The sequence below is a fragment of the Pseudidiomarina tainanensis genome (assembly GCF_900115255.1).
Taxonomy (GTDB): domain Bacteria; phylum Pseudomonadota; class Gammaproteobacteria; order Enterobacterales; family Alteromonadaceae; genus Pseudidiomarina; species Pseudidiomarina tainanensis.
In genome coordinates, this window is sequence record NZ_FOYU01000001.1 from 1 (window position 1) to 57,671 (window position 57,671).

The window sequence follows — 57,671 nt, forward strand, 5'->3', positions numbered from 1 at the left end:
CCGTGAGGCTTAACCATACAACACCGAAGGTGTTTAGGGCTTAAGGCCAAGGCACAAGTTCGAGCTTTTACCAAAGAATGGCTCATGTAGAGTGGTTCATTACGCACAATCAGCGGGTTTATATTGTTTAACAGTTTTTGCCTGGCGGCCATAGCGAAGTGGAACCACCTGATCCATTCCGAACTCAGTAGTGAAACGCTTCAGCGCCGATGGTAGTGTGGGGCTTCCCCATGTGAGAGTAGGACACCGCCAGGCTTCAAATACGACGAGACCCCGAGCTAACGCTCGGGGTTTTTTCGTTTACGGACCCAACAGCGCAGCGCACGAACAACGCCTTTCGTCTCTGCCTTCCACTAATATCTAATATCCAATAGCTAATATCGCTCTAGCCTTTCTCTACCGTTCTCATGTAAATAGCCGTATAATCAGCCCATGAACGAAATTGAGACATTCTACGACTTATCCACGCTTCACACCTTTCGACTGCCCGCAAAGGCCGAAAATATCTTGTTTCTGACTCAGCAAGAGCAGCTAACAGAAATACCGGCAGATGCATATGTAATCGGAGGTGGTTCGAATACTATCTTTTTGAATGACTTCAAAAAGCCACTTGTTTGTGTGCGTATTACAGGAATCGAAATAGTAGAAGCTGATGATCATTGGAATGTAAAAGTTGGTGCCGGAGAGAACTGGCATGAACTGGTTTTATGTTTGAATGATAAAGGAATTAATGGTCTCGAAAACTTGGCTTTAATCCCCGGTACTGTTGGTGCTGCACCTGTGCAAAATATTGGTGCGTATGGTCGTGAGGTTGCTGAATTCATTACCAATGTGACTGCATGGGATAGGCGGCAACACAAAGTTGTAAACTTTAAACCGATAGACTGTAAATTTGGCTATAGAGATAGCATTTTTAAACAGAACCCAATGCGTTGGGTTATTTTAAAAGTTGAGTTTTCAATGCCGAAAGCCTGGCAACCCGAATTGTCATACGGTGAACTAAAAGCGCTCGATAGCCCAGTTTTACCTACGGATATTTTGAATAAAGTGATAGCGATTCGCTCTGCGAAGTTGCCTGATCCTGCAATTACGCCTAACGCAGGTAGCTTCTTTAAGAACCCAATTATTGCCCGTGCTCACTTCGCTGAACTCCTTCAACACTTTCCAACCATACCTCATTTTGATACGCCTAACGGTGACATAAAAATAGCCGCCGGCTGGTTAATCGATAACTTAAACTTGAAGGGGTTTGCAATTGGCGGTGCTGCAGTTCATACCAAGCAGGCTTTAGTACTGGTTAATTCGGGTAACGCCATCGGTAAAGATGTACTTGAGTTAGCGCGTCATATTCAAGCACTGGTTTTTAAAAATTACGGTATAAAGTTAGAAGCTGAGGTTCGGTTGTTAGACGAAAAAGGATTAGTTTCGTTATGAAGCCACAACGTGTAGAAAGAATCACCCAAATAATTGAGATACTTAGTGACGGTCAGTTTCATTCAGGTGAAAAGCTTGGAGCCCAACTCGACGTAAGCCGAACCGCTATTAGCCAATACATTAAAGATGTCCAAGCGCTTGGTATCGATGTTTTTCGTGTAACAGGTAAAGGTTATAAGTTTGCGAATGAGTTAAAGCTTTTACATTTGAATGTAATCTCTGACTTCCTAAATTCGAATCAAGAAAATGCGCAAGATATTCATTTGGAGCGTGTCGTTGGCTCGACTAACGACTTTATTAAACACGCGATTACTCATAACATAGACTCTGGTTATGCAGTATTTTCTGAAGCACAAACAGCTGGGCGTGGGCGTCGCGGCAAACGCTGGGTTTCGCCGTTTGGTAGCAACCTCTACATGAGCATGTATTGGCGCTTAGAGGATGGAATGGGCGCTGCCATGGGCTTGAGTCTAGCTCTGGGAACCGTAATTGCTGAATTGTTGTCAGAGCTGGGCGTTTATGACGTTGAAGTTAAATGGCCAAATGATGTGATTGTTAACGGAAAAAAGTTGGCAGGGATTCTTATCGAACTTGAAGGTCAAGCACTTGGCGTCGCTCATGTAATTATAGGCATCGGCGTAAACATTAAAATGCCAAGTTGGTTAGCAGATCAAATTGATCAACCTTGGACTGATTTGAGTACGTTATTGAATAATAATTTTGATAGAAATCATATCGCTGCGATGCTACTCGCAAAATGCCGGCAGGCCTTAAGAGTTTATGAACAAGAAGGGTTGAAGCCTTTTATCTCACGTTGGCAACGATTCGATAGGTTAGCAATGAAACCAGTTCGAATTATTATGGGAGATAAAGAGTTACATGGTATTGCCGAGGGCATAGACGAAAGCGGTGCGTTATTAGTTAAGCGTGATGGCAAGCTCGAGCGTTTTCACGCAGGAGAGGTAAGTTTACGTTATGGCGCATAAATTATTGATTGATGCGGGTAATACTAGAGTTAAAGCAGCTCTCATGGATTCTGAAGGACATTTAGAGCCCTGGTTAAATGTTAACTATGACGAACTGATTGAGCACAGAGTACCAGATAACATTGAAAGTGTTTGGATAGCTAGTGTCAGCAGCGAAGAGCGTAATAATAGGCTTCATCAGTGGCTTGAGGGTTTTGATAAAGCAATTATTCGTGTTACGACCGAAGCGCAAGCATTTGGTGTTACCAATTCGTACAGCGAGTTTAAAAACCTTGGTGTCGATAGGTGGCTTGCTATTGTTGGAGCTTTTAACGAGCAACCGAAAGCAACGGTGATTATTGATGCCGGCACTGCAATCACTGTCGACTGGGTTGATCAGGAAGGACAGCACTTAGGCGGTTGGATTGCTCCGGGCGTTCACCTAATGAAGCATTCAGTGATTAATCGCGCGCCAGGCGTTTTTGTCGGCCACGAAGGTGACGATCATTGGGGTAAGGCTCATCAACTAGGCCAAAGTACGCCAGATTGTCTATTAAATGGTTGCGTGAATACTTTTGTAGGCCTGGTGCGCCAAGCAATTGCAGTTTCTGAAACCGAACTCGATTGGTTTGATTATCGGATTCTATTTAGTGGTGGGTCAATTCCATTATTACCTAATGACTTGAAGCGTCGTGGCGAAGTGCGAAGCGAATTAGTTCTGCAAGGTTTAGCCTGCTACGCGCGGCAATCTTAATCGAACTTACTTAATAAAAAGCACAGCTTGAAGGCTGTGCTTTTTTGATACTGACTTTATAGCTCCCACAGAGCGACCTATGAAAGCCTTCCGCGGAAATCTTCATAGGTGAATTTTCGAATTAAATCGAATTCACCATTGCGGCGTAAGATACCAATACTCGGATGCTCAACACCATTAAAGAACGATGTTTTCACCATTGTATAGTGCATCATATCTTCAAAAATAAGTCGGTCACCTGGTTGTAATGGTTGTTCGAAACTATACAAACCAATCACATCGCCAGCCAAACATGAGTTACCGCCAAGTTTATAGGTGTGTGGTAAAACTCCTGGTTCTCTAGCGCCGGTGATATTCGGCCGATATGGCATTTCTAAAACGTCAGGCATATGGGCGGTCGCAGAGATATCGAGCAGGGCGATTTGTCCATCATTTTCAATAATATCAACTACTTCAGCGATTAATGGACCGGTTTGCCAAGCAACCGCAGACCCTGGTTCAAGAATGACCTGGATACTGTAAGTTTCTTGAATGCGCTTCAACTGTTTAATCAAATGCTCAACGTCATAACCTTTGCGGGTCATGAGGTGACCGCCACCAAGATTAAGCCATTTCATTTTATGCAAAAGATGACCGAACTTAGATTCTACAGCAGCTAATGTGCGCTCAAGAGCAAACGAGTCGCACTCACATAGATTGTGAACATGAAGACCATCGATTCCACTAAGGTCCGCATCCGCTAACTCTGCAGCTCGAATACCTAGGCGTGAACCAGGAGCGCTAGGATCATAAAGCTCGGTTTCCGCTTCTTGATGTTCTGGATTCACACGAAGCCCAGCTGAAACACCTGACGCTAGAGTTTGCTCGCGGAAGCGTTGCCATTGCGACAAACTGTTAAATGAGATGTGATGAACGATTGGTAAAAGTTCATCAATATCACTTTGTTTGTAAGCTGGGGCATATGCATGTACTTCACGACCGAACTCTTCCGCTGCTAAACGAGCTTCCCATACAGAGCTTGCAGTGCAGCCTTTTAAGTACTGCTTCACTAGCCCAAAGGTGCTCCACATTGAAAAACCTTTCAGTGCCAAAATAATATCAGCACCGCTTTCCTGTTGAACACGCTGCATCAACTGAAGGTTTCGCTCCAACGCCGCCTCATCACAGACGTAACAAGGCGACGGTATTTCTGATTTCAAAAATGGATTGGTCATGATTCTAACGCTTAAATGGCGATTCAGTTTCCATGACTTTCCATGGTAGGCCATATTTGTTGAGGCGCTCCATGAATTCGTCTGGATCAAACTGCTCCATGTTCCAAACGCCTGGTTTCATCCAATGACCTTGTAGCATCATCGATGCAGCGATCATTGCCGGAACACCTGTCGTGTAGGATACGGCTTGTGCGCCAACTTCAGCGTTACAAACGGCATGGTCACAGTTGTTATAGATAAAGATTGTTTTCTCTTTACCATCTTTGATACCGGTTACATAGGTACCGATACAAGTCATACCGGTGTAGCCTTCAGCAAGTGAACCTGGGTTAGGCAACACGGCTTTAAGAAACTCTAGTGGCACAATTTTCTGGCCTTGGAACTCAATTGGCTGAATAGACGTCATGCCAACATTTTCCAGTACACGCAGGTGAGTCAGATATTGTTCACCGAAAGTCATCCAGAAACGCGCGCGCTTCAACGTTGGGAAGTGCTTCACCAACGACTCGAGCTCTTCGTGGAAGAGTAAGTATGAAGCGCGAACACCAACGCCTGGATAATCTAAATCTTCGCGAACACTGATTGGATCAGTTTCGTGCCATTCACCGTTTTCCCAAAATTTACCGCGTTGAGTAATTTCTCGAATATTAATTTCAGGGTTAAAGTTCGTTGCAAATGCTTGGCCGTGATCACCACCGTTGCAGTCAACGATATCCAAATAATGAACCTCATCGAAATAATGCTTCGCTGCATAAGCAGTGAACACGTTAGTCACACCCGGGTCAAATCCAGCCCCAAGCAAGGCCATGATGCCTTTCTCTTTAAACTTGTCTTGGTATGCCCACTGCCACGAATATTCAAACTTAGCTTCGTCTTTTGGCTCATAGTTTGCAGTATCGAGATAGTGCACGCCGGTCTCAAGACACGCATCCATGATTGGTAAATCTTGATAGGGTAATGCAACGTTGATAACCAAACTCGGTTGAACTTTTCGGATGAGCTCAGCAACTTCACTGGCTTCATCAGCGTCAACTTTGTAGACACCGACGACGCGATCTTTACCGACTTCTTCTTGCAGCATTTCACATTTAGATAATGTGCGACTAGCTAAATGAATTTCCGAAAAATATTCTGGCAACATCGCACATTTTTTTACAACTACACCGGCGACACCGCCTGCACCAATAATTAATACTCGTGACATGTTTAAAATACCCTTTCGTTTTGGGTGAACACAAAGGCTAGAAGATAGCATATTTTTGTTAAGTAAGCATGCTTAGGTGACTATTTTAACAGTGTTTAGCGGGTGAGTTCGAGATATTCGCGGGCAATTTGACGCAACTGATTTTGCATTGTTTGTTGGCTACTGTATCCGTACTTTTGGGTAAGACGGGCTAAATCTTCAGTGACGTTAAGTATCTGTCCAGGTAGAGTGACGCCAGATGCTTTGATTGGATATTTTTTATCGCAAACATTCCAAGCAAACTGCGCTTCGGTGAATGGTAAGTGACCATATGCAAAGCCCACTAATACTGCTCGAGCAATTCGATACATATCAGAGCTGACATTGACGTCGACGTGATTGCGCCAGTCGAGTTCAGCATTACAGTAGTGATGAAGTTTGTCGATGAGTTCACGAACGTCATCATTTAATCCGTAAGCTAAGATCGCATTCGGATAGCCACTTGCCATATTGAGTTTACGGCCTAAACGAACAATTTTGTACGAACTTTGACGCCAAAACTCTAAAACTTCTGGGCTAGCGCCAAAACTCGAGCCGAGCGCATCAATTTGTGCACGTTGCGCTAATTTCTGCAACTCTTTGAGGAGTTCTAAACCGATGCCCTGGCGGCGGACTTTATCGTGCACTGCAACACGAGTGATACGCCACCATTGCCATCTTAAAACATCGGGTTGCTGTAGATAAAAAGCAATCGCCTGTGGAAGTATTTGTCCATTTAATCGGCGCTTCCCATCAACAATGGCTTGTTGCAATGTTGGCGGAAGCTGTCCTTCAACGCTGTACCAAATCACCCCAATAATATTGCTCTGCCGGCGTGCTAAAACGAGTCGTTGTTGTGGATCATCAAGTAGCAATCGCAAATCATTCGGGCTACTTTGATAATGAGCTTCCAATAACAGAGTAATGACTTCTTGTAGATCAGCTTCTGATAACTCACTCGAATGGATGTCTTGATAAGTTGTCGGCGTTTGCGAATGAGTTAAAACCGCGGTATCGATTTCTCTGTGGTGAGCTTGCATAAATAACGCTTGGTTTAACCAATGCTCAACCTCGTCGTGCGTTGACCAGCGCATCGGCTCCGTTAATTCATGTTGCTTACAGATACGTTGCTGTTGCAACCACTCAACAAAACGAATGGCAAAGCCACGGCCGCAACCTTCGTAACCATCAACAGTACTGGCGACTGCCCATACGGTGAAACGTTGCACCAATTGTTGCAGTACATGCATTGGGATTGCGGCTGCTTCATCAATGATTAGCCGAACGCTTTGCGGGTTATACTCACTAAGTAGTTTATCCCAAGGAACAAAGCGGACCGACTTAGCTGCATGTTCTAGAAGGGTTGTCACTGCTGATGGTCGGGGACCCGTCACAACTAACTCTCTACCGCGATAGTTTCGAATCCAAGCTTGGCAGGCGAGACCAAGGGTTGTACTTTTGCCGCGCCCGCGATCAGCCATGAGTATATGACAGGTACCGGGCAAGTCTATCATCGCTTCAATAATAGCCTTTTGCGTATTACTGGGAAAATTCTGAGGCTTAGCCTCTGGTAGCGTTGCTGTAGCAAGCTCTCGGGTCAGTTTTTTTAAGTCGGTATTTGGTTGAATGAGTTCAATTCGGGCAAAGTTTGTGCTCGTTGCCAATAGGCGGTTTTTAAATGCTGTTGTTTGCTGTGGTAGAAAAACAAATAGTATACCGCCACCATTTACGGTTCCCGCTAATGCTGCTAGGGCGTCGGCATGAATGGTTTCGGTAAACTCTAGTAACACGAAGTCATTCGAGGTGCCCAAGTAATCGCGATAACGATGCATTGCTATTGTGTTGCTGTTGCTTTCAGATAGATATAGAACATCTGGCAGTTGTCGCATAATGGCGCTTTTATGAAAAGCCTGCCAATCCTGAGGGCCATCAAACAAAAAGACTGCTCGAACACGAGCAGTCTTTAAGTGGTGCGCAATTCGAATTAAACCCATGAATTAAATGATCGAAATTGCGAAGAATTTAGTTAATACCGTATTAATAAATACTACCGCAAGTATCAATGGTATGAACGTTCCTATCGCAAAGCTTACGTATTTTTCTAACCATGATGTTGCGTATGCTTGATTGCCTTCGCTCAATTCGGCAGTTAATTGACTGCGTTTCCAACGGAAGCGAACAAACAGACAAATCAGTAATCCATTCAACGGTAATATCGTATCGTAAAATACATCATAGATGACATCAAAAACGGATTTGTCAGCACCCGCGTAGCTCGTAAATGCAGTAAACCACGGGACTAAACCGAATGATGTCGCCGCAATTAGTGTGAGTATGGTAATTGCGACTCCCATCACTAATAAGGCTTTTTTACGCGAGATATCGCGTTTTTCCATCAACGACGATGTTGGTACTTCAATAATCGATACTAACGATGTAATAGCTGCCACAAACGCTAATAAAAAGAAAATTGTTGCGGCAACGCTGGCAGCGAAGTAACCGACTGATTCAGATAATGCTAAGAAAATATTCGGGAAGAATGAAAAAATCATACTGACCGAGGAGTCACTCAATGAGTCTGGGTTCGTATCAGGGTAGATCGCGAAGATAGCTGGTAACGTCATCAAGCCTGCAATAAATGCAACGGCAGTATCAGTAATAGCAACAAGTTTGCCTGAAGTCACAATGTCATCGCTACGGCGGAAATAAGAACCGTAGGTAATCAAAATACCCATCCCTAGCGATAATGAGAAAAATGCCTGTGCTAAAGCTCCGTTAATTACCGAACCAGTAATTTGACTAAAATCTGGAACCAAGTAGAACTGAACTCCGGCCCATGCGTTGTCTAATGTCAGAACGAAAATGACTAACAATATGAGCATCAAAAACAATGTAGGCATCAGAATTTTTGAGGCGCGTTCTATCCCTTTACGCACACCACCAACTAATATGAAGTTAATGATGATCGTTACGCCCACTAGATACCAAATGAAATCATAGTCATTGACGAAGCGGCCAAAATAGCCTTCGCTGGCCAATGCATCCAAGTTACCTAGCAATGATTGAACGAGGTAACCAAAAATCCAAACGGTGATGACCATGTAAAAAACGGCAATCATAAATGGCGTAATGGTTGCCATTAAGCCTGCGAAACGCCAGCGCTTCATGCCTTGTCCGAGTTCAGCGTAAGCTTTGTAGGGGCTATGTTGTGCACGCCGACCAAGGCCCATTTCCGCCAGCATGACCGGCAAACAAATGAAAGCCACAAAAAAAGCGTAAATTAGTAAGAATGCGCCACCACCATTTTTGGTAGCCGCAACAGGAAAGCCAACAAGGTTACCAATACCTACTGCAGAACCGGCGGCAGCGAGAATAAAACCAATTTTTGAGCTGAAATGCTCACGAGATGCGCTCATAGAGAGAACCCTTGCTATTCGTTATTATAATGGTTTGCAAACCGCCCAATCCTAGCGCATGCGCTTACCGCGGGCAAGCAGACCAGACCAAACGCTAAAAAAATGCGGTTTGAGTCAGGTCCGCTCAGAATTACGAGAACCAACGCAGTAGTTTTTGCTTAAACGATGTGTAAGGTGGATAGCGAAATTTAGGATCCATCGTGAACGGTCTCGTCATCACTGACTTCATATGGCTGAATGTATCGAAACCAAATTTACCGTGATAACGCCCCATGCCACTTGAGCCAACACCTCCAAATGGTAGCTCGGGATTCAGCATAAACATTAATGTATCATTATTGCATTGATTACCCGCATGCGTATGCTCAGTGAGTTGTTTTAATTGTCGGCCTGATTTACTGAAACCGTATAATGCCAGAGGCTTGTCACGGTTTTGAATAAAGTCGATAGCCTCCGCTAAATTTTTAATTTTTAGCACGGGCAAAATCGGTCCGAAAATCTCGTCTTGCATGACCTTACTTTCCGGTTCAACATCGCATAACACGGTCGGCTGAATATAACGATCATCACCGTCAAACTCACCACCAAAGGCAAGTCGACCATCTTTTAAGTAGCCTACCAGTCTATCGAAATGCTGTCGGTTAACAATTCGGCCATAATCATCGGCATGCTGCGGATCCTCGCCAAAAAATTCATCGCAGCAATGTTTTAGGGCGGCAATAAATTCGTCATGCTTTGCTTCGTCTATCAATACGTAGTCGGGTGCAATACAGGTTTGGCCAGCGTTAATCCATTTACCCCAAGCGATACGTCGCGCGGCTACGGCAATATCTGCATCAGCAAGCACGACAGCTGGGCTTTTACCACCTAACTCTAACGTTACAGGAGTCAGATGTTCTGCGGCCGCACGCATTACAATACGGCCAACACGTCCGCCACCGGTATACATGATGTGATCAAATCTGTGACGTAGTAGTTCTGAGGCGACTTCGGCGCCGCCGGTAATAACCTGAAACGCCTCAGCGGCTAGATAGTCAGGTAAAAGGCGCTCAATGAGTTGCGCTGTTTTTGGCGATAGTTCTGAGGGCTTTACAATCGCACAGTTACCTGCAGCAATGGCGGCTACAAGAGGGCTTAACAATAACTGGATTGGATAGTTCCAAGCGCCAATGATGAGCACGACGCCCAGTGGTTCTGGGTGTAAATAACTTTTCCCTGGCCACGCTAATAATGGCTGGCGAACCCGCTGTGGTTTCATCCAGCCACTTAAGTGATGGAGCGTATGTTTAATGTCACTTTTCAGAAAGCCAAGTTCAGTCAGCCAGCCTTCGGCAGATGATTTTCCCAGATCGTGCTGTAGAGCCTCAAGAAACTCATTTTCATGCTCATCGAGCATAAGTTGAAGTTGCTGCAATTGTTGTTTACGCCAAGCGTGAGGCTTGGTTAAACCACTATGGTAAGTTGTTCGTAATTTTGCTAAACACTGTTCAGTGTGTTGATTCATGCAAAGCCACCCAAGGTGATATTTTTAGTTTCTTGATACTCCGCCAACCCATAGCGAGAGCCTTCGCGTCCGATACCGGATTCTTTAACTCCGCCAAAAGCATTATAGGCATGCGAAATTGCACCAGCATTTATTCCCAACATTCCACACTCCAGTTGTTCACTAACGCGTTGAATTCGGGTGTAGTCTTGTGCACAAAAATAGCCGGCTAAGCCAAAGGGGGTATCGTTTGCGCGGGATACACCTTGTGCTTCGTCGGTAAAGGTTTGTACCGCGACAACAGGTCCAAATATTTCTTCTTGTGCAATACGCATGGATGGTTTTACACCAGTGATAAGGGTTGGTGCAAAGAATAATTCGCCAAGCGCATCTAAAACGTTACCGCCAGCGAGAATCGTGGCGCCTTGTTGCTCAGCATCATCAAGTAGCTCTTTTACCTTAGTTATCGCATCGCCATTAATTAGTGGACCATAATCGACTTCTTCGGCGTCTCCAGCAGCGACTTTAAGTTTCCCAAGCGCTTGCTTAAGTTTATCGATAAATGCATCGTGTACCGATTCTTGCACTAACACGCGATTAGCACTGATGCAGGTCTGTCCCGCATTGCGGAATTTGCAGGCTATTAACTCACGCACCGCCAAATCAATATCGGCATCATCAAACACTATAAATGGTGCGTTGCCACCTAGTTCCAAGGATACCTTTTTCATAGTTTGTGAGCATTGTTCCATTAAGGCCTTGCCAACTGAGGTAGAGCCGGTAAACGTGAACTTTTTAACTTGAGGGTGTTGAGTAAATACCTCTCCCACGTCTTTTGCTTGAGTTGACGGAACAAAATTAATAACGCCATCAGGGATACCGACTTCGCTGGCGAGCTGGGCTAGTGCTAATGCCGAAAGTGGTGTTAATTGCGGTGGTTTAATCACGATGGTGCAGCCCGCAGCAAGCGCTGGAGCTACTTTTCGAGTGATCATCGCATTAGGGAAGTTCCACGGTGTAATGGCGGCACATACGCCAACGGGTTGTTTAATTATCCAACTGCGTTTGTCCTGAGAAGCAACTGGAAGAATGTCACCATAACAGCGCTCAGCCTCACCAGCGAACCAATCGACAAAGCTTGCACCATATTCGATTTCACCAATCGCCTCAGCTATTGGTTTGCCTTGCTCTGCGCTCATTAATTCACCAAGCGCCTGCTTGTTGTCCAACATGCTTTGGTACCAGCGTCGTAGTAGATCCGCTCGCTGTTTCGGAGTCTTTTCACGCCAATGACCAAGCGCCTTATGTGCAGCTTCTACGGCGCGCTCTGCCATTGCAGCGTCGCCATCCGCAACCTCAGCAAGCGTTTCACCTGTGGCTGGGTTGGTTACCGCGAAGCGTTTGTCCGTTGGTATCCAATGACCATCAATAAACGCATTAGTTTGAATGAGTGAACGCATGGTATGTGTCGACATGACTACTCCCAATTTTATGAATGTATAAGTCAGTATTAGGGTTATACGGCAGAACTTCAATGCTAGTTTAACTTGTGTTTATTTAACAATTGGCGTATAGTTCGCCGCCTCAGGGTCATTACCGCTATTGATGGGAGCGGACTTACCCCTGAATTTGTTGGGGTAAACAGCGCCTAATTTCCTGCCAGAGTGTTCATCGTGTTCTGTAGCTGGGCGTATATCCCCTTATATGCAATACAGAAACATGTGAGAAAAATATGTCTGAAGTAATGACTGGCCAATCGTTTGCCGATTTGGCCCTGCCTGCTGTTGTGCTTAAACAGCTTGAGAAAATGAATTTCACCCAACCAACTCCTATTCAGTTGCAAGCCATTCCAGCCCTTATTGAAGGCAAAAATGTACTTGGCGAAGCGCAAACCGGTACCGGTAAAACTGCTGCCTTTGGTTTACCAGGTTTAGCAGCAATTGATACCAAAGAACGCGCTACTCAGATGCTAGTTGTTGCGCCGACGCGTGAACTTGCTATTCAAGTAGCGGAAGCAGTTGCTGAGTTCGGCCAACAAATGCGAGGCCTCGAAGTCGCAACTGTGTATGGTGGTGCAGCATTTGGTCCGCAAATTAAAGCGCTTCGTGGCGGTGCTCATGTTGTTGTAGGAACACCAGGACGTTTACTAGATTTATTAAACAAAGGTGTGTTGAATTTAAGCGCACTGCGTTTAGCTGTTCTTGATGAAGCTGATGAAATGCTCAATATGGGTTTCATCGAAGATATCGAAACCATTATGGGTGCGGTACCAAACACCGCGCAACGCGCATTGTTTTCAGCAACTATGCCACCTGCAATTCGTAAACTTGCGAAGACATTCCTTGTTACCGAAGCGGGTGAGCAGCCATTAAATATTCAAATCGCGGCAATTGAAAAAGCCAAAGCGACCATTCGCCAGCGCGCATGGTTAGTGCGTGGCTTGAGTAAAATGCAGGCATTGACGCGACTGTTGGAAACCTTGGACTATCAACGTGTTTTGATTTTCGTTCGGACGCGCTCAGATACCATGGACGTGACTGAGCAGTTGCAAGCATCAGGTTTTAAAGCATCACCGTTAAGTGGAGATTTAAACCAAGCACAGCGTGAGCAAACAGTCGCGCAATTGCGTAGCGGTCGTATTGAGATTTTGGTAGCAACTGACGTTGTAGCGCGCGGCCTTGATGTGCCGGAAATTACTCACGTTGTGAACTACGATTTACCAGGCGATAGCGAATCTTACGTTCACCGTATTGGTCGTACTGGTCGTGCTGGACGCAGTGGTGAAGCAATTTTGTTCTATCGTAACAAAGAAAAACACTTGCTTCGCACCTATGAGCGCTTGACCAACGGTACTATCGAGTATTTTGAAGTTCCGAACGCGAAAGAATTGAGCACCCATCGCCAACAGAAGTTGCAAGAGCAAATCGTCGCAACAGTTGCGGGCGGTCAATTTAATGAATTGAACGATATTATTGCAAAAATGCAGGCTGATACTGGTTTGTCGGCAGAGCAAATTGCCGCAGCCTTGTTAGCTCAACAAAATTCACAGCGTCCGTTGATTGTTGCGGATGACCCAGCGCCGCGCAAATTTGAAGAGCGCGCAGATCGTCGCGGTAAACGCGATGCTCGTGATGGTCGTGAGGGTCGTGAAAAACGTAGCCCACGAGATCGTCGTGATGCGAATGTCGAATTCGATACTTACCGTATCCAAGTCGGTCGCGAGCATGGCGCGCGTCCGCAAGATATTGTGGGTGCGATTGCGAACGAAGCAGATATCGACAGCCGTTTTATCGGTCAAATTCAATTGTTTGATGGCCATAGCTTGGTTGAATTGCCAAAAGGTATGCCGACAGCTGTCGTCCGTGTACTGCAACGTGCACGTGTACGTCAGCAACAAATGGGTCTTGAATTAGCGCCGGGTGAGCAAATTACTCGTCGTCCACGTCCACCTGCTGGTGAGCGTCCACCGTTTAAAGGCGCGCAGCGTCGCGGTGATAAAGGTGGTCGCGGTAATGCTGGGGAACGCCGCGGCCGTCGCGCTCAGTAATCGTTATTGATATCCAGCCTGATGATTCACACGAATCATTAGGCTGGTGTCATATCCCCAATTTTCAGCTTTTTGTAGCAATTCCTCGAGCATGGCTTCAGGTATTTCTGGTGTGCGCGCAAGCACCCAAAAATAGTCATGACTATCACTCGTAATGACAGCTAAGGTATATTTACCAGCGCTATTCGATTGCAATTCACTAATATAGTAACCGCCATAAAACGGCCAAAAGAAGGTCACTTTATACATTGCAGTTCCAACCGGCTTCGCATGGCCGATAGCCGTTTCCCATTCACCAAGCTCAACGTTATAACCGCGATTGGTAACTTCAAGCGTGCCGTCGCTATTTAATCGATATTCAGCTGTAACCCGCTCCAAATCCTCTTCAAAGCTATGTGGCAGACGAACAATTTCATACCATTTGCCAAGATAGTTGTCTGCGTCAAATTGCTCGATAACTGGTGCTACCGGCGCTGGTTTACTCGTACAACCAAATAAAAAAATACTGGTAAACAACACGGCTATGAACTTATTCATTTCAATTTCCTTTATAACGAGTCGATCTGCGATAAATAAAAGCGAGCTTGTTTTAATAACTCTTGTTTATCCGATTCATCACGCTTATCCCATTGATTTAAGATTAGCCCCATTCGTCCATTATTACGAAGCTGTTTTTTATGAGTTTCAATAAAGTGCCAATATAGGCTGTTAAAAGGACAAGCATTTTCACCAACTCGTTGGTTCACATCGTAATGACAACTCTGGCAATAATTCGACATTTTATTGATATAAGAACCACTCGAGATGTATGGCTTAGTCGCGAGAATACCACCATCAGCAAACTGACTCATGCCGCGAGTATTGGGTAATTCTACCCATTGTAAGGCATCGATATAGATACCCAGATACCATGCATCTACCTCATCAGGAGCAACGCCACTAAGCAGGGCAAAGTTGCCGGTAACCATGAGACGCTGAATGTGATGCGCATAGCTAAACTTTAGCGACTGCTCGATACTCTTCGCCATGCATTGCATTTTTGTTTTAGCAGTCCAATAGTAGGCTGGTAGCTTTGCGCTATGCTCGAAGAAGTTGGTGGTAGAATAGTTCGGCATATGGTGCCAATAAATCGCTCTAATGAACTCTCGCCAACCAATAATTTGCCTTACGAAACCCTCAATTTGAGCCTCGTTAACTTGTGCGCGATGGTCTTGCCAATAATTAATTGCTCGTTCGACAACCTCACGGGGAGAGAGCATTTTCGTGTTTAATGAAAACGATAGACGCGCGTGAAATAACGACCAGTAGTCAGTATGCATGGCATCCTGATAACGGCCGAAATTCGCCAATAGTTTATCGATAAAGTAGTCGAGTAGTTGCCGCGATTCTGCTCGGGTGGTGGGCCAAATAAAACGCTCAGGGTCAATCTCACCAATCGTTTTAACCTGAGCTTTCGTCAGCATTGCAACAATGTCGGTCACGTCGTGAGAGAACATCAATGGAGCTGGCACATCGTGCTTATCTGCTAACTTATGACGATTTTCTTTATCGAAATTCCACTTGCCTCCGATGGGTTTGTCATGCTCCATCAGATAGCCGGATTGTTTGCGAATGCGTCGATAAAAGGATTCCATCAAAAAATTATCTTTACCAGGAAACCAGTCATGCAAAACACTGCGTTGTGTTAAGAAATGCTCAGTATCGAACCAGCTCACTTGAATGGATTGCTGCTCAGCCCAAGCTTGCAAATAGCAGTCTACTCGATATTCGTCAGGTTGTTGAAGGTGAACATGGGCGACACTCGGCAGCTTTTCTAATAAGCCAGTTAAGTTTTTGGTCACGCTTTGGTGATTGTGTGGGTCGTCAAGGCGTATATATAAAACAGAATGCCCAGCCGTGCTTAATGCCTGCGCAAAGTTACGCATTGCAGCGAAAAAACCAACAACTTTTTGAATGTGATGGTTCGCATAATCCGTTTCTTCACACACTTCCATAAGAATAATCAAGCGTTGTGGGTTAACGGTTTTAAACCAACTATGACTCGCATTTAATTGATCACCCAAAACCAATGCGAGGCTGGTAATCGAATCGTCAGGCAGGTGATTAAAATCAAAACTGCCGATTGCGTGAGAGGTGGAATGGCTGGTCATCTGTTAAATCTACGCTAAGTTATAGGGAATCATTGCTAAATACGTGTTTTAACATAGCGAGATCACTGAAAATTTGGCATTATGCGTCTATTAAATTAGTTAACCCTCAGGCAGGAACATCATGCAGCCAGTTAATATTATTTGTATCAAATGGGGCAACAAATACGGCTCGGATTACGTCAATACCTTGTATTCGATGGTGAGTCGCAATATTTCATTGCCATATCGTTTTGTTTGCTTCACTGATGACGCAGAAGGTATTCGCGATGAAGTTGAAGTAAAGCCAATTCCGGAGATTGGTTTTGAAGATTTTGACCAGCGCAAGCCATGGACGTTTGCGCATGGATGGCTGAAATTAACCTGTTTCGCCGATCCGCTCTATGATTTACAAGGACAGACGCTGTTCCTTGATCTTGATATCGTCATTGTGGGTAGCTTAGACGAGTTCTTTGAACCTGAAGGTGATTTTTTAGTTATCAAAGAGTGGGATAAATCAGATGCGACCGGAAATACGTCAGTATTCCGTTTCAATATCGGTGCTCACGTTGATGCTTTGGAACATTTGAAAGCCGATCCAGTTGGCTCTCGTAAAGATGTGCGTAATGAGCAAGAATTTATTACTCAATTCGTTGCCCGCCAAGGGAAATTGAAGTATTGGCCTGCGCAGTGGTGCCGTAGCTTTAAACGCCATTGTTTGCGTCCATTCCCGTTAAGTTTCTTTCAGCAGCCGCGGATTCCTGAGGGCGCTAAAGTGATTATTTTCCATGGTCGCCCACATCCAGATGATGCTGTTGCCGGACGTAGCGGCAAATGGTACCGCAAGGTACTGCCAACGACGTGGATTAAAGACTACTGGCGTTAAGCGGGAATGACTTTTTGGTATAAGCTGCTTATTCGCCTCGCGATACCTTTGGTTTTTATATACCTTTGGTTACGTGGGGCGAAAGCGCCTGCTTACCGCAAGCGATGGGCTGAGCGACTTGCTCGTCAGAATGTTCCAGCACAAGCACGTGACGGTCTCGTTATCCATTGTGTTTCGGTGGGGGAAACTGTAGCCGCGCGAGGCCTGATCGAAAGCACCTTAAACGTTTACCCGCATTTGTCGGTGACGCTGACCTCCATGACGCCTACAGCTGCTGAAATGGCTTATAAACTCTTCGCCGATCGCGTCTTTCATTATTATTTACCGATAGATACCCCCGCCGCAGTATCGCGTTTTCTCGATAAGCTAAGCCCGCGGTTGATAGTCATTCTTGAAACAGAAGTTTGGCCGTGTCTGGTAGAACAGTGCCGGCAGCGTGATCTACAGATGTTGGTTGTCAACGCACGTATGTCAGAGCGCTCAATGAAAGGTTATCAGAAGTACCGTTGGTTACTTGGTCCAATTTGGCAAAAGTTGGACTTTGTCGCTGCGCAGAACGAAGTAAGTGCGGAACGGTTTCTATCGCTTGGCGTCCCATCTGATATGCTCGCTGTGCGCGGCAACCTGAAACATGATTTTCAAATACCTGAACACGTACAGCACGAGGCCAAGCGTTGGCGCGATACTTTAAGCCGCCCCGTGCTGGTTGCTGCAAGTACACATGATGGTGAAGACGCACAAATTCTTGAAGCCTTTAAGGTAACACTTAAGCAATATCCGCAAGCTCTCTTGATTTTAGTGCCACGTCATCCGGAGCGTTTCGATGCAGTCGCACGTTTGGTAAAACAGCAGCAATTCAATTTGGTTAGGCGCAGCGATAAGCAGACTGTGCAATCGACACATCAAGTGTTTCTTGCTGACTCTATGGGCGAGTTATTGCTTTGGTATGCGGTCGCTGATGTTGCTTTTGTTGGCGGGAGTTTGATTGAGCGAGGAGGGCACAATCCTCTTGAACCAATCGCAACCAAAACCCCCGTTGTTTCAGGCATGAATGTATTCAATTTCGACGAGATTTATGCACGTTTAAAAGCCGCCCATGGCGTGCAAATGGTTGCTAACTCAGAAGAACTCGCGGACATTTGGTGTACTTGGCTGACTCATCCTGAACAAGCAGCTGCTTGCGCCGAACAAGCGTTTAACGAGTTTGCCAACGATCAAGGGGCAACGGCGACCATTTTAGAAGATATCAAACGGTTTTTACCGTCGACAGAGACGGCTGGAACAGTGAGGACAATGTCGATGATTAAAACAATTAACCCGAATAGCAACACAGAAATTTGGTACGACCCAGCTATTCTTGATGATTGTACGACCGAACATTTTGAAGCTGGATATTGGCAGCGCTTGAATAAAGTGAAGGGCTCCGCTACGGGCCGCAGTACGGCATTTTTTGTTGATGCAGGCACACATGGTTTATTGCTGCGGCATTATTATCGCGGTGGCTTAGTCGGTAAATTTAATAAGGATCGGTTCAAGCGCGAGCCGATTGCAAGCAGCCGCGCGATGGCAGAATTCTCGTTATTATTGAAACTGCGAGAATTAAACTTGCCAGTACCGCGCCCAGTTGCGGCGCAATTTACCAAAGCGCCGATATGGGGTTATCGAGCCGATATCTTGGTTGAAGTGATTCCTGGTGCACAAGATGTATTTAAACTGCTGTTACAACAACCACTGACAAGCGCCCACTGGCAACTTCTCGGTGAAACCATTCGACAGCTTCATGATGCGGGCGTTTATCACTCTGATTTAAACTGCCATAACATCATGCTCGATGATACAGGCAAGTGTTGGATAGTCGATTTTGATAAGTGCGGTTTCAGAGCTTTTGGAGAGTGGCGCGAGGCTAACTTGCAGCGTCTGCTTCGTTCATTGAATAAAGAGCTGACGAAAGCAAAAGAAGCCAATCAAGCGTTCCACTTTGATGAAACACGAGACTGGCCTCTATTGGTTCAAGGGTATGGAGCGAGCCTATAGCTCCAGCACATCGCGAGTAATCATTACTCGCGAATTTGCCCCGTTCCAGTGACCACAAATTTCTCAGTGGTAAGCGCTTGCAAACCCATTGGGCCATAAGCATGCAGCTTACTGGTAGAAATACCAATTTCAGCACCGAGACCCAATTGACCGCCATCACTAAAGCGCGATGAAGCATTTGCCATAGTGACTGCAGAATCCACTTCACGAATGAAACGGTCGGCTGCTTGTTTGTTTTCAGTCACAATAACTTCTGTATGACCGCTACCGAAGTTGTGAATGTGATCCAACGCTTGGTCGAAATCACCAACTGTTTTAACTGCAATTTCAAGTGCGAGATATTCTTCGCCAAATGCGTCATCAGCGATAACATCGGCATTTTCAAAATAGCTGGCCGAAGCTGCATCAGAGTGAATAATCACGTTCTTCTCCGCTAACGCTTTCGCAGCAGCTGGCAAAAATTTCGACGCAATCTCTTGATGAACGACTAATCCTTCCAGAGCATTACAGACACCTGTACGCTGCGTCTTGCCATTGAGCAAAATGTTTAAAGCTGTATCAACGTTTGCATCTTTATCAACGTAGAGATGACAAACGCCTTTGTAGTGCTGAATTACAGGGATCTTACTGTTATCGCTCACGAAGTGAATTAAGCCTTCACCACCACGTGGAATGACGAGGTCGATGTATTTGTCCTGCTTTAGCAGTTCATTCATTAGCTCACGATCGGGCGATGGCACAACAGTAATGACATCTTCAGGTAACTCGCTTTCACGTAAAGCCTGGTGCAATGCCTCAGCAATTGCTTTACTGGTTTCGATAGCCTCGCGACCACAACGAAGGATCACAGCGTTACCAGACTTAAAGCATAGCGCTCCGGCATCTGCTGTAACATTCGGGCGCGCCTCATAGATCATGCAGATGACACCAAGCGGAATGCGCATTTTATCAACTTGAATGCCATTCGGTCGTGTTTCAAAATGGTGGCGTTCGCCAACCGGGTCAGCCAGTTCAATAATTTCTTCAATTGCAGTAGCCATGCCCTCAATACGTTCATCATTGAGCTGCAAGCGGTCTAACATTGCATCAGATAGACCTTTGTCTTTTCCTGCAACCATGTCCTTTTCGTTGACCGCTAAGATGTTACTTTTTGCGGCTCTGATGGCGTCGGCCATACGTTGCAATACTTGATTCTTCTTTGCTTCTGATAAGTTTGCAACGGCTCGCGCAGCAACCGCTGCACGTTTGGAAATTTGTTCTGCTAACTGAGTACTCATTCGTCCTCCAGTATCATTAAATCATTACTTTCGATTACTTCTGAAATTGGGCTATAACCATATGCTTCAGCGATTTCGCTGATGTCTTGCCCTTTGATATGCATGAGTTCGTGCGAGCTGTACTGGCAAATACCTTTACCAATAGCGTCTGCGGTACTGCCACATCGAATCACTACCGCGTCACCGCGATTGAAGTCGCCTTGAACGTCCACAATACCGCTGGTTGTAAGAGACTCGCCACGACTCAATGCCGCCGCCGATTCCTCATCAATAACAAGCTCACCTTGTGAAATTAATGTATGGCGTAACCAATGCTTCTTGTTACTCATTGGATCTTGCTGGCGCTTAAACAATGTTCCCGGATTCTGACCACGTAACATATGTTCGAAGGTTGCACCTTTGCGACCATTCACAATATAAGTGTCGATACCGTGTGACGTTGCTTTCTCGGCTGCCTCGATTTTGGTACGCATGCCACCGGTTGCAATCTTGTTGGTTGTACCACCGGCGAGTGCAAAAATTTCCTCGGTTATTTCATCTACCTGAGGAATTTTTTTCGCATCCGGCTTTACTCGCGGATCGGCGTCAAACAAACCGTCAATGTCTGAACAAATAAACAATGCATCGGCATCAACTAACGTCGCAACCATTGCGGCGAGATTATCATTATCGCCAACTTTCATTTCATCGGTCGCGAGCGCATCGTTCTCATTAACGATTGGTAATACATCGTGTTCTAACAATGTTCGAAGTGTGTTTCGAATGCTGACATAACGAGCTCTATCACGTAAGTCACCATGCGTCATAAGTACTTGAGCGCATGGGAAATCGAAAAAACGTGACCAATTCGCCATCATGTCGTTTTGTCCAACAGCTGCCATCGCTTTCTTAATGGTCACCGGGAGTTGATCGCCGTCAAAACTGATATGTTTTCTGCCGGCTGCAGCACTGCCCGATGAAACAAGGACTATTTCCTGTCCACGTTCATGACACTCAATAATAAATCGAGCGATAGCTAATAAATACTTACTGCTCGTTCCTGTATCGTCTGGTGCAATCAACGCACTGCCTACTTTTAGTACAGCACGTTGCCAGGAAGGCATCTCCATAACTTCTCCCTCTTGAAAAATTCGTATGTAGTCTAACAGATTTAAGGCTGTTTCTCTAGTTGACAGGGATAAGTGATGGAAATGCCCATTATATAAGGCATAAAATAAGGAAATAGGACTATTCTTGATGAATACTTTACTTTTTTTAAACATAAAAAAGCCCCGCTTAGCGGGGCTTTGAAGGATATTTATTTGGCGGGAGGGGTGTAACCTTCTATATCGACGTCTTTGCCCTCAAATAAGAATGCTTGCATTTGCTCTTCAAGAAACGTTCGAGCTTGCGGGTCCATGAGGTTTAAGCGCTTTTCGTTAATCAACATCGTCTGCTTTTTTTGCCACTCAGCCCATGCTTGTTTAGAAATGCTGTTGAAAATTTTCTCACCTAGTTCACCTGGGTAAAGTTGAAAATCTAACCCTTCAGCTTCTTTCTTTAGGTATTCACAATATACAGTACGGCTCATGACAACCCCATTTGATTTTAAATTTGTATCTTATTTTACGGCGTTGCAGTAAGCGAATGCAAACTTACATCATCGTTAAATACGTATATTTATGTACGTAACGTATTAAGATATTTACGTATGGGTGTTGGTAATCCATAGCTTTCAATTTCATCTAAATGCACACGCGTAGCACCGTTTGGAATCGATTGCGCAAACACTGTTGCATCAAGCTTATAGTGAGAAAATACATGTTTAAATTTGCCGTGAATCGTAGCATTTTTTGGTGGCTCATCCGTTTCGGGCAGGCACCAGAGTCGTGGCCATATACCGTCAGCAGATCGCTGGACTAAAACAACGCCGTCGGAAGTTAAATCAAGCAAGAAATTTCCGCTACGCGTCGGTATTTTCGATTTCATCTTTTTCGTTGGCAAAATTTGTACACGATCGGTTGCATAGGCGTTACAACTTTCTTGTAACGGACATTCCTGACATGACGGCGCTCGAGGCGTACAAACTGTGGCACCCAGATCAAGCAGAGCTTGTGCATAACGTCGACTGTCAGTAACTGGTGTGTATTGTTCTGCTAACGACCAAATCGTCTTATTTGTCTTGGCCGAACTAATTTCACCCTCAATACCAAAGTAACGGCTAAACAACCGTTTGACGTTGCCATCTACGATGGCTGCCGGTTTATTGAATGCAAAGGCTGAAATTGCTCCTGCTGTGTATGGCCCAACCCCAGGTACCTCTCTGAGCTCGTCGACATTGTCAGGTAATTGTCCGGCAAACTCGTCAACCACATAACGCGCGGCTTTGTGTAGATTCCTGGCTCGTGAGTAATAACCGAGACCTTGCCATTGCGTCATCACCGCATCCTCTGACGCTGTCGCTAAATCTTCAATGGTGGGGAAGTGTTGCAACCAACGCTCAAAGTAGGGAATTACCGTAGCGACTTGTGTTTGCTGCAACATTAGCTCACTAACTAAGACTCGATACGGGGTGATATTTATCTGCCATGGGAGGTCATTGCGACCATACTGACGTTGCCAGTTTGTTACGGTTGCACTGAACTCAAGAGGGTTTAGAGGCGTACTTGTAGGGCTAGAAGTCTTATCAATCATGAATATTTTGTAAGTTAATGGTTAAAAAAGTCGCAAAAAAACGGTAAAGCCCCGTCGCGTCAGGCTTTTTTTTTATTTTTGTACTATAATGCAACCACGTTATTAAATCGGCCTATGAGAAAACATAAGGAGCATCTCATGAAACGGTTATCAATGGTATCTGCAGCTGTTATTTCTTCTTTAATCGCTGCACCAGTCATGGCATTCGAAGGCGATGAGCCGGGTAGTATTTATGTTGGGCCTCGTATTGGGGTATTTGGCACCGATTCAGACCGTCGGGTTATTGAAAATAATCAAGTACAATCATTCGGTGGTGGTTTTGATTCGCTCATGGGTGGTTTAGAAGTTGGTTATCAATTCACTCCAGAGTGGGGTTATCGCGTGTATTATGATTATTTGCGCGGTGATTTAGAAACTTCGAGCGATGATTCGACCGGCAGCGCCTATGGTGTAGATTTAATTTATAACTTCACCTCAAATGTATACGGTGCAATTGGTATTAACTCAACCGAGTTTAGCGATATCAAAAACCGTTTCGTGCGCGTTGGTGCAGGTTATAAAGAGTTTTTAAACGATAATTGGGCAATCTCCTTTGAAGGAGCCGTGCAACAGAGCGATGGTGACTTAACTGAATTCATGCTAATGACCGGTTTGCGTTACTACTTTGGTGGTTCAACTGCATCAACCTATACCAAACCAGAGCCTGCTCCGGCACCAGAACCAGCCCCTGCGCCAGTTGCTCCAGTAGCAAAAGACTCTGATGGCGACGGCGTCAATGATGACATGGACAAGTGTCCAAATACTCGAGCTGGTTACAAAGTCGATGCAGAAGGCTGTGTTATGTATGCAAATGAGACAGTAACTCGTGAGTTAGTGGTAACTTTTGCGTTAAATTCAGACGAAATTCCAGCTTCGCAGAAATCTGATATTGCAGACACAGCTGAGTTCTTGAAAGAGTATCCACAGCTAACCGTGGTTATCGAAGGTCATACCGATGACACTGGTGCTGCAACATATAACCAGCAGTTGTCTGAGCGTCGTGCGAAATCGGTTGGTAATAGTTTGATCAACGATTTCGGTATTGCAGCTTCTCGAGTAACAACAGAAGGTTACGGCGAGAGTCGTCCGAAGTATCCGAATAATTCAGCGGAAAATCGCGCGAAGAACCGTCGTATCGAAGCTGTTATGTCAGTGACTAAACAGGTTCCTGTTCAAGAATAATTCAACGATTATTCTACTTTTAAAGGCACGCCAAACTTGCGTTTGGCGTGCCTTTTTGCATAATGAGCGCCGCAAATTTAAACTTTTAAGATTCACTTGATCGCGCATTAACACACAGAGGCACCATGAGCTCAGAGAATTTAGAAAAGGCCCAAGCTGAAGGAAAGTACATTCGGAAAATCCGCAGTTTTGTTAAGCGTGAAGGTCGTTTAACCAAAGGTCAGGCTGCCGCTCTTGAACGAAGCTGGCCAACCATGGGGTTAACGCACGATCAAGGATTGCTTGATTTAACCGATGTGTTTGGTCGTCAAGCCCCCACAGTATTGGAAATTGGGTTTGGTATGGGCAAATCGCTGGTTGCCATGGCCGCCGCCGCACCAGAAAAAAACTTCATTGGTATTGAAGTGCATCGACCAGGTGTCGGCGCTTGTCTAATGGACGCCGAAGAAGCTGGCTTAACCAACTTGCGTGTTTTTGAGCATGATGCCGTGGAAGTGCTCGAAGATTGTATTGCTGACGGTAGCTTGTCGACTGTACAAGTTTATTTCCCAGATCCGTGGCATAAGAAGCGTCATCATAAACGCCGTTTAATTCAGCCTGAGTTTGTTGAGCTATTACGCCGCAAGTTGGCTATCGGTGGCATCATTCATCTGGCAACCGATTGGGAGAATTATGCCGAGCATATGTTAGAAGTGATGAATTCTGCGAAGCAATGGCGTAATTTGTCAGAAACGAATACTTATATTCCGAGACCATCGGAGCGGCCATTGACTAAGTTTGAGCAACGTGGCGAGCGCTTGGGACACGGTGTGTGGGATTTGAAATTTGAACGGGTAGAATAACCCGTTCAAATCTATACGAGTAAGTCGAGAACACTATTAAGAAAGCGTCGTCCTAGCGGTGTCGTTTCCCAATAATCCACCTGATCAATCACCAGCTGTTTCGCGATGGCGTCAGTGAGGAGTGCATCCGCCACTGAGCTTGATAAGCCGGTTAAGTCTTCAAATGACGATTTTGGTACCGGTTCTAATAAGCGGAAGTAATTCATAAAAAACTCGAACGGACGCTCATCTGCGTCCACGAGCCACTCTTTATAACGTAGCGCTCGGGTAAGATCGAGATAACCTTGTGGATGCTTTATTTTTTCGCAACGAACAATTTCACCAGCTGCGGGTAAGGTAATTTTGCTGTGCGCACCGCAACCAATGCCAAGATAATCGCCAAACATCCAATAGTTGCGATTATGTTTACTCTGGTGCCCGATTTTTGCATAGGCGCTAACTTCATACTGCTGATAACCCGCGGCAACTAATCTGTCATGTCCGTGTTCTTGTATGCGCCATAACTCATCATCTTCTGGGAGTTGCGGTGGGCGGCTAGCAAATGCCGTATTTGGTTCTATGGTCAGCTGATACCAAGAAATATGAGGTGGGTTCAGCGCAATAACACCATCCAAATCTGCCATTGCATCCGCTAGAGATTGACCCGGTAAGCCGTGCATCAAATCAAGATTATAACTAGTTAAGTTTAATTTCGAAGCATGCTCGGCGGCGACGATTGCTTGTTGCGGATCGTGTATTCGACCTAGCGCTTGGAGCTGCTCGTTTTGCAAACTTTGTACGCCTATTGATAATCGCGTGATGCCTGCGTCGACAAATCCTGAAAAGCGCTCTGTTTCAAAGGTACCTGGATTTGCTTCTAAGGTGATCTCACAGTCAGGCTGCAGGGGAATTAACGCACTGATGCCATCCAAGAGTTGTTTGATACTGCTGGCGCTAAACAGGCTTGGTGTGCCACCACCGATAAAAATGCTTGAGAGACTGCGTCCTTGAACCCAACCTAAGTCAGCTCGTAAGTCATCCAGTAATCGGGCAACATAAATTGCCTCGGGAATATCATGTTTTAAAGCATGTGAATTAAAGTCACAATATGGACACTTTTGAATGCACCAAGGTATGTGGACATACAAAGATAGCGGCGGCAATTTGAGGTGGCTCATAGGGACGCCTGTAGTTGCTTAACGAACTGGCGTAAAGCTTGCCCACGGTGGCTGAGTTGTTGTTTTTGAGCTGTGCTAAGTTGTGCTGCCGTACAATTTAGTTCGGGTATCCAAAATACTGGGTCATAACCGAAACCTTGTTCGCCTTGCGGTGTTGTCGCAATCATCCCATCCCATCGTCCATGACAGATAATTGGCGTCGGGTCGTTAGCATGACGCAAATAGGCAAGAACACAGTGAAAGCTTGCTTGGCGTTGTTCTGGTGCGGTGTCTTTTAGTGTATCTAACAACTTTTCGATATTATCCTGATCATTGCATTCAGGCCCAGCATAACGGGCAGAGTAGATACCGGGAGCTCCTTGCAACGCGTTAACGGCTAGCCCTGAATCATCAGCTAAAGCTGGCAAACCGGTATGCTGTGCAGCATGTCGCGCCTTGAGGATTGCATTTTCGATGAAGGTCAATCCGGTTTCTTCGGCCTCGGCAAAATGCCATGCAGACTGAGGTCTGACGTTCCAACCAAACGGCTGTAACAGCGCCTCCAATTCAACGACTTTGCCTTTGTTACCAGTAGCTAAAACCAATTCTTGCATGAATTTTTCACCCGAATTTTATATTTGCCTGTTATTATACGGGTCATAAGCATTGTGACCAAGGAGAGAAAATTTGACCAGCATTACTGGAATCATGCTGTTGATGGGTTCACTGCTGCTAATTAGCATTTTAGCAGCTGTTGTTTCTAATCGACTCGGTGCCCCCTTGCTTCTAACTTTTCTGGTTGTAGGAATGTTAGCAGGTGAAGAGGGCGTGCTTGGCATTGAATTTAGTAATCCAGAGCTGGCTTTTTTCATTGGTTCGCTAGCGCTCGTCATTATTCTCTTTGACGGGGGCATGCGCACGCACAAAGAGCGTTTTCGAGTTGCTCTGTGGCCAGCGATTAGTCTCGCTACTGTTGGTGTAGCTTTAACTTGCGCATTAACAGCTTCAGGGGTTGTATGGCTGTTTGACTTACCATGGCCAACTGCATTGCTGATTGGTGCTATTCTCAGTTCGACCGACGCGGCTGCGGTATTCAGTATTTTTCAATCGCAAAATCTGCGCATCAAACAACGGGTTGCTTCAACACTTGAAATTGAATCAGGTACTAACGATCCGATGGCGATTATTCTAACCATGACGCTGACTTCGATTATTGCGTCGGCAGAGAGTTTCTCGATAGGTTGGGTGAGTCTTGATATTGTTCAACAGGTTGTCTTTGGATATTTTGCCGGCTGGGTTGGTGGTAGAGCATTCGTTTGGATTGCGCAAAAAATCTCCGTTCAGTTTTCCTTTTTCCCTTTATTAGCGGCGGCATCAGCTGTGGTTATTTTTGCCATGACATCGGGTATAGGTGGTAGTGGCTACCTTGCTGTTTATTTGATGGGCTACAAAATTGGCAACTCACGATTACCGCAATTACCTCACATTTTGCAGGTACAAGACGGTCTCGCGTGGCTGAGTCAAATCATGATGTTCTTAATACTGGGGTTGTTGGTAACGCCTTCGCACTTAATGGAGTATTGGACTTTGTCACTCAGTGTCGCGGTGTTAATGATATTTGTCGCGCGGCCGTTAGCAGTATTAATTAGTCTCATCCCTTTTGTATTTCCGTGGCGCGAACAAGTGTTCATTAGCTGGGTTGGGTTACGCGGCGCGGTACCCATTATTTTGGCGCTCTATCCATGGTTAACTGGGGTTCCTAACCAAGAGCTTTATTTTGATATTGCTTTTATGGTGGTCATGGTCTCGCTGATTGTGCAGGGCTGGTCACTTGCGCCGATGGCACGCTGGCTAGGTCTCGAAGTTCCGGCTCCGGCCGAGCCAGATAGACGGATGCCGTTAGATCGCGTTGGCAGTAAAGATCCGATGGAAGTCTGGGCTTATCAAATTAGTGAGCGCTCACCGGCTTGTGATCATCATTGGGATGAATTGCGTTGGAATGTTGACGTTGAGTTTGTCGGCATTATTCGTGATGGTGAGTGGTTACTGCCGAAAAGTCAGCCCGTTTTGCAAGAGTCTGATACCGTGATTGTTGTTGCGAAACTCAAACATGTCGATGCCATAAGTCGTGTACTTGCCGCTGGTGGTAAACCCACTGAATTGCAGAGTAGCCAATTCTTTGGTGATTTCACTTTGCGTGGCGAATTAATGTTGAAAGACGTTGCTAGCTTTTATCCAGTCGGTGATCTCGATAGTAGACTACTCGGTATGTCCATACATGAGTACTTCACGGAGAGATTCCATCGTCGCGTGGTCATTGGTGACCAATTACAACTTGAGCGAGTCATATTAACGGTGCGAGACGTTACTGACGATGGCTTTATCAAGCAAGTAGGTGTGAAACTGCTAGAAGAAAAGACCAACTAATTAGTTGGCCCAAAACTCTTTATGAAAACGCAATTCTTGCGTCTGGTCACCTTGTTTAATTGTGATAAAAAACCGCAATGTTTCAAGATTAGAGAAGCGGGTTTGAGCTAGATAATACACCGCTTCACCCTCAATAACTTCATTGAAGTCTAGCGTTTGTTGTTGGCTCAATGGGTTCATCACATAGCCTGAAATCTCTACCTGTTGCGCCGGTTTTCCTGGCGCCGTGGCATCAAGCACCGAAATATTCAAGGTGGCTAACGTTGCACTTCGCGATAGCCCATACTGAGCCGCCATTTCAGGGCGCAACAAAGTTGAATTGAAGGCATTGTAGTGTACTTCCCAAGCGCCTAACCGCTTACTTTGTTCTGCTTGAAGATCGTTACTGCCCAAGCCAATCAGAAAAATTGTGAAAACAGTGATGAAAATCTGCTTCATAATCCCATTCCTAAACCAAACAGATTACCCAACAATATGCGGATAAATTGAATCGCAACAATCAATACTAGTACGGATAAGTCAAGGCCGCCAATGGGCGGAATAATGCGACGAATCGGTGCCAAGAATGGTTGGGTTAATTGCTCAATCATTGCCATCATCGGATTATAACCGCGGTTAAACCAGCTCATAATTGCCATAATGATAACTAACCAAAAGAGCAATGACAGAAACTGAAATAGCACAACGGCTAACCCCATCAGCAAGGTGTCGCTGAACATTGGTGTCATACCGGCGGCGATGTTGGAAAGGATAAGGATTTTACCAATACCAACCAGATAGGCCAGAACCATCGTCGCAATATCCCACTGGCCGACCATTGGTAAAAAGCTCCGCAACGGTTTTACAATCGGGTTTGTTACTTTCACGACAAACTGACTCATTGGGTTAAAGTAATCAGCCCGTGCAGCCTGCATCCAAATGCGGAGCAACACAACGATTAGGAATAAATCAAAGACAATCTCAACCAAAAAGCGTAATGCGTTCATAAAGCTTCTCTAGATAAATGAATTAAAACAGTTTAGCCATTTCTTGGTTACGTTGCACTGCTGCCTTTACGGCTTGTCCCGAAATGTCATCAATATCTGCGGCTTGATAAACTTCAATGCCTTTCGCAGTTGAACCACCCTTACTGGTCACCTGTTTACGTAACTCTTCGAGCTCTAACTTGCTGGCGATAGCCATTTCAGCTGCACCCAATGCGGTTTGTTGCACCATTTGACGTGCTTTGTCACGGTCGAATCCGAGCGCTGTTGCTGCTTTCTGTAAACTCGCCATAAACTCGAAAAAGTATGCAGGACCGCTGCCTGCAACCGCACCGAGAATATCTAATTCATCTTCGTCAGCGACCCACAGAGTGGCGCCAACACCATCAAAAGCGTCGGTTATAAATGCTTTGTCAGCTTCGGATACACGGTCATCCGCAACGAGGCCTGACATACCTTTGCCCACGAGCGATGGTGTATTCGGCATCACCCGAATCATACGAATGTTTTCGCCTAAATATTGACGATATTTTTCGATTCGAATACCGGCAGCGATAGTGACGATTAACTTTTTGTCTAGATTTGCAACTTGTTGCTTCAGGGTGGCACAAACATCCGCCATGAGCTGAGGCTTGACTGACAGCACAATCACATCTGCAGCTTCAGCGACGACTTGGTTGTCTTGGCTAGTATGTACTTGCAAGGTGGTTTTTAGCTTGTCGAGTTTTTCTGGACTCGGATTGCTGACATAAATGTGATCACTTGGGTAGCCACTTTTGACCATGCCTCCGACAATACTTTGAGTCATATTCCCGGCGCCGATAAAGGCGATTTTACGAGGCGAAGTTGTCATGCAAGGTCTCCTGTATTTTTGGGTGTTTGGGCACGAGCGCCAAATATTGCGGTGCCAATTCGAATCATAGTGGCTCCCGCTGCGATAGCGTATGGCCAGTCACCGCTCATGCCCATTGATAAGGTATCCACTTGTTTATATTGGGACTGTAAGTCTAAAAACAACCGCTGCATTGCGGCAAAGCTTGCTCCGGAGTCACTTGGATTCGATTGCGCGGCAGGTATTGTCATTAATCCGCGCAATTGTAATTGTGGGAAATTGCTAATAGTCGCTGCAAGCTCATTGATTTCGGAGGGCGCTACACCAGCTTTTGATTGCTCATCATCGATATTCACCTGAATAAGTACATTTAACGGTGGTAAATGTGCGGGTCGTTGCTCCGCTAAGCGGCGAGCAATTTTGACGCGATCGACGCTATGAACCCATGCGAAATTCTCAGCGATATCACGTGTCTTATTAGACTGAATAGGACCAATAAAATGCCAGGTAATGTCGTATTCCGACAATTGCATAATCTTTGCAATTGCCTCTTGTACATAGTTTTCGCCGAAGTCGTGGTGGCCGGCGGCATAGGCCGAGACGATATCTGATGCGGGTTTAGTTTTACTTACCGCAATTAATTTTACCCGATTTGGCACGATTTCATGCTGCTCACAAACGCGAGCAATTTCATTACGGACTTCTTTTATGCGTTCAGCTATGCTATTCATCAATTGCTAAAACTCACTTACAAGAGGCTGTTATATGGATATCACTGAGTTACTCAGTTTCGCTGTTAAACATAAATCGTCAGACTTACATTTATCAGCTGATTCGCCTCCTATGATACGGGTAGACGGTGACGTTCGTAAAATAAATATCCCTGCGCTTAGCCATAAACAAGTGCAAGAGCTGGTGTACGACATCATGAATGATCGCCAGCGTAAAGAATACGAGCAAAACTTAGAATGCGATTTTTCATTTGAAGTTCCGGACCTAGCGCGCTTTCGGGTTAACGCCTTTGTCCAGAATCGAGGCGCTGGTGCTGTATTTCGGACTATCCCGAGTGAAGTACTCACACTAGAGCAACTGGGCGCTCCAGAAATCTTCAAAACTATTTCAGAAAATCCGCGTGGGTTGGTGTTGGTCACAGGGCCGACTGGCTCAGGTAAATCAACCACGTTAGCGGCGATGATCGATTACATCAATGAAAGTAAATATCATCATATTTTGACCATTGAAGACCCAATCGAATTTGTGCACAAGAACAAGCGTAGCCTGATCAACCAACGTGAAGTGCATCGTGACACCCATAGTTTTAATAATGCATTGCGCTCGGCATTGCGTGAAGACCCTGACGTCATCCTCGTGGGTGAGATGCGAGACCTTGAAACCATTCGACTGGCGATGACCGCCGCGGAAACGGGTCACTTAGTATTTGGTACGCTCCATACCACGTCTGCACCAAAAACTATTGACCGTATTGTTGACGTATTTCCCGGCGATGAGAAGCCGATGATTCGCTCGATGCTTTCAGAGTCACTGCGTGCCGTCATTTCGCAAACACTATTGAAAAAAGTTGGCGGTGGCCGTGTCGCCGCGCACGAAATTATGATTGCGACCTCTGCGATTAAAAACTTGATTCGCGAAGATAAGATCGCACAAATGTATTCATCGATTCAAACCGGTGCAGCGCATGGGATGCAAACACTCGATCAATGCTTGCAGAACCTGCTGAACCAAGGCCTCGTTTCTCGTGCCGACGCGAAAGCAAAAGCCGCGAATAAGGACTCTTTCTAACCATGGTTTTAGATAAATTATTAAAAATAATGGTGGAGCGAAATAGCTCGGATCTATTTATTTCAGCGGGCTTGCCACCGAGTGCAAAAATTAATGGTGAATTAACCCCATTAACTGAACAAAAACTCAGTGATAACGCGGCTTTAGCAATTGTAAAAGAAGCTCTTGGCGATAAACATCTGAAAGAATTCATGGATGAGAAAGAGTCAAATTTTGCGATTTTTAGAGAGGGAATTGGGCGTTTCCGAGTCAGCGCGTTTTGGCAGCGTCAACGTGCTGGCATGGTCGTGCGTCGAATCGTCACTGAAATTCCGACGGTTGAAGAGCTTAAATTACCAGAAGTATTGACGAAGTTAATCATGAACAAGCGCGGCTTGATGTTGGTTGTTGGTGGCACTGGCACCGGTAAATCAACCACGTTGGCAGCATTGATAGGGTATCGCAATCAAAACTCCAAAGGTCACATTTTAACGATTGAAGACCCGGTTGAATTTGTTCATGAACATGCCAAGTCAATGGTGACGCAGCGCGAGGTGGGTAGCGATACCGAATCGTTTGAAGCGGCTTTAAAAAGCTCATTACGGCAAGCGCCAGACGTGATTCTTGTGGGTGAGATTCGTTCGCAAGAAACAATGGAGTACGCACTTACTTTCGCTGAAACGGGTCACTTGTGTGTCGCCACATTGCACGCCAATAACGCCAACCAAGCCATTGAACGAATCATGCACATGGTTCCGAAAGAGAAAATTGGTAAATTGATGTTCGATCTTTCGTTGAACTTGCGTGGCATTGTGGCGCAACAGCTTATTCCGACCATTGATGGTGGCCGAGTTGCGGCAATCGAAATTTTACTCAATAGCCCAATTGTTGCAGAAAAAATCGCAACCAACGATATGGGTGAAATTAAAGAAATTATGGCGAAATCACGCGAACTCGGCATGCAAACTTTTGACCAAGCGTTGTTTGATCTCTACAAAGCTGGCCGCATCAGTTATGACGAAGCATTACGTCATGCCGATGCGCCGAATGATCTACGTTTACGTATAAAACTAAGTGGCGATAGTAATGCCAGCGACGATGATAGCGCGTTGCAAGGAGCAACGGTCGATCTCGACTGACTTTGACGAAAATCTGGGGTAAACTGTGCGCCGCTTTTTACACCAGATTTTTGAGGCTTAACATGCGTGTGCTTGGAATAGAAACGTCCTGTGATGAAACCGGTATTGCAATCTATGATACCGACCAAGGTTTATTAGCACACCAGTTATATTCGCAGGTTAAACTACACGCTGATTACGGTGGCGTGGTGCCAGAATTGGCGTCACGCGACCATGTCCGCAAAACGCTTCCGCTAATTCAAAAAGCGCTCACTGACGCAAATTTATCAGCTGATGATATTGATGGTGTTGCTTATACCGCAGGACCAGGGCTTGTCGGTGCTTTGTTAGTCGGCTCATGTATTGGCCGTAGTCTGGCATTCGGTTGGAATATTCCAGCAATCGCGGTTCACCACATGGAAGGACATTTGCTCGCACCGATGTTAGAGGATAACCCGCCGGCATTTCCGTTTGTCGCTTTGTTAGTCTCGGGTGGACATACACAACTCGTGCAGGTTGATGGCGTCGGTAAATACACCTTGTTGGGCGAGTCTGTTGATGATGCCGCTGGCGAAGCTTTCGATAAAACTGCGAAATTGATGGGACTTGATTACCCAGGCGGACCGCGACTTGCTAAAATGGCCGAGCAAGGTTTGCCAAACAAGTACAAGTTCCCGCGTCCAATGACCGACCGCCCTGGGTTAGATTTTTCTTTCAGCGGTTTAAAAACTTTTGCAGCAAATACGATTGCCGCTACCGACGGTTCACCGCAACAACTTGCCGATGTGGCGCGCGCATTTCAGGATGCTGTTGTTGATACTTTAGTGATTAAATGTCGTCGTGCTTTGGAACAGACTGGCTTAAAAAGGTTGGTGGTTGCTGGAGGGGTGAGTGCGAATAAACATTTACGCGAGCAGCTAGCTGAATTTGCCGATCGTATTGGCGGCCAAGTATTCTTTCCACGCCCAGAATTTTGTACTGATAATGGCGCCATGATCGCATTTGCTGGCGCGCAACGCTTATTAGCTGGCGAGCGAACTGATATTGCTGTGAAAACATTCCCTCGCTGGCCACTGGCAGAACTCTCGGAACCGAGTGGCTCGTAATCGATTAATCGTTTCGGCGAGTTCGTTGTTCTTGGCCGCTGCGTAAACGAACAATATTCGATTGGTGACGCCACATGATTAACACCGAAATCATGATGACTGGAACTGTATACTGAGGTTTTATCCAAAACGCATAAAACGGTGCCAAACTTACCGTTACTAGTGCCGCCATTGATGACACTCGACTGATTCTAAATACCACCAGCCAAGTCGCAATCAACAGCAATGCCATTTCCCATGCAACTGGAAACATTGCGCCCAGCGCTGTTGCTACTGCTTTACCGCCGCGAAAATGGAAGTAAAGTGGAAAAATATGCCCAAGACAGGCTGCAACAGCGATGATTCCGAGGTAGAAGGGCTCTATTCCAAGAAAATATGAGCCCCATACCGGAATCATACCTTTTAGAACATCAAACCATAATGTTAACGCTGCTGGAAGTTTCCCACCTAAGCGATAAACATTGGTAGCACCGGGATTGTTGGAACCAGACGTGCGGGGATCGGGTAAACCGAATAAGCGACAAATCAGAACAGCACTGCTAATAGAGCCGAACAAATAGGCTGAAATAATCGCTAATATTATCAGGGCACCCATAGCTGACTCACTTAAGTTGACGACAGAGTTTTGCCGTTTGCTTCTGGTTCGCTTTCCGTTACTATGCAAACCCATAGCATAAGTGCTTTAGCGTTGAATTTCTATTGATACGGACTCTTCCATGGATAAAGTTTTTATTGAGGGCTTAGTCGTCGATGCATTTATTGGCGTCTACGATTGGGAACACGAGCAAACACAACCATTAATATTAGATTTGGAAATGGATTGGGACAATCGTAAAGCAGCTTTGTCAGAGCAACTTCAAGATGCATTAGATTATGATGCCTTGAGCCAAGCCATTATTCAGCTAATTCAGGCGCGTCCGCGTGCTCTTATCGAAACCGTCGCCGAAGAAATAGCGACCTTGGTGCTTGAAAAGTTTCATGCGCCACGTGTTCGAGTAAAAGTGAGCAAACCCCAGGCAGTTGCCGCCGCTCGTCAAACAGCTGTTGAAATTATCAGGCTAGCGCAGTGAGTTGGGTTTGGTTTGGTATCGGCAGTAATCGTGACCGCGAGCATTTTATTAAAGCGGGCATTTGTGCGTTGCATGACACTTTTGCAAGTGAGCAGCGGCCGCTGTTCGTATCACGGGTATTTGAAAGCGATTCTGTAGGTTTTACAGGTAGTCGTTTTTATAATCTGGTTGCCTGTGTAGAGACCGACCTTTCGATTAATGAAATTCAGACAATCTGTAAGACCATAGAGAAAGCTCATGGCCATGATGGTAGTGCAACCCGATTTAGTCCCCGCACCCTCGATATTGACATGCTGATGTACGATACTGTGGTTAGCGCTGCACCAGTGCAATTGCCACGCGCCGAAATTTTAACCAACGCGTTTGTGTTATGGCCGCTAGCTGAATTGAGCCCGGACGTGCGTCATCCGATTACCAATAAAACATTTACCGAACATTGGTCAAATTATTCTGGTGAACAAAAACTAGAGCCGATATCCTTAGCGTTTGAACCGCTACCTTACCTTATTATTGACCATTCACATTAGAAGGACGTTTGTACTGTGAGCATTTGGGAAGCTATCATTCTTGCTTTAATTCAAGGGTTTACCGAGTTTCTACCGATATCTAGCTCGGCACATCTTATTTTGCCTTCGCAGTTATTTGGTTGGGAAGATCAAGGGTTAGCTTTTGATGTTGCAGTGCACGTAGGTACCTTATTAGCGGTCATGTTGTATTTCCGTCAAGAAGTAGGGCAGCTATTGGTCAACTGGTTTGGGAGTTTGCGTGGACAACATAATGCGCATAGTCGTCTCGCTTGGTTGATTATCTGGGGAACTATCCCCGCCGGACTAGCCGGCTTGCTGGGCAATGATTTAATCGAAAATTTTGCGCGGTCGGCGTTGGTTATTGCAACCAGCACTGTCGCATTTGGGTTATTGCTTTGGTACGCCGATGTGCGTGCGTCACAGCAGCAAACTATTGAACAATTGTCGTTAAAACAAGTATTGATTATTGGCGCCGCGCAAGCACTCGCGCTGATTCCAGGTACCTCGCGTTCAGGCATCACCATGACTGCAGGCATGATGCTCGGTTTGACAAAAACCGACGCAGCGCGGTTTAGTTTCCTGCTGTCCATTCCGATTATTATTATGGCCGGTGGCTATCAAGGCATGAAATTAGTGCAACAATCAGAAGCGGTTGCATGGTCAGCAATTATCCTTGGTGTTGTCGCATCTTTTATTGCAGCTTATGTTTGTATTCACGTGTTTTTGCAGGTGATTAGCCGCATGGGCATGCTGCCGTTCGTCATCTATCGGTTAGCACTTGGCGCCGTGTTATTCGCTTTCTTTATTTAGTTTGCGACCAGCAATGGCGCATTGCGGTTAACCGTGCTGCGCTTACTGCCTCGCCAATGGCGGGGCCTTTGAGTTCAATACCATTTTGTTGAGCAGTAGCAATCACATCACCAGCCTTAACCTGCTGCGCTTGTGCGAATGCTCGTTGCACTCGCTCAATATCAGCCTGCACCATACCGAGCGCTTGCCATATAAAAAGCAACTCATGGACAATGTTTGGGCGTCGCCAGCCGTCAACCTTACTAATGGCATGAAATGCCCATGACGCGTCGACTTTTTCTGTTTGTTTCCAGTTCAGTTTTCGAGCCGCCATCGCAATATCGGCATAGTTATTGGGAACTTTTAGTCGTTCGTGGAGCTTGGCAAGTTCAGTAACTGACAATGAGTAACAACTGAGTGCCCAAGCTGAAGAAGGATTAGGTGCCGTTTCTAGCTGGGCTATGTAACATTTGAGCTGGTTAATATTAATGTTGGATTGTAATTCGTGATACCACGGCTCAAATGCCTCACTTTGTTGTAATACCTGCCAAAAAACGTGCGGCGACGTGGTCGCCATAGCTTTTTCAGTTTCCCGCCAAACGCGTTCCGCCGCGAGTGTTTTGAGCTCACCACTATGACTGATTTTGCGCATCAGTTGTAATGTATCAGAAGCAACGGTAAAGCCATCGCTTGCAAAGCGAGCAGCGAAGCGGGCGACACGTAATATTCTTAGCGGATCTTCCGCAAAAGCTGAAGACACATGGCGTAGTGTTTTAGCTTTGAGATCATTAACGCCACCATAGGGGTCAATGAGCTTGCCATCTGCAGATTGTGCAATAGCATTAATAGTTAAATCGCGACGGATTAAATCATCCTCTAAGGTAACGTCGGGGGCGGCATAAATTGTAAAGCCAGTGTAGCCTGCTCCAGATTTACGTTCGGTGCGGGCAAGAGCATATTCTTCGCCAGTTTGCGGGTGCAAAAATACCGGAAAGTCTTTGCCGACTTGGCGGAAACCTTGCGCAAGCATATCTTCTGGGCGCGCGCCTACTACCACGTAGTCGCGTTCATGAACGAACTTACCTAAGAGTTGATCACGCACTGCACCACCGACGAGATAAACTTCCACATTTGCTCCTTTTGCTTTTTAATGATCATCGCGAATCACTAGCTCTGATGCAAGCGAGTCGTTACACTGTTTCATACTATAACTATTAATGCAGCGAAGTTGCCATGTATCTCAATTATTTTGGATTGCACACCGAGCCATTCTCAATTGCACCCGATCCACAATTCTTATATCTCAGTGAGCGCCATCAAGAAGCGCTCGCACATCTCAGTTATGGTTTGCAAGGTAGCGGCGGTTTTATCTTACTGACCGGCGAAGTCGGCACCGGGAAAACGACCGTTTCGCGTGCACTATTAGAACAACTTCCGGAGCAAACCCGTACCGCATTCATCTTAAACCCAATGTTGAACTCAGATGAATTGCTGGCAACGCTTTGCGATGAGTTTGGTATTGAGTACAACAAAAGCCAGGTAACAGCGAAGCAACTAACCGATAAACTCAGCCAATTTTTACTCGAGGCTCATGCGCAAAATCAACAGTGTGTGGTGTTAATTGATGAAGCGCAGCATTTGCAACCACAGGTACTTGAGCAACTAAGGCTACTGACGAATTTAGAAACGAATCAGCACAAATTGCTGCGGGTTATACTAATTGGTCAACCGGAATTACAAGATTTATTGCGCCGGCGCGAATTACGTCAGCTAGCGCAGCGTATAACGGCTCGTTATCACCTGTTACCGCTGCAATTGGCTGATTCTGAACGCTACATTAATTATCGGTTACAGGTAGCCGGCGCGCAGCGCGGATTATTTGACAAGAAAGCTATTAAAAAAGTCCATCAGGCAAGTGAAGGCATTCCGCGTCGATTAAACTTACTTTGTGACCGCGCTTTGCTTGCGGCTTATAACGAGCAACTGCCGGTAGTATCGGTGCGTCATATTCAAATTGCCACGAACGAATTAGACGGTCCAGTACCGCAGCATAGAGCTCGTGGTCAGTTCGGTTGGCTACAGTTATTAGCGGCTTGTGTTGTGATTGCGGGATTAACTGGATTAGGAAACTGGTATTGGCGCCAGGTTGAAACGCCACAATCAATGGCTGTGTCGACGCCGACGAATAAATCGGGAATTGAGTTGTTGGCACAGGCTTGGAGACTTCCGAATCCACCGCAGCAACAAGCTTTTTGTGAATGGATCCAGTCGTTTGAATTACTTTGCCTAGGCGGGAGTGCGCGTCTCGATCAAATTCTTATCCCGGAAATCCCAGCGCTGTTGACGTTACAAGATGGCGCGTATCAGTTGGTAAACGATAAAGCCGCTACACCAAATAGTGATTGGACAGGTGAGTTCGTGATTGTGATTGCGCAGCCGCCAGGCTATTTCGACGGTGATGCTGAAGAGGAACAGTCCGTGTATCAACAATGGCTGGCGCAGCAGTTACTCAAGCATGGTGCTGATCGACGCGAGGAAGTCACCGCGCAAATTCGACATGTGCAGCAGCAAGCTGGTGTGAAAGTCACGGGTCAACTGGATGCACTAACATTGGCATGGTTGAGTGCTAATGACACGACATCAGGTCCGCGCTTAGCTGATACTCAAATTTTGGAGGGGCGTTAATGTCTTCCGTACTTAAAGCGTTGCGCAATCAACAGTCGCCGCTGTTGCAGCAACCGGGGTCGATCGCTCTGCAGTCTGCGCAACAAGGCACCGGTATTCTGATAAAATTATTTATTGCGGTGGCGGTCATTTTCATCGCTGGCGTTTCGGGGTGGTTAATTAGTCAGCAATTGATGAATAACGCTTCCGGCACGCATTCGGCAGTATCACAAGATGAACAACCAGTAACGGCGCCAGCGCAATATCAGCTCGGCTCTGTGGTCGCTATTATTCAGCCCAATTGGCGTATTGAGACAGAAGTAGAGCCTGAAGTGACAGAGCAATCTGGCGAAGAATTAATCAGTGCAGCAGAACAGCAAGCCGACAGCTCGGTCGTGAACGATAATCAAGCGATTGACCTCAATCAAATTTCTCCCGAAATGCTCAGTGCGTTCGAAAGCGCATTAGGGGAACAGGGAGAAAATTTAAGTGTGGTGCCAACGCTGGCGCAATTAAACCCTAGCTTTCAGCGTTCAATTCCAAGCTTTAGCTACGATGGGCACCAATATTCCTCCCGTCCTAACTCGCGTTGGATTGAGTTTAGTGGCATCCGCTTATTTGAAGGCGAAAGTTATCAAGGTTTGACAATCTTAGCTATCGCACCTGCACACGTGGTGCTGTCAAAAAATGATCAAGCTTTTCAGCAACCCGCCTTAGAAGACTGGACAAAGCCATAACGAATCTGTTATTAAAACACCTGTTTAAATCTACTGTTTGATTTCACCGTGAAATCATCGTCAGCAAAGAGGTGTTGTTATGGCGGATTATCGTGTTCCACGTGAAGATATGCAGTTTGTGCTGCAGGACGTTTTCCAAGTTGATAAAGATTGGGCGCAGTTCGGCGAGCTTGCTGAATTGGATATTGATACCGCTGTAGCGATTATCGATGAAGGCGCTAAGTTAGCAGAAACGCTCATTGCTCCAAATGCTCGCGCCGCAGATGAAGAAGGCGTGTCTTTTGACAATGGCGTTGTGACTACGCCAAAAGGCTACAAAGAAAACTTTAAACAACTAGCCGAAGGCGGTTGGGTTGGTGTTACCGCTAACCCTGAGTTCGGTGGCATGGGATTGCCGAAAAGTGTATCCGCCCAGTACGAAGAAATGCTATGCGCAGCTGATATCTCGTTCTCACTTTATCCTGGCTTAACTGCTGGCGCGATTATGACGATCGATCAGCACGCTGATGAAAGTCTAAAAGCGACCTATCTCGAGAAAATGATCACAGGGCAATGGACCGGATCCATGTGCCTCACTGAACCGCATGCGGGCACTGACTTAGGTATCATCCGTTCAAAAGCGGTACCTAATGACGATGGTAGTTTCTCCATTTCAGGGACTAAGATTTTTATCACTGGTGGTGAACATGATCTTGCTGACAATATCATTCATTTAGTGCTGGCCAAGTTACCTGACGCACCAGCCGGCAGCAAAGGTATCAGCCTTTTCTTGGTACCAAAGTTTCTGGTTAATGTTGATGGTGATATTGGCGAGCGTAATGGCGTTCACTGCGGCTCTATTGAGCACAAGATGGGGATTCATGCCTCAGCAACATGCGTGCTGAACTTTGATGGGGCGAAAGGGTGGTTAGTCGGTCAGCCACATCAAGGATTACCAGCCATGTTTACCATGATGAACTACGAACGTCTTGGGGTGGGTATTCAAGGGTTAGGCGCAGCCGCGCGCTCTTATCAAAATGCTTTGGAATACGCGCAAGATCGTATTCAGGGTCGCGGCGCAAAAGCAACGCGTGAACTGGATAAAGAAGCTGACCCGTTAATTGTGCATGGCGACGTGCGTCGTATGTTATTGACGATGAAGGCGTTCGTTGAAGGTGGTCGTGCCTTTTCAACTTACGTTGGCCAGCAGTTAGACATTGCAAAATATGCACAAGATCCACAGCAAAAAGCTCGTGCCGAAGCGTTAGTTCAATTACTCACGCCGGTGGCAAAAGCCTTTTTAACTGACACCGGATTTGAAACTACTGTGATTGGTCAGCAAGTATTTGGCGGACACGGGTTTATTCGTGAGTGGGGTCAAGAGCAACTAGTTCGCGATGCCCGTATTGCTCAGATTTATGAAGGCACCAATGGTATTCAAGCACTTGATTTATTGGGGCGGAAAGTCGCTGGTTCACGAGGCGAACTACTTAAGCCTTTATTGGAAGATATTCAGGCTCTTTTGGCAGAACCACAAGCTGGTTTAGAAAAAGAATATCAGCAATTGGCGGAGGCAACTCAGTTAGTTGGCAAGGTCACGAAACATGTACTTGAGCGTGTTACACAGGATGAAAATATCATCAACAGTGTTGCTGTCGAGTATCTGAACTTGGTCGGTTATGTCGCATTTGCATATATGTGGTTGCGCATGGCAAAAGTTGCTCAACCGTTAGTTGACGAGCGCCCGTATCTGGCAAGCAAAGTGAAAACTGCGAAGTTCTATATGGCTCGTATTTTACCGCGTATCCACGGTTTGGTTGGAGCGATTGAGGACGGCAGTGAGAGCCTTTATAAACACGAAGTGGGCGAGTTTTAGTCGCCCACCTTATTTGAATTTCAACGTAATAACTTGTTGTCGCTAGTCACCTAGTGACAACAAGGTTGCATTACCACCAACCGCAGTAATGTTGTTGGTGCGAGTTTTTTCCGTCACAAAACGGGTGAGGTAGTGCGGGCCACCAGCTTTCGGACCAGTGCCTGACATTCCGCGACCACCAAACGGTTGCACGCCAACCACCGCACCAATCTGGTTACGGTTGATGTATACGTTACCCACATCGATACGACGAGCGATATCAGCAGCAAAGGTTTCGTTACGGCTATGAATGCCGAAGGTTAAACCGAAACCGGTACCGTTAATACTTTCGATCACTTGGTCAAGCTCGCTGGTTTTATAACGAATAACGTGCAAGATTGGGCCGAAGTTTTCTTTGACTAACTGGTTAATGCTATCAATCTCAATCGCAGTTGGAGCAACGAAAGTGCCGCCATTGGTGTATTCAGGCATTGGCGCTCGAGCAATCAAGCGACCAGCTTGTGATATATCATTAATATGTTGCTCAAGGTTGCTTTTCGCAACGCCATCGATCACTGGGCCAACATCGGTTTCATGCAACATCGGGTCACCAACTTTTAACTCTGCCATCGCACCTTTGAGCAAATCAATCACGCGATCCGCAATATCGTCTTGTACAAACAATACGCGTAATGCTGAACAACGTTGGCCTGCACTCTTGAAGGCGCTAGCAACAATGTCGGTAACCGCTTGCTCTGGTAAGGCGGTTGAGTCGATGAGCATGGCGTTCTGACCACCAGTTTCAGCAACTAATGGTACGATTGCGCCGGTACGGGCTGCCAAAGCACGGTTAATTGACTGCGCAGTGTAGGTTGAACCAGTAAAGCACACGCCGCCGATATCTTCTTGCGAAACCAAGAAGCTACCTACTTCAGCACCACTGCCTGGCATATAATGCAGTACGTCACCAGGAATGCCAGCCTCTAATGCCAATTGAATTGCACGGAAGGCGATTAAACCGGTTTGTTCAGCAGGTTTCGCAATGACACAGTTTCCAGTTACTAGAGCAGCAGCGATTTGGCCCATAAAGATAGCTAATGGGAAGTTCCACGGGCTGATGCAGATAAATGTACCGCGACCTTGTAGGAACAATTCGTTCGTTTCGCCAGTCGGTCCTGGCAATGTCGTACCATCGCCCATCAATTCACGTGCTTGCTGCGCATAATAGCGACAGAAGTCAACGGCTTCCCGAACTTCATCAATACCGTCTTGTAAGCTCTTACCAGCTTCCATGGTACACAGCGCAATAAGTTCATTGCGGTTTGCTTCCATTAAGTCAGCTAGCTTCTCTAGCGCAGAGGCGCGAACGTTAACATCAGTATCACGCCAGCGACGATAAGCCGCGTTTGCGCTTTGTAATGCTTGCTCAGCGAGCGCTTTGTCACCCCAACAAATTGTTCCAATCTGTTGACTAGTATTCTGTGGGCTATGAATAGCGACGCGATGGTGTGCATCAACCACATCACCATTTACAATCGGACCACCTTGCCATTGCTTATCACGATATTGATGAACGGCGTTGATAAAATCATCAGCTTGCGAGTGAATGTTCATATTCAATCCTAACGAGTTTTTCCGATCGCTGAAAATCTGCGTCGGTAATGGAATCTTATGGTTTGCGAAGTGCTCATGCTTCAGCATGGTACGCAGTGGATGCTCGGTGAGCTCTGCAACAGGCGTTTCTGGGTCCACTAGTTTGTGTACAAACGAGGTGTTCGCACCATTCTCAAGTAATCGACGCACTAAATACGGCAATAAGTCTTTGTGAGCCCCCACTGGTGCATAAATACGCACGGTTACCTTCGGGTCTTGCTCAAGCAAAGTGTCATAAAGGTCATCACCCATGCCATGCAAACGTTGAAACTCAATACGACGTTCGTATTTCTTATTGAGTTCACGAATCGCGACAACCGTTTGTGCATTATGCGTTGCAAACTGCGGATAAATGGCGCCATCGGTAGCCGGACTCATTAGATAGTGAGCACAGGCGAGATAAGATACGTCAGTGTTGGCTTTGCGCGTATACACTGGGTAGCCTTGTAAACCGTTTACTTGGCATAGTTTGATTTCGGTATCCCAGTACGCACCTTTTACCAAGCGCACAGGAATTTCATCGCCGCACTCACGCGCTAACGCAGTCACCCAACAAAGTACCGGTAATGCTCGCTTCGAATAGGCTTGCACAACCAGGCCAAAGCGCGGCCAGCCTTTGCATACGCCACTGCGGTACACCTTCTCGAAAAGCTCGAGTGAGAGTTCAAGACGGTCCATCTCTTCAGCATCAATGCTCACACCAACGTCAGCTTCTTTCGCTAGTTTTACCAGTTCGGTGAGGCTTGCTGCGAGTTCAGTAAGAACACGTTCATGATTCGCGACTTCATAGCGCGGATGCAAAGCCGATAACTTGATCGAAATTGTCGGTCGCGGCGCATTTGGGTTGTTGAAGTTTTCTTTGCCAACAACTTTAATCGAGTTGACATAATCAGCGTGATAGCGACGTGCATCAGCCATCGTCAATGCTGCTTCACCCAACATATCGTATGAGTGGGTATAACCTTTATCGCGGTTATTTCGGCTATTTTTTAAGGCTTCTTGAATTGTGCGACCAAGAACAAACTGGGTCCCCATAATTCGCATGGCAGCATAGGTTGCCTTGCGCACCACCGGCGAACTCAGGCGACGTACCATGCGACGGAACACACCGCGTGGCGTTTCCATCGGTTGCCCCGTCGGGTTAATCATGCTGTTAGTTAAAGCAAGACCCCACGTTCCGCTATTAACTAGCCACGAAGCGCTCTGTCCCATATGACGTTGCCAATCACCGCCGGACAAGCGATCTTGGATAAGAGCATCTGCTGTCGTCGCGTCGGGAATACGCAGTAGAGCTTCCGCAAGACACATCAAAATGATGCCTTCTTTGGTATCAAGACTGTACTCTTGCAAGAAAGCGTCGACGCCACCGCCATCAGCACGGTCGCGAACTTTATTCACTAAATCGGTTGCTGCCTGAGTTACCGTATCAAGAGTTGATTCTTCTTGAGGGACTAAAGGCAATAGCTCACGCAAATAAGCATCTTCATCTACCAAGTAGTTGGCAGTTATCGCTTTTTGGAGTCGACCAAGGTCGGCGCCGGTATACTGAGCCGCAAGTACTTCACTCGCTTTGAACATAGCATCTCCTGTTGGACTCAGCCCAAGGCTGGCGGTGACATATTTCGGGCGCCAGTATATGACTTTTTTGGCGCGCGTAAAGCCTAGTCTGAACAGATTTTTTTTAATCTGTAAAACGCGCCCACGGTGCATTTTTTAAACACCGCTGTCAAGCCCAATTAAGTTGACCCGCACAATGAGTACGAGTAACGTATGAAGCAAGCAAAATCAACGTGTAAGAGACCACTTGTGAGTCAAGAAATAGAACTTAAGTTACTGGTAGAACCAGCCAAGCGCGAGGCCGTTTTGGCGTTGTGTCAGCAACTGGCAAAAGAAGCGCAACCAAGCCAACTTGAATTGAGCAATGCATATTTCGATACGCCAGACCTGCAATTGCGTCAGCACGATATCGGATTACGTATTCGGCGCCGCGATGATCAACGCGAACAAACTGTTAAATTGGCTGGCGAGGTATTGGGCGGTATGCATAGCCGTCCCGAGTACAATGTTGTGGTTACTCAAGACCAACCTGACTTAACGCTGTTTGAGGAAGACATTTGGCCGGACGAATTTCCAGTATTTGATGTACAACGTGAGCTGACAGAAATATTTCGCACCGATTTCACACGGCATCGTTGGCACATTGCCAGTGGTGATGGCGTTATCGAATTAGTATTCGATGAAGGTAGTATTATTGCCAACGATAAGCGTCGTTCAATTTGTGAAATAGAGCTAGAGGTTCAAGGTGGTGACGTTGCACAAGCATACAAACTGGCTCGACGGTTTATTACCCGCGTTAATGCGCGCGTAGGAAGTTTAAGCAAAGCGGCGCGCGGCTATTTATTGGCCGAGAAATCAGTTCTAGAGCCATTTACGCATGCGCATTTTGTTCGACAACAACCGAATGATGACGCTGGTAGCGGCTTGTACCGTGCGCTAGCATACGCACTACAGTATTGGCAGCACAACGATGCTTGCTTGAATGAGCAGCCCAGCGTGCGCGCAGTTGCTGGAATTACCGATGGTATTCGCTTATCAAAAGTGGTGTTACAGCAGCTGGCGTTATTTGAAATTGATGTCAGTGACCATATTGTACGCTTAGAGCAAGTGTTGGGGCATCTCGGTTGGTTGAGTCGATATGATGGGCTTAACGAGCTGACCGCTGAAGATGGCGCCTATCATCGCGCGCTAGAACAAAATCAGAAGCTTTATGATGAAATTCTTGAACAGCAAGAACATGCGGTTCAGCTCGAGCTTGTGATTAACTTGAGTAAACGAGATGACTATCAACTGACATTGTTTGAATTGGGCGAGTTATGTGCTCAACAACCACGACATGAACAACTCACTCAGCTCCCACTGAAGCAATGGGCAGCACAACGTTTGCGCGAAGATTGGCAACAAGTGTTAGAGGCATTTACTCGCCATGAGGAACTTCGCGCGGACCAGTATTTAAAACTCTTACCGCAGTTACAAAGCTCCTTGCAATTGGGATATTGCGTCGGCTATTTATTTGACGCTGATGACCGTGAAAGCTTCCGTGCTCCATGGCAGGATATGCTCCGCGGTATTCGAGAGATTATGGCTCTCAAACTATTGCGAGAAGCGATAAAAGATACCGATGACATAAACACCGACAAGCTATTAAGTTGGCAAGAGGTGCAACTGGAATCACTGCTATACGCCCTAGAACGTTCACGGCGAGCAGCTCTCAAACAAGAGCCCTATTGGATTCTGTAACGGTGGAAATGCTAACGCGGGTAAAATCAATTAGCGAGTTCGTTGCTCGTGTACTGGAGCAACAGCCGGATGCAATTGTCTGGCAAGGCGAACAAGTTGTATTGCCTTCGGTCACTGATTATCAACGTCTGTTAGACGAGCATCTTGGGCAATGCACAAATGAAACTGAGGCGAACCGTTTGGTGCGGCAGTTGCGGCAGCGTTGGTATGCAACCATTGCAGCGGCTGATTTATTGCAACAAATGTCCTTAGAGCAAGTTCTAGCGCATATTACCGCCACAGCTGATGCATTTATCAGTGCTTCATTGGCATGGCTATATCCGCGCTTTTGTGAGCGCTTTGGTACCCCGCGCGATGAAGACGGCACAACACTACCATTGCTAGTTATCGGTATGGGCAAACTTGGTGGTGGCGAACTCAATTTCTCCTCGGATATCGATCTGATTTTTTGCTATCCGCAGCAGGGCGAAACCGACCATCCTCGTAAACCTATCGAAAATAGTGTGTTCTTTACTCGGTTAGCTCAAGCGTTAGTGAATATGCTCGATCAAATTACCGCCGATGGACGCGTGTTTCGTGTTGATTTACGTCTGCGGCCTTTCGGTCAGTCTGGGCCGGTGGTCGCAAGCTTATCTGCACTTGAGTATTACTATCAGGAGCAAGGGCGTGACTGGGAACGCTATGCGATGGTGAAAGCGCGTATCATTGGCGCTGAACCCAATTATCAACACCAGCTATCGGCATTGTTACGTCCCTTTGTCTATCGCCGCTATATCGACTTTTCTGCGATTGATGCATTACGCAAAATGAAAAGTTTAATTACGCAAGAAACTCGAAGAAGAGGGCTTGAACGAAATATTAAGCTGGGGCCCGGTGGGATTCGTGAAATTGAATTTATCGCTCAGGCATTTCAGTTAATTCGCGGTGGACAGCAACGTCAGTTGCAAACGCAATCAATTTATCAAGCTTATCGTGCTATCGCCGAACTCGGATTACTGACGCCAGAAACGGTAGATGAACTTCTAGATTGTTATACGGTTTTAAGAAAAATGGAACACGTATTGCAACAGCTCAATGATGAGCAGACACAAACATTACCGGACGATGATGCTGCACAGCAACGTATCAGTTTAGCCTATCAAAAACCTTGGCGAGAAATTGACGAATTAATCAAAATAACGATGACCCGTGTTCATCAGCATTTTCGTCAAGTGATCGGTGACCCTGACGCTGAAGATGAAGAGGCCGGTGAGTTACAGCTGCTGTGGCAAGATATGATCGAAGATGACACTGCGGTAGATGTATTGATCGATTTAGGTTTAGCAAAAGCCACGGCACAATTGATATGGCAACAAGTGAATCAGTTACGCATGGATGTGCGCAAACGTGGTTCAGGCCCTCGTGGGCGCAAAGCGATGGCACGTTTGGTCCCACTATTGCTCGAGCGAATTGTCCAATTTGCTGATTCTGATTCGGTACTGGAGCGGGTGTTCCAAGTGCTCCGAAAAATCATGACGCGTACCGCCTATGTCGAATTACTTGTAGAGAACAGTGGCGCACGTGAACAATTGATTAAGTTATGTCGAGCCAGCTCATGGTTAACACAGCAATTAGCGACCTATCCACTGTTACTGGATGAGTTAATTGATCCCCAACATCTCTATCAACTACCTCAGTTAGAGGAATATCCAGCGCTTCTAGATGAGTTTCTATTACGCCTTCCGGAACAAGAACAAGACTTAGAAGCGCAGATGGATGCGCTGCGCCAAGCGCGACAAGTGCTGCAATTAAAAGTGGCGGCTGCAGATATCAGTGGTGCACTGCCGCTCATGAAAGTGAGTGACCATTTGAGTTACCTAGCTGAAGCAATTATTGCAAAGGTGGTACGACTCGCGTGGTTCCAGTTAACTGAAAAGCACGGAAACCCGCCGGGTCGGGATATCGACAACATGGGTTTTGCGGTATTGGCCTACGGTAAGCTTGGCGGGCTGGAACTTGGTTATGGTTCTGATTTAGATTTAGTATTTATCACCGACTCAGATTATTCCGGTGAGACTAACGGACCGAAAGCAATCGAAGTTCAGCAGTTCTATTTGCGGTTAGCACAACGAATTTTACATTTATTCACCACGCGAACCTTGGTCGGTACGCTTTATGAAGTCGATATGCGTTTGCGGCCATCAGGTAAGGCTGGGTTGTTGGTATCGAGGGTTGATACCTTTGCTGGCTACTTGCGCGAAGATGCTTGGACATGGGAATTACAGGCTTTAGTGCGTGCGCGTCCAGTATTCGGTAGTCCGGAGTTATGCCAACGGTTAATCGATATTCGACAACAACAATTGTCGCTAAAGCGAGACAGGACAAGTCTGCGAGAGCAAGTGCTCAGTATGCGTGAAAAAATGCGCGAGCATCTGCAAGCAAAAGTGGAAGGCTTTGAGTTTGACGTTAAGCAAGGCGCAGGTGGTATCACTGATTTGGAGTTTCTCGTGCAGTTTCTCGTATTGTGTTATGCCCATGAACACAGTGAACTGACAGAATTTACGGATAATATTCGTATATTAGAACAAGCGGCACAGGTTGGCTTGATGCAGTCTGAACAAGCGCAGAATCTTATTAATGCGTATATTGGTGAGCGCGAAGTTGCGCACCAATTAGCTCTTGATGATCGTGGTAACGTAACGCGAAGAAATTTAGAGGAATATCGCCACACGGTGATTGATGCGTGGCGATATTGGCTGACTGACTAACGTTACTAGTTAACGTTGATAAAGGTCGGGATCATCTTCATTAGGACGCGTTTTGAAGCGGCGATGAATCCACATATATTGTTCAGGTTGCTGCTGAATAGCGAACTCAATCATATGATTGACACGGGTGACGTCGTCGACATCATTGCCGGTTGGGAAGTTTTCAAATTCCGGATAAAACGTCATGTCATAGCCGCTACCATCATCCCGTCGAAAGCAGGTAACCGGTAACACAGCACAATTAGCATTACCGGCAAACAGCAGGGTACCTGTTGTTGTACTGGCTTTTTCAACCGCGAATAGTGGGGCGAAAACAGTCCGCTTTCGGCCGTAATCTTGATCTGGCAAATAACCTGCAATTTCGCCTTGGTCGAGCGCTTGTAACATACTTCGTACGTCGGTGCGCGGAATCATGTACTTGTTTGAGCGTCCGCGCCCCAAGGTCTGAAGATATTCCATGACTGCATTATTGTGTGGTCGATAAAGGCCAACCGCAGGTTTCACAAAGCCATGTAAGCGAGCATGAACTTCAAGGCTCAAAAAGTGAAACAATAAAAGTAATACACCTTTACCATCCTTCTGTGCAGCGTGCAGATGTTCCTCGCCATGCACATGCAACTTACGACGAATACGCCAATCGGGCCACCACCATGCCATGCCGGTTTCGAAAAAAGCGATACCGGTATTTTGCATATTTTTTCTGACGAGAGATTCGATGTCGCTTGAAGACATATCTGGAAAACAGAGTTCGAGATTACGTCTGGCGATAGCGGCACGGCGGGGAACAAAGCGGTAGAAGAGTCGACCTAAACCTCTACCCATTCCTAGCTGCCAACGATACGGCAGCCAAGAAATGGTATAGAGAATGCCGACGCTGAGCCACGTTAACCAATATTTTGGTAATAGAAAACGTGCCTCAAAGTGCGGTTTTTCAATTATTTTCATTAATCAAGCTTGCGTTAATGGCTACTAAATCTTGTTCACTAATTAGGCCTGAAGCTTGCTTCAAGGTCAAATACTGACGAATGTATCCATAACGAGCGCTCGATAAATTACGGCGAGCATTGTACAAATTACGTGTGCTATTGAGTACGTCAACAATGGTACGTGTGCCGACTTCAAAACCAGTTTGTGTCGCTTTCAATGCGCTTTGCGCTGATACAACGGCCTGCTCGAATGCACGAATCGTCGCTTGTGAAGCCACTACATCGTAATAGGCGTTACGTACTTGGCGTTCAACGCCGCGACGAACACCTTCAAGCTCTTGGCTTGAGGCGACATAATTTTCACGTGCTTGATCAACTTCTGAAGACGTTCTAAAGCCGGTAAAAATTGGTACGTTTAAGGACAAACCAATTGAGTTTGAATCCATACGCGGCATATCAATCTCGTTACCACGGGCTGTTGTTGTGGTATCGCGAGTTGAGTATGAACCGTTCAATGAAACTGTTGGTAAGTGGCCATTACGCGCTAAATCGATTTGTTGCTCAGCAATTTCAACAGATACGCGCTGAACGAGTAACTGTAAGTTTTTGTCTTCTGCAATTTTTACCCACTGCATGGCATCTGCTGGCGCTGGGCTCTCAGGAGCAAAAGTTTCAGTATTTAATTGCGCGAGGTCTTCATGATAACGACCAGTGATTTCACGCAATGATTCTTGCGCAATTTCTACCGCATTTTTAGCTTGGATTTCCGCTGCCACCGAGGTGTCATATTGTGCTTGCGCTTCGTGCACATCGGTAATTGCCGTTAAACCAACAGAGAAACGTTGTTTGGTTTGCTCAAGTTGACGCTCGATAGCTTTCTTTTCGGCGGTTGCAAATTCCAAATCATCTTGACGTTCAAGTACGGTGAAGTAGGCATTAACGACGCGAATCATGAGTTGCTGACGTACACTTAAATAATTCACTTCAGCTTGATAAGCTTGCTTCTCACTTAATTCTGCGCGATCCCAAACGTTCATATCGAATACTGTTTGACTCAGGTTTACACCCGCATTCCAGCCACGGTTTTCACTATCAATGACGATAAAGCTTTGGGCCACGGAATCGTAAGTCGCGCTCTCGGATTCATTGCGAGAGTATCCAGCAGAGAGGCTCACTTGCGGCCAAAAAGCTGATTTGGTGATATCGATACCTTTTTGTGCGGCGCGGCGCTGAGCATCAACTTGTTGTAGTGTAGGATCGTTTTGCAATGCAAGTTGGAATACTTGTGCAAGGTCGTCGGCATAGGCAACACTGGTTGTTGCGCTGAGCGTTAAGCCGACTAAAACTGATAATACGTGCTTTTTCATGGATAGGGTGTCCTAATTATTTGAAAGCATCATCTTGCCAAAAAACTGGCTGCTATTTTACATACACTCGTGAATGTTTACTAGTTTACCGTTAAACGAATTTAAATGCATGGCGCCAGTTGCAACAGAATGGGTTCAAGTGTAACTAATTATGTGCCAAAGATGGCTTTTTTTACAATTGTTATGAATCAATTTCGCGTTCAATCGAGTACATAAGACGTTAAATAACGAGAAAAGGTTGCTTGTGCAAAAATATCATCAAAACGACGTAAAAATTATCGAGAAAACACCGATTAGAGAGGGTTTTCTTAGTATTTACAAATTACAGTTACAGCACCGTTTATTTGCGGGTGAATGGTCACCTGTATTTGAACGCGAAGTTATGGACCGAGGCCATGCAGTGGTGGTGCTGCCATATGATCCGAGCAATGATGCGTTGGTGGTGCTCGAACAATTTCGAGTGGGTGCCTTAGATACTGGCGCGTCACCGTGGTTGCTCGAGTTTGTTGCTGGCATGTACGATAGCCACGATGAAACGGCAGAGCAGGTGGCCCACCGCGAACTCGAAGAGGAAGCTGGGTTAACCACTGATAGCTTACATTATGCGCTCACGTATTTATCAACCCCCGGTGGCTGTACCGAAAAAATATCTATTTTTATTGCACTGGTTGACAGTAGTAAAGCTGCGCGTCATGCCGGATTAGCCACAGAAAATGAGGATATCCGTGTGCATGTATTGCCGTTCGGTGACGTGGTGCAATTGCTCGAAGCAGGAAAAATTAACAATGCTGCAAGTGTGATTGGGCTACAATGGTTGCAATTGCACAAACGCCAATTTGAGGATTTATGACAACTGATGTGATTCGAAAGCGTTACAAGTTTGACCTCGCAGCTCTGCAAAGACTTGCGGCGATAAACTATGCCGCGCTGCGACCAATCATTGCTGGGGTCAAACAGTCGGGCTCAAAAATCATTAAGGTAGGGCAACAATTACGGTTTGCGGTGACGGTGTTAGAAACCGCGCCTTACACTACTGAAGTTAGAATTGAACAACAGGCGTTGATGACGCAGTTACCGGGATTGCGAGAAACGCAAATTGATGTGCGTCTCTATCACGATGCGCAGTTAGCCGAAGTGGTTAGAAGCCAAGGTGTCGGTCGATTGCAAGCAAGCTATGAGATACCGAACCCCGATATGCACCATGCCGATGAAAAGCATCAGGTCAACCATTTTTTACAAGAGTGGTTGCAACTTATTCGAGCGAATGGCTATTTCCAGGAGGTTTAAGCCTTGTTGTTATATTTACATGGATTTGAAAGCTCGCCAGCCAGTTTGAAAATCATCCAAACCCAAGATTATTTGCAGGCCCAAGGTGTCGACGCGAACTTACTCTTTGCACCGCAACAACCGCCGCGTATGAGAGCGATTCGAGCCATGCTGGATGAGCTGATTGAGAAGCAGCCAATCAGTGCAGTGATGGGCAGCTCGTTGGGCGGTTTCTGGACCCACTATGTGGTGAGTCAACTGCACCGCCGTCAACGCCAGGTTCGTGGCGTTTTGATTAATCCAGCGGTGCACCCTTACAGTTGGATGCCAGAAGAAATGGTTGAGCGGGTTCATCCATACACGCAAGAACATTATCAACTCGACATTAACGACCGTGAAGTTTTAATTGCAGCAGAAGAACAGTTCTCGCAAGATGTCGACTTAATGGTGCTATTACAGGCTGGCGATGAGCGTCTGGATTATCAGCTCGCTCGAGATTATTACCGAACTCAACGAATGCTTGTTGAGCAGGGCGGCGATCATAGTTTTGTTGATTTTCCACGCTACTTGCCAGCTGTGCTTGAGTTTCTCGACGTCCTGTAACAGTATATGGGCATTCCTATAACAACGATTCCGTGCAACACGAGATAAAGAAGCGCATGTCAGATTACAAAGCCGATGCGATAGAGGTCCTCAATGGCCTCGAACCGGTCCGTCGCAGACCGGGAATGTACACCGATACCACGCGCCCCAATCACTTAGGTCAAGAAGTCATCGACAACAGTGTTGATGAAGCCCTAGCTGGCCATGCACGCGAACTGGTGGTGACATTACACCCTGATCAATCACTTGAAGTACAAGATGATGGTCGTGGTATGCCTGTTGATATTCACCCTGAAGAAGGCGTGCCTGGGGTCGAATTAATCATGACCAAGCTCCATGCTGGGGGCAAGTTCTCGAATAAGAATTATAAGTTCTCCGGTGGCTTGCACGGGGTCGGTATCTCGGTTGTGAACGCATTATCAACACGAGTTGACGTAACGGTTAAACGCGACGGCCAAGTCTACCAAATGGCATTTGAGAACGGTGATAAAGTTGCCGAACTTGAAGTAACCGGTACAGTTGGTAAGCGTAATACGGGAACTAATCTGCGCTTTTGGCCAGACCCAAAATATTTTGACTCGCCGAAATTCTCAATATTGAAACTGACGCATTTATTGCGCGCTAAAGCAGTTCTATGTCCGGGTTTAAAAATTACGTTTCGTAATCTTGTCGATAATGAAGAGCAAACATGGTTTTACGAAGATGGTTTACGTGACTACCTAGTTGAAGCGGTCCGAGAGTTACCGACACTTCCTGAAGAACCATTTATTGGTGCATTCTCCGGCAACGAAGAAGCGGTTGATTGGGCTGTGACATGGTTACCTGAAGGCGGTGAGGGAGTCACTGAAAGTTATGTCAACCTGATCCCAACACCACAAGGCGGTACGCATGCCAATGGTTTACGCCAGGGATTGCTCGACGCCATGCGCGAGTTTTGTGAATTCCGTAATTTGTTACCGCGTGGTGTGCGTTTAACACCTGAAGATATTTGGGATCGCTGCGCATATATCTTGTCGGTAAAAATGCAAGATCCGCAATTCGCAGGTCAAACGAAAGAGCGTTTGTCTTCACGTCAATGTGCGGCATTTGTTTCAGGCGTTGTGAAAGACTCTTTCAGCTTGTGGTTGAATGAACACACTGAACAGGCAGAGCAATTAGCGGAACTATGTATCAACAATGCCCAGCGACGGATGCGGGCGAGTAAAAAGGTTGTTCGTAAAAAGGTCACTCAAGGTCCTGCATTACCGGGGAAACTGACCGACTGCGCAACACAAGACCCTTCCCGTGGTGAATTGTTTCTCGTTGAGGGTGACTCAGCTGGTGGTTCGGCCAAGCAGGCGCGCGACCGTGACTTTCAGGCGGTAATGCCATTGCGCGGAAAAATCCTAAACACTTGGGAAGTCGAGTCTGATCAAATCTTAGGTTCGCAAGAAATTCACGATATTTCAGTAGCGCTGGGTGTGGACCCAAACTCTGACGATTTAGAACAATTACGTTACGGCAAAATATGCATTCTTGCCGATGCGGATTCCGATGGATTACACATTGCAACTTTGCTTTGCGCATTGTTTGTCAAACACTTCCGAGCGCTGGTTGATCATGGCCATGTATACGTTGCGATGCCGCCATTGTATCGCGTTGACGTTGGTAAAGAAGTTTACTACGCGCTGGATGAAGCGGAAAAGCAGGGCATTTTAGATCGTATTGAAGCAGAGAAGAAAAAAGGCAAAGTGAACGTACAACGCTTCAAAGGCTTGGGTGAGATGAACCCTTTACAATTACGCGAAACGACCATGGATCCGAATACACGACGCTTGGTGCAACTGACTGTTGATGAGCCAGAAGCAACAGAAGAGTTAATGGATATGCTGCTTGCCAAAAAACGCTCGGGAGATCGTCGCGATTGGCTGGAAAGTAAAGGTAACTTAGTCGACTTGGCCGAGCTTTAAGGAGAATTATTCACATGTCTATGGACGCTTTAGAGCAACTCCCATTACGCAAATTTACTGAAGATGCGTACCTGAATTACTCCATGTATGTGATCATGGATCGTGCTCTGCCGCACATTGGCGATGGTTTAAAACCAGTTCAGCGCCGCATCATTTATGCGATGTCTGAACTTGGTTTATCGGCACTAGCGAAATATAAGAAATCAGCGCGTACTGTCGGTGATGTTCTAGGTAAGTTTCACCCACACGGTGATATTGCATGTTATGAAGCCATGGTCTTGATGGCGCAACCATTTTCGTATCGCTATCCATTAGTTGATGGGCAGGGAAACTGGGGTTCGCCAGATGACCCGAAATCGTTTGCAGCGATGCGTTATACCGAAGCACGCCTATCACGATTTAGTGAGGTTTTGCTCAGCGAACTTGGCCAAGGTACTGTAGATTGGGCGCCAAACTTTGATGGCACCATGAAAGAGCCGCGCATGCTACCGGCTCGTTTACCGCATATTTTGCTAAATGGTGTTACCGGTATCGCGGTTGGGATGGCCACTGATATTCCGCCTCACAACGTACGTGAAGTAGCGCAGGCTTGCGCATTGCTACTGGAAAAACCGAGCGCTGATTTAGCTGAAGTAATGGAGCACTTGCGTGGTCCGGACTATCCAACGGATGCGGAAGTTATCACGCCTCATCAAGAAATCGTGAAGATTTATGAATCTGGGCGTGGCACGATTCGCATGCGCGCGAAGTATCACATGGAAGACGGTGAGGTGGTTATCACGGCGTTGCCACACCAAGCCTCCGGTGCCAAAGTACTCGAACAAATTGCCGCCCAAATGCAAGCGAAGAAGTTACCAATGGTGACTGATTTACGTGATGAGTCAGACCACGAAAACCCGACTCGCTTAGTCATTGTGCCGCGCTCGAATCGCATCGATGTCGAGCAAATGATGCAACATTTGTTTGCGACAACTGACCTTGAGAAAAACTATCGTGTCAATTTGAACATGTTAGGACTCGATGGTCGACCGCAAGTAAAATCAATTCTAAGTGTTCTAAAAGAATGGTTGGTATTCCGCCAAGATACCGTCACCCGTCGTCTGCAGTATCGTCTAGACAAAATCTTAGCGCGCTTACACATCTTAGAAGGCTTATTAATTGCTTATCTGAATATCGATGAAGTGATTGCTATCATTCGTCATGAAGATGAGCCTAAAGCTGTTCTTATGGAGCGTTTTGGACTCACGGACACGCAGGCTGAAGCAATTCTTGAATTGAAATTGCGGCATTTAGCAAAACTTGAAGAGTTTAAGCTAAAAGGTGAGCAAGACGAGCTCGAGCAAGAACGTCAGCAACTTGAATTGTTGCTAAGCTCAGATCGTCGTATGAAGACACTTATTCGCAAAGAGATTCTTGCGGATGCTGAAAAATATGGTGATGACCGCCGTTCGCCACTTATCGAACGCCAAGAGGCGAAAGCTCTGAGCGAGCGCGATTTAACGCCAGCTGAAGCTGTGACTGTGGTGCTCTCGAAAAAAGGTTGGGTGCGTGCTGCCAAAGGTCATGATATTGATGGCGCTAGCTTAGCGTATAAATCGGGCGACAGTTATTTGGCTCAGGCCGAAGGCAAAAGCAATCAGCAAGTGGTATTTCTTGATAGCTCCGGCCGCAGTTATTCTTGTGAAGCGCACGGATTACCGTCCGCAAGAACTCAAGGTGAGCCATTAACTGGCCGCTTTAGTATGGTTGCAGGTGAAACGGTCGATC

General features: G+C 46.2%; 48 protein-coding genes and 1 rRNA gene (1 of these 49 running past the window's edge). 26 read left to right on the plus strand and 23 right to left on the minus strand.

The window, feature by feature from the left end; translation table 11 throughout:
• Nucleotides 1-140: 140 nt before the first annotated feature.
• From rrf to BM292_RS00020, 4 genes are all read left to right on the plus strand, one after another.
• Nucleotides 141-255, plus strand: a 5S ribosomal RNA gene (gene rrf, locus BM292_RS00005).
• A gap of 177 nt (nucleotides 256-432) precedes the next feature.
• The gene (gene murB, locus BM292_RS00010; protein ID WP_092854069.1) at nucleotides 433-1,434 is read left to right on the plus strand and encodes a UDP-N-acetylmuramate dehydrogenase; all 1,002 of its coding nucleotides are present in this window, start codon (nucleotides 433-435) and stop codon (nucleotides 1,432-1,434) included.
• Nucleotides 1,431-2,420 (plus strand): bifunctional biotin--[acetyl-CoA-carboxylase] ligase/biotin operon repressor BirA, encoded by a 990-nt coding sequence (birA, locus tag BM292_RS00015; protein ID WP_092854071.1) that lies wholly within the window; start codon nucleotides 1,431-1,433, stop codon nucleotides 2,418-2,420. The genes murB and birA overlap by 4 nt, the downstream gene beginning before the upstream one ends.
• The gene (locus BM292_RS00020; RefSeq protein WP_092854073.1) at nucleotides 2,410-3,153 is read left to right on the plus strand and encodes a type III pantothenate kinase; all 744 of its coding nucleotides are present in this window, start codon (nucleotides 2,410-2,412) and stop codon (nucleotides 3,151-3,153) included. The genes birA and BM292_RS00020 overlap by 11 nt, the downstream gene beginning before the upstream one ends.
• Nucleotides 3,154-3,230: 77 nt before the next feature.
• Here BM292_RS00020 and nspC read toward each other — a convergent pair whose 3' ends face one another.
• The 6 genes from nspC to BM292_RS00050 form a co-directional block, all read right to left on the minus strand.
• Complete coding sequence (gene nspC / locus BM292_RS00025; protein WP_092854075.1) at nucleotides 3,231-4,367, minus strand: carboxynorspermidine decarboxylase; 1,137 nt, start codon at nucleotides 4,365-4,367, stop codon at nucleotides 3,231-3,233.
• Nucleotides 4,368-4,371: 4 nt separating this feature from the next.
• Entirely contained in the window at nucleotides 4,372-5,571 is a 1,200-nt protein-coding gene (locus BM292_RS00030) for a saccharopine dehydrogenase family protein (protein ID WP_092854077.1), read from the minus strand.
• A 95-nt stretch (nucleotides 5,572-5,666) separates the two neighbouring features.
• Entirely contained in the window at nucleotides 5,667-7,583 is a 1,917-nt protein-coding gene (locus tag BM292_RS00035; protein ID WP_092854079.1) for a GNAT family N-acetyltransferase, read from the minus strand.
• Between the two features lie 3 nt (nucleotides 7,584-7,586).
• The gene (locus tag BM292_RS00040; RefSeq protein ID WP_092854081.1) at nucleotides 7,587-9,005 is read right to left on the minus strand and encodes a sodium-dependent transporter; all 1,419 of its coding nucleotides are present in this window, start codon (nucleotides 9,003-9,005) and stop codon (nucleotides 7,587-7,589) included.
• 130 nt (nucleotides 9,006-9,135) lie between these two features.
• Nucleotides 9,136-10,509: an aldehyde dehydrogenase family protein gene (locus BM292_RS00045; RefSeq protein ID WP_092854083.1), complete on the minus strand. Its 1,374-nt coding sequence runs from the start codon at nucleotides 10,507-10,509 to the stop codon at nucleotides 9,136-9,138.
• The gene (locus BM292_RS00050; RefSeq protein ID WP_245751783.1) at nucleotides 10,506-11,963 is read right to left on the minus strand and encodes an NAD-dependent succinate-semialdehyde dehydrogenase; all 1,458 of its coding nucleotides are present in this window, start codon (nucleotides 11,961-11,963) and stop codon (nucleotides 10,506-10,508) included. The genes BM292_RS00045 and BM292_RS00050 overlap by 4 nt, the downstream gene beginning before the upstream one ends.
• 257 nt (nucleotides 11,964-12,220) lie before the next feature.
• On the opposite strand from BM292_RS00050, the gene BM292_RS00055 reads away from it, so the two are divergent.
• Nucleotides 12,221-14,035 (plus strand): DEAD/DEAH box helicase, encoded by a 1,815-nt coding sequence (locus tag BM292_RS00055; RefSeq protein WP_092854085.1) that lies wholly within the window; start codon nucleotides 12,221-12,223, stop codon nucleotides 14,033-14,035.
• Nucleotides 14,036-14,038: 3 nt separating this feature from the next.
• Here BM292_RS00055 and BM292_RS00060 read toward each other — a convergent pair whose 3' ends face one another.
• Nucleotides 14,039-14,572, minus strand: coding sequence for a lipocalin family protein (locus BM292_RS00060; RefSeq protein ID WP_092854087.1), 534 nt, complete (start codon nucleotides 14,570-14,572; stop codon nucleotides 14,039-14,041).
• A gap of 11 nt (nucleotides 14,573-14,583) precedes the next feature.
• Nucleotides 14,584-16,185 (minus strand): cryptochrome/photolyase family protein, encoded by a 1,602-nt coding sequence (locus BM292_RS00065; protein WP_092854089.1) that lies wholly within the window; start codon nucleotides 16,183-16,185, stop codon nucleotides 14,584-14,586.
• A gap of 121 nt (nucleotides 16,186-16,306) precedes the next feature.
• Between BM292_RS00065 and BM292_RS00070 the strand changes: the two genes are divergently transcribed.
• Together BM292_RS00070 and waaA are read left to right on the plus strand one after the other, a co-directional pair.
• Entirely contained in the window at nucleotides 16,307-17,047 is a 741-nt protein-coding gene (locus BM292_RS00070; protein ID WP_092854091.1) for a glycosyltransferase, read from the plus strand.
• Between the two features lie 6 nt (nucleotides 17,048-17,053).
• On the plus strand, nucleotides 17,054-19,081 hold the full coding sequence (waaA, locus tag BM292_RS00075) for a lipid IV(A) 3-deoxy-D-manno-octulosonic acid transferase (protein ID WP_092854093.1): 2,028 nt from the start codon (nucleotides 17,054-17,056) through the stop codon (nucleotides 19,079-19,081).
• A gap of 23 nt (nucleotides 19,082-19,104) precedes the next feature.
• On the opposite strand, the gene BM292_RS00080 is transcribed toward waaA, so the two are convergent.
• The 4 genes from BM292_RS00080 to mutY form a co-directional block, all read right to left on the minus strand.
• Nucleotides 19,105-20,358, minus strand: a complete 1,254-nt coding sequence (locus BM292_RS00080; protein WP_092854095.1) for a glutamate-5-semialdehyde dehydrogenase — start codon at nucleotides 20,356-20,358, stop codon at nucleotides 19,105-19,107.
• Entirely contained in the window at nucleotides 20,355-21,467 is a 1,113-nt protein-coding gene (proB, locus tag BM292_RS00085) for a glutamate 5-kinase (RefSeq protein ID WP_092854097.1), read from the minus strand. Before proB ends, BM292_RS00080 begins: the two co-directional genes overlap by 4 nt.
• A 188-nt stretch (nucleotides 21,468-21,655) precedes the next feature.
• Entirely contained in the window at nucleotides 21,656-21,928 is a 273-nt protein-coding gene (locus BM292_RS00090; RefSeq protein WP_092854099.1) for an oxidative damage protection protein, read from the minus strand.
• Nucleotides 21,929-22,017: 89 nt separating this feature from the next.
• Nucleotides 22,018-23,031: an A/G-specific adenine glycosylase gene (mutY, locus tag BM292_RS00095; RefSeq protein WP_092854101.1), complete on the minus strand. Its 1,014-nt coding sequence runs from the start codon at nucleotides 23,029-23,031 to the stop codon at nucleotides 22,018-22,020.
• Between the two features lie 138 nt (nucleotides 23,032-23,169).
• Between mutY and BM292_RS00100 the strand changes: the two genes are divergently transcribed.
• Nucleotides 23,170-24,252, plus strand: a complete 1,083-nt coding sequence (locus tag BM292_RS00100) for an OmpA family protein (protein WP_177203765.1) — start codon at nucleotides 23,170-23,172, stop codon at nucleotides 24,250-24,252.
• A gap of 125 nt (nucleotides 24,253-24,377) precedes the next feature.
• Entirely contained in the window at nucleotides 24,378-25,094 is a 717-nt protein-coding gene (trmB, locus tag BM292_RS00105) for a tRNA (guanosine(46)-N7)-methyltransferase TrmB (protein ID WP_092854105.1), read from the plus strand.
• Between the two features lie 11 nt (nucleotides 25,095-25,105).
• On the opposite strand, the gene hemW is transcribed toward trmB, so the two are convergent.
• Together hemW and rdgB are read right to left on the minus strand one after the other, a co-directional pair.
• On the minus strand, nucleotides 25,106-26,251 hold the full coding sequence (gene hemW / locus BM292_RS00110) for a radical SAM family heme chaperone HemW (RefSeq protein WP_092854107.1): 1,146 nt from the start codon (nucleotides 26,249-26,251) through the stop codon (nucleotides 25,106-25,108).
• Nucleotides 26,248-26,844, minus strand: coding sequence for an RdgB/HAM1 family non-canonical purine NTP pyrophosphatase (gene rdgB / locus BM292_RS00115; protein WP_092854109.1), 597 nt, complete (start codon nucleotides 26,842-26,844; stop codon nucleotides 26,248-26,250). Before rdgB ends, hemW begins: the two co-directional genes overlap by 4 nt.
• A 73-nt stretch (nucleotides 26,845-26,917) precedes the next feature.
• On the opposite strand from rdgB, the gene BM292_RS00120 reads away from it, so the two are divergent.
• Complete coding sequence (locus BM292_RS00120; RefSeq protein WP_325049928.1) at nucleotides 26,918-28,657, plus strand: potassium/proton antiporter; 1,740 nt, start codon at nucleotides 26,918-26,920, stop codon at nucleotides 28,655-28,657.
• Here BM292_RS00120 and BM292_RS00125 read toward each other — a convergent pair whose 3' ends face one another.
• From BM292_RS00125 to BM292_RS00140, 4 genes are read right to left on the minus strand one after another with little or no spacing between them, the layout of a single operon-like run.
• Nucleotides 28,658-29,095: a DUF4426 domain-containing protein gene (locus BM292_RS00125; protein WP_092854113.1), complete on the minus strand. Its 438-nt coding sequence runs from the start codon at nucleotides 29,093-29,095 to the stop codon at nucleotides 28,658-28,660.
• Complete coding sequence (locus BM292_RS00130) at nucleotides 29,092-29,643, minus strand: YggT family protein (RefSeq protein WP_092854115.1); 552 nt, start codon at nucleotides 29,641-29,643, stop codon at nucleotides 29,092-29,094. The genes BM292_RS00125 and BM292_RS00130 overlap by 4 nt, the downstream gene beginning before the upstream one ends.
• A 22-nt stretch (nucleotides 29,644-29,665) precedes the next feature.
• Nucleotides 29,666-30,493 carry a pyrroline-5-carboxylate reductase gene (gene proC, locus BM292_RS00135; RefSeq protein ID WP_092854117.1) on the minus strand — a complete coding sequence of 276 codons (828 nt, stop codon included), beginning with the start codon at nucleotides 30,491-30,493 and terminating at the stop codon, nucleotides 29,666-29,668.
• Nucleotides 30,490-31,203 carry a YggS family pyridoxal phosphate-dependent enzyme gene (locus tag BM292_RS00140; protein WP_092854119.1) on the minus strand — a complete coding sequence of 238 codons (714 nt, stop codon included), beginning with the start codon at nucleotides 31,201-31,203 and terminating at the stop codon, nucleotides 30,490-30,492. Before BM292_RS00140 ends, proC begins: the two co-directional genes overlap by 4 nt.
• 34 nt (nucleotides 31,204-31,237) lie before the next feature.
• On the opposite strand from BM292_RS00140, the gene BM292_RS00145 reads away from it, so the two are divergent.
• From BM292_RS00145 to tsaD, 3 genes are all read left to right on the plus strand, one after another.
• Nucleotides 31,238-32,272 (plus strand): type IV pilus twitching motility protein PilT, encoded by a 1,035-nt coding sequence (locus BM292_RS00145; RefSeq protein ID WP_092854121.1) that lies wholly within the window; start codon nucleotides 31,238-31,240, stop codon nucleotides 32,270-32,272.
• A gap of 2 nt (nucleotides 32,273-32,274) precedes the next feature.
• Entirely contained in the window at nucleotides 32,275-33,390 is a 1,116-nt protein-coding gene (locus tag BM292_RS00150; protein WP_092854123.1) for a PilT/PilU family type 4a pilus ATPase, read from the plus strand.
• Nucleotides 33,391-33,452: 62 nt separating this feature from the next.
• Complete coding sequence (gene tsaD, locus BM292_RS00155; RefSeq protein ID WP_092854125.1) at nucleotides 33,453-34,475, plus strand: tRNA (adenosine(37)-N6)-threonylcarbamoyltransferase complex transferase subunit TsaD; 1,023 nt, start codon at nucleotides 33,453-33,455, stop codon at nucleotides 34,473-34,475.
• Between the two features lie 4 nt (nucleotides 34,476-34,479).
• Here tsaD and plsY read toward each other — a convergent pair whose 3' ends face one another.
• Entirely contained in the window at nucleotides 34,480-35,070 is a 591-nt protein-coding gene (plsY, locus tag BM292_RS00160; protein WP_092854127.1) for a glycerol-3-phosphate 1-O-acyltransferase PlsY, read from the minus strand.
• A 121-nt stretch (nucleotides 35,071-35,191) separates the two neighbouring features.
• Between plsY and folB the strand changes: the two genes are divergently transcribed.
• The 3 genes from folB to BM292_RS00175 are packed head-to-tail and all read left to right on the plus strand — an operon-like array spanning nucleotide 35,192 to nucleotide 36,882.
• Nucleotides 35,192-35,545, plus strand: coding sequence for a dihydroneopterin aldolase (folB, locus tag BM292_RS00165; protein WP_092854129.1), 354 nt, complete (start codon nucleotides 35,192-35,194; stop codon nucleotides 35,543-35,545).
• Nucleotides 35,542-36,072: a 2-amino-4-hydroxy-6-hydroxymethyldihydropteridine diphosphokinase gene (gene folK, locus BM292_RS00170; RefSeq protein WP_092854131.1), complete on the plus strand. Its 531-nt coding sequence runs from the start codon at nucleotides 35,542-35,544 to the stop codon at nucleotides 36,070-36,072. The genes folB and folK overlap by 4 nt, the downstream gene beginning before the upstream one ends.
• Before the next feature lie 15 nt (nucleotides 36,073-36,087).
• Nucleotides 36,088-36,882 (plus strand): undecaprenyl-diphosphate phosphatase, encoded by a 795-nt coding sequence (locus BM292_RS00175; RefSeq protein WP_092854133.1) that lies wholly within the window; start codon nucleotides 36,088-36,090, stop codon nucleotides 36,880-36,882.
• Here the strand turns inward: BM292_RS00175 and BM292_RS00180 are convergent.
• Complete coding sequence (locus tag BM292_RS00180) at nucleotides 36,875-37,990, minus strand: tRNA nucleotidyltransferase/poly(A) polymerase-related protein (RefSeq protein WP_092854135.1); 1,116 nt, start codon at nucleotides 37,988-37,990, stop codon at nucleotides 36,875-36,877. The two genes, BM292_RS00175 and BM292_RS00180, sit on opposite strands and share 8 nt — an antisense overlap.
• 104 nt (nucleotides 37,991-38,094) lie before the next feature.
• Between BM292_RS00180 and BM292_RS00185 the strand changes: the two genes are divergently transcribed.
• From BM292_RS00185 to BM292_RS00195, 3 genes are all read left to right on the plus strand, one after another.
• A complete protein-coding gene (locus BM292_RS00185) occupies nucleotides 38,095-39,546 on the plus strand; it encodes an ExeA family protein (protein WP_092854137.1) in 1,452 nt (483 codons plus the stop codon).
• A complete protein-coding gene (locus tag BM292_RS00190; RefSeq protein ID WP_092854139.1) occupies nucleotides 39,546-40,262 on the plus strand; it encodes a general secretion pathway protein GspB in 717 nt (238 codons plus the stop codon). Before BM292_RS00185 ends, BM292_RS00190 begins: the two co-directional genes overlap by 1 nt.
• Nucleotides 40,263-40,341: 79 nt before the next feature.
• A complete protein-coding gene (locus tag BM292_RS00195) occupies nucleotides 40,342-42,117 on the plus strand; it encodes an acyl-CoA dehydrogenase C-terminal domain-containing protein (protein WP_092854141.1) in 1,776 nt (591 codons plus the stop codon).
• 42 nt (nucleotides 42,118-42,159) lie between these two features.
• Here BM292_RS00195 and putA read toward each other — a convergent pair whose 3' ends face one another.
• On the minus strand, nucleotides 42,160-45,327 hold the full coding sequence (gene putA, locus BM292_RS00200) for a bifunctional proline dehydrogenase/L-glutamate gamma-semialdehyde dehydrogenase PutA (protein WP_092854143.1): 3,168 nt from the start codon (nucleotides 45,325-45,327) through the stop codon (nucleotides 42,160-42,162).
• Between the two features lie 228 nt (nucleotides 45,328-45,555).
• Here putA and BM292_RS00205 point away from each other — a divergent pair, with 228 nt between their 5' ends.
• Together BM292_RS00205 and glnE are read left to right on the plus strand one after the other, a co-directional pair.
• Nucleotides 45,556-47,046: a CYTH domain-containing protein gene (locus BM292_RS00205; RefSeq protein ID WP_092856779.1), complete on the plus strand. Its 1,491-nt coding sequence runs from the start codon at nucleotides 45,556-45,558 to the stop codon at nucleotides 47,044-47,046.
• Between the two features lie 8 nt (nucleotides 47,047-47,054).
• Nucleotides 47,055-49,793, plus strand: coding sequence for a bifunctional [glutamate--ammonia ligase]-adenylyl-L-tyrosine phosphorylase/[glutamate--ammonia-ligase] adenylyltransferase (gene glnE, locus BM292_RS00210; RefSeq protein WP_092856776.1), 2,739 nt, complete (start codon nucleotides 47,055-47,057; stop codon nucleotides 49,791-49,793).
• Nucleotides 49,794-49,802: 9 nt separating this feature from the next.
• On the opposite strand, the gene lpxL is transcribed toward glnE, so the two are convergent.
• Together lpxL and tolC are read right to left on the minus strand one after the other, a co-directional pair.
• Nucleotides 49,803-50,732, minus strand: a complete 930-nt coding sequence (gene lpxL, locus BM292_RS00215) for an LpxL/LpxP family Kdo(2)-lipid IV(A) lauroyl/palmitoleoyl acyltransferase (RefSeq protein ID WP_092856782.1) — start codon at nucleotides 50,730-50,732, stop codon at nucleotides 49,803-49,805.
• A complete protein-coding gene (gene tolC, locus BM292_RS00220) occupies nucleotides 50,725-52,086 on the minus strand; it encodes an outer membrane channel protein TolC (RefSeq protein WP_092854145.1) in 1,362 nt (453 codons plus the stop codon). Before tolC ends, lpxL begins: the two co-directional genes overlap by 8 nt.
• Before the next feature lie 244 nt (nucleotides 52,087-52,330).
• On the opposite strand from tolC, the gene BM292_RS00225 reads away from it, so the two are divergent.
• The 5 genes in view from BM292_RS00225 to parC are tightly spaced (at most 56 nt apart) and all read left to right on the plus strand, a layout consistent with a single transcriptional unit that may run on beyond the window.
• On the plus strand, nucleotides 52,331-52,936 hold the full coding sequence (locus tag BM292_RS00225; protein WP_092856785.1) for an NUDIX domain-containing protein: 606 nt from the start codon (nucleotides 52,331-52,333) through the stop codon (nucleotides 52,934-52,936).
• Complete coding sequence (locus BM292_RS00230) at nucleotides 52,933-53,373, plus strand: DUF1249 domain-containing protein (protein WP_092854147.1); 441 nt, start codon at nucleotides 52,933-52,935, stop codon at nucleotides 53,371-53,373. Before BM292_RS00225 ends, BM292_RS00230 begins: the two co-directional genes overlap by 4 nt.
• 3 nt (nucleotides 53,374-53,376) lie before the next feature.
• Nucleotides 53,377-53,955 carry a YqiA/YcfP family alpha/beta fold hydrolase gene (locus BM292_RS00235; RefSeq protein WP_092854149.1) on the plus strand — a complete coding sequence of 193 codons (579 nt, stop codon included), beginning with the start codon at nucleotides 53,377-53,379 and terminating at the stop codon, nucleotides 53,953-53,955.
• A 56-nt stretch (nucleotides 53,956-54,011) separates the two neighbouring features.
• Nucleotides 54,012-55,904 carry a DNA topoisomerase IV subunit B gene (gene parE, locus BM292_RS00240; RefSeq protein ID WP_092854151.1) on the plus strand — a complete coding sequence of 631 codons (1,893 nt, stop codon included), beginning with the start codon at nucleotides 54,012-54,014 and terminating at the stop codon, nucleotides 55,902-55,904.
• 14 nt (nucleotides 55,905-55,918) lie between these two features.
• Nucleotides 55,919-57,671 carry the 5' portion of a DNA topoisomerase IV subunit A gene (gene parC / locus BM292_RS00245; protein ID WP_092854153.1) on the plus strand. It continues 488 nt past the right edge of the window, so only the first 1,753 of its 2,241 coding nucleotides appear in the window; the start codon lies at nucleotides 55,919-55,921; the stop codon falls past the right edge of the window.

Bases quoted from the DNA above. Each gene is read 5' to 3' on its own strand.
- nspC (WP_092854075.1), bottom strand. From the start codon at position 4,367: ATGACCAATCCATTTTTGAAATCAGAAATACCGTCGCCTTGTTACGTC.
- folB (WP_092854129.1), top strand. From the start codon at position 35,192: ATGGATAAAGTTTTTATTGAGGGCTTAGTCGTCGATGCATTTATTGGC.
- BM292_RS00050 (WP_245751783.1), bottom strand. From the start codon at position 11,963: ATGTCGACACATACCATGCGTTCACTCATTCAAACTAATGCGTTTATT.
- BM292_RS00125 (WP_092854113.1), bottom strand. From the start codon at position 29,095: ATGAAGCAGATTTTCATCACTGTTTTCACAATTTTTCTGATTGGCTTG.
- BM292_RS00070 (WP_092854091.1), top strand. From the start codon at position 16,307: ATGCAGCCAGTTAATATTATTTGTATCAAATGGGGCAACAAATACGGC.
- birA (WP_092854071.1), top strand. From the start codon at position 1,431: ATGAAGCCACAACGTGTAGAAAGAATCACCCAAATAATTGAGATACTT.
- BM292_RS00100 (WP_177203765.1), top strand. From the start codon at position 23,170: ATGAAACGGTTATCAATGGTATCTGCAGCTGTTATTTCTTCTTTAATC.
- BM292_RS00045 (WP_092854083.1), bottom strand. From the start codon at position 10,509: ATGAATCAACACACTGAACAGTGTTTAGCAAAATTACGAACAACTTAC.
- murB (WP_092854069.1), top strand. From the start codon at position 433: ATGAACGAAATTGAGACATTCTACGACTTATCCACGCTTCACACCTTT.
- BM292_RS00065 (WP_092854089.1), bottom strand. From the start codon at position 16,185: ATGACCAGCCATTCCACCTCTCACGCAATCGGCAGTTTTGATTTTAAT.
- proC (WP_092854117.1), bottom strand. From the start codon at position 30,493: ATGACAACTTCGCCTCGTAAAATCGCCTTTATCGGCGCCGGGAATATG.
- rdgB (WP_092854109.1), bottom strand. From the start codon at position 26,844: ATGCAAGAATTGGTTTTAGCTACTGGTAACAAAGGCAAAGTCGTTGAA.
- BM292_RS00130 (WP_092854115.1), bottom strand. From the start codon at position 29,643: ATGAACGCATTACGCTTTTTGGTTGAGATTGTCTTTGATTTATTCCTA.
- BM292_RS00190 (WP_092854139.1), top strand. From the start codon at position 39,546: ATGTCTTCCGTACTTAAAGCGTTGCGCAATCAACAGTCGCCGCTGTTG.
- BM292_RS00020 (WP_092854073.1), top strand. From the start codon at position 2,410: ATGGCGCATAAATTATTGATTGATGCGGGTAATACTAGAGTTAAAGCA.
- BM292_RS00090 (WP_092854099.1), bottom strand. From the start codon at position 21,928: ATGAGCCGTACTGTATATTGTGAATACCTAAAGAAAGAAGCTGAAGGG.
- parE (WP_092854151.1), top strand. From the start codon at position 54,012: ATGTCAGATTACAAAGCCGATGCGATAGAGGTCCTCAATGGCCTCGAA.
- BM292_RS00150 (WP_092854123.1), top strand. From the start codon at position 32,275: ATGGTTTTAGATAAATTATTAAAAATAATGGTGGAGCGAAATAGCTCG.
- tsaD (WP_092854125.1), top strand. From the start codon at position 33,453: ATGCGTGTGCTTGGAATAGAAACGTCCTGTGATGAAACCGGTATTGCA.
- plsY (WP_092854127.1), bottom strand. From the start codon at position 35,070: ATGGGTGCCCTGATAATATTAGCGATTATTTCAGCCTATTTGTTCGGC.
- hemW (WP_092854107.1), bottom strand. From the start codon at position 26,251: ATGAGCCACCTCAAATTGCCGCCGCTATCTTTGTATGTCCACATACCT.
- BM292_RS00230 (WP_092854147.1), top strand. From the start codon at position 52,933: ATGACAACTGATGTGATTCGAAAGCGTTACAAGTTTGACCTCGCAGCT.
- BM292_RS00040 (WP_092854081.1), bottom strand. From the start codon at position 9,005: ATGAGCGCATCTCGTGAGCATTTCAGCTCAAAAATTGGTTTTATTCTC.
- BM292_RS00080 (WP_092854095.1), bottom strand. From the start codon at position 20,358: ATGAGTACTCAGTTAGCAGAACAAATTTCCAAACGTGCAGCGGTTGCT.
- glnE (WP_092856776.1), top strand. From the start codon at position 47,055: ATGCTAACGCGGGTAAAATCAATTAGCGAGTTCGTTGCTCGTGTACTG.
- BM292_RS00145 (WP_092854121.1), top strand. From the start codon at position 31,238: ATGGATATCACTGAGTTACTCAGTTTCGCTGTTAAACATAAATCGTCA.
- BM292_RS00035 (WP_092854079.1), bottom strand. From the start codon at position 7,583: ATGGGTTTAATTCGAATTGCGCACCACTTAAAGACTGCTCGTGTTCGA.
- waaA (WP_092854093.1), top strand. From the start codon at position 17,054: ATGACTTTTTGGTATAAGCTGCTTATTCGCCTCGCGATACCTTTGGTT.
- BM292_RS00030 (WP_092854077.1), bottom strand. From the start codon at position 5,571: ATGTCACGAGTATTAATTATTGGTGCAGGCGGTGTCGCCGGTGTAGTT.
- proB (WP_092854097.1), bottom strand. From the start codon at position 21,467: ATGGAGATGCCTTCCTGGCAACGTGCTGTACTAAAAGTAGGCAGTGCG.
- tolC (WP_092854145.1), bottom strand. From the start codon at position 52,086: ATGAAAAAGCACGTATTATCAGTTTTAGTCGGCTTAACGCTCAGCGCA.
- trmB (WP_092854105.1), top strand. From the start codon at position 24,378: ATGAGCTCAGAGAATTTAGAAAAGGCCCAAGCTGAAGGAAAGTACATT.
- BM292_RS00140 (WP_092854119.1), bottom strand. From the start codon at position 31,203: ATGAATAGCATAGCTGAACGCATAAAAGAAGTCCGTAATGAAATTGCT.
- BM292_RS00060 (WP_092854087.1), bottom strand. From the start codon at position 14,572: ATGAATAAGTTCATAGCCGTGTTGTTTACCAGTATTTTTTTATTTGGT.
- BM292_RS00055 (WP_092854085.1), top strand. From the start codon at position 12,221: ATGTCTGAAGTAATGACTGGCCAATCGTTTGCCGATTTGGCCCTGCCT.
- putA (WP_092854143.1), bottom strand. From the start codon at position 45,327: ATGTTCAAAGCGAGTGAAGTACTTGCGGCTCAGTATACCGGCGCCGAC.
- BM292_RS00195 (WP_092854141.1), top strand. From the start codon at position 40,342: ATGGCGGATTATCGTGTTCCACGTGAAGATATGCAGTTTGTGCTGCAG.
- BM292_RS00185 (WP_092854137.1), top strand. From the start codon at position 38,095: ATGTATCTCAATTATTTTGGATTGCACACCGAGCCATTCTCAATTGCA.
- mutY (WP_092854101.1), bottom strand. From the start codon at position 23,031: ATGATTGATAAGACTTCTAGCCCTACAAGTACGCCTCTAAACCCTCTT.